We start from the raw sequence: 57,671 nt of genomic DNA, 5'->3' as shown, positions 1-57,671 counted from the left end.
CCGAGCAGACTCGCCACCGCGGCGATGAGTTGGGCAGCGCTGGACCCTACAGGGCTGGAGCCGCCGGCGTGCAGCATCCTGCGTACCGTGTCGAGCTCTCGGACCGACAGCCGTTTCGTGAAGGTGTGGACGAGCTCGGGCGCGACCTGGGCACCACCCAACTGCTCGCCGGCGAGGAGGTAACCGAGCGCGAGACGAGCCGGACGCCGTACCGCTGCCTCCCCTCCTGGCAACGGTGCGGCGCCGAACCTCCCCACCCGCCGGTAACCGGAGAGATCGGCGATCAGCACCTCGCCGCCCCAGAACGTGCCGTCGTCACCCAGCCCGAGGCCGTCGTACGCCACGCCGATGAACGGACCGTCCAGCTCGTGCTCGGCCGCACACGAGGCGACATGCGCGTGATGGTGCTGGACCGCGATCCGTCGGTCGTCGGGCCACCGAGCCGCGTACTGGCTGGACAGGTAACCGGGGTGGAGGTCGTGCGCGACGATCGTCCCAGTCCCAGTCCCGGTCACGTCACCCGGTTCGGGTCGAGCACGCCCGGGTCCGCCTGGGACCCCGATCTGCGCGAGCCCGTCCTCGAAGACCTGCATCGTCGAAGCGTGGGACAGGTCGCCCTGCCGGCCGCCGATCGTCACCTCGTCATCGATCGCGACGGCGAAGGTGTGTTCGCGCTGGGAGCCGACGGCGAGGACAGGTTGTCCGACACCGTGACGCAGCCTGAACCGGCCGGGGACCTGGCCGCGACCACGACGAACGACGACCGGTCGGCCACCCACGACCGCGCCGACGCTTTCCTCGTGCGGCACCAGGACCGGCAGATCGTGTAGGAGGAACCCGTCCACGAAAGCCGCCAGCCGGGCGAGCGCGTCGGCATCGTCGATCGCACGCGGCTCGTCCGTCCGGTTGCCGCTCGTGATCACCAGCGGGCGGTCGACGTCATGCACCAGCAGGTGCTGCAACGGCGAGAACGGAAGCATCAACCCAAGCCGGTCCGTCCCGGGGTTGGTCCCAGCGGCGAGCGGCACGTTTCCGGGCCGCGCCCTCACCAGCACGGTGGGGCGACCGCTGGAGACCAGCAGCCGTTCCTCGGCAGAGCTCAACCAGGCAAGGGATCTCGCACTGGCCAGGTCGCCAGCTAGCACCGCCAGCGGTCTCGTCCAGCTCCCCTTGGCCGCACGCAGGCGCGCCACCGCCCGGGGCACTGTCGCCGCGCATACCAGCTGGTAGCCCCCTGGGCCCTTCACCGCCACCACACCGCCGGCTTCGATCCGCTCGACCGCTGTGGCGACGGCTTCGTGGCCCCGGGGTTGGTCCGCATCCTCGGCGCCCTCGCGCCAGGTCGGCAGCGGTCCGCAGGCGGGGCAGGCGACGAAGCCGGCCTGGAAGCGTCTGCCCGTGGCCTCGTCGTGGTCGGCCTGGCAGTCACGACACATCTGACCCTGGGTGTCGGCGGACCCGGGCAGCGACGCGGGTCCGCACCTCGCGCAGGATACGAAGGGGTAGCGGTACCTCCGGTCGCGCGGATCGAACATTTCGCGTACGCAGTCGGCACAGACCGGCCGCTCGGGTGCCGCCGCCGGTGGTGCTCCGCTCTGTCGGCGAGGAGCGGGGACGCGTGGGACACCGGTCAGCCGGGACGCGGCGAGACGCAGAGACTCGTCACGGCCGGTGTCCGCTCCGGCCGACAGCACCGGACTCACCACACTCCGGAAACCTGTGCCGGGCTGCGGTCCGTCACCGTTCAGCTCCGCGACCCCGATGGTCGACACCCGCGCCGGCGCGGGCGCGTCGGTCAACAGTCGCCGGTGCAGGTCGGACAGCGCACCCGCCGGTCCGGCCGCGTCGATCAGCACCTGGTCCCCGACCGTACGGACAGTCCCGTCGAGACCAAGCTCTCGAGCCAGCCGGCAGGTGAACGGGTGAAATCCCACGCCGTGCACGATCCCGCCGACCTCCAGCCGGGCATGCCGGCGAGGTTCGCTGCCGTTGGATGCCGCCCTGGATGACTCCTCGCAGGTCCCGCCCGCCTCGCCCGCCGTGCGCGCCTCGTCTGCCGGAGCCCCTCGGTGGCGCGGAGGTGGATGCACCGTGAAACCGCTCATCGCGACCGCACCGCCCCTGCCGGGTTGTGGGCGGCCTCGCGGACGAGGACGACCGGTCCGGCCGACTGGCAGAGCACCTCGTGCCCCACCTCTCCCAACCGTCCGAGGCGCCAGCCGGCCGTCCAGCCATCACCTGGTCCCAGCACCAGGAGGCTCGCCGTCACCGACTCCTTGACGAGGATCTCGGCCGGCTCCCCGTCGACGATCTCGGCAGTCATCGCCACAGACGGGAATGCCGCACGATAGGGCGTGAGGGCGTCGACCATCGCCAGCCAGCGCTCTCCTGTTGCCGCGCCCGGACCGTGACAGTGCAGGAACCGCAACGGAGCACCACGCACCAGAGCCTCGGCGAACACGAAGCCGAGGGTCTCGGGAGCGGGCCCTTCCGCATCCACCCCGACGACGATCGGTGCTCCCGGCGCCGCGTGCCCGCCCCCACGCGCCGGAACGGCGACCACCGGGCTCGACGGCTCCCGGGGACACCCGGCCGCCACCGAGCCGAGGACAGCCTGGGCGACCCGGCCGTGGGAGTGTCGACCCACGACGAGGAGCGCCGCGTCGCCGGCGATGTCGCTCAGCACCGCCACCGTCGCGCCGCACCGCGCGAACATGGCCACGGACAACTCCGGGTACTCAGCCGCCAGCTGGGACGCCACCTGCTCCAGGCAACGCACCGCGCGATGCGCCGCCGCCCCCAACTCGTCGCCGTCAGCCCGGATCGAGCCCGAGGTGCCGGTCCAGCCCGTTCCTCCGGTCGACAACGGACTCCCGTACGACGGCAGGAACGCATGGACCAACCACAACGGAACGCCGCGGATGAGCGCCTCCCTCGCCGCCCAACGCACCGGGGCGTCCAGCGTGGTCGGGCGCGACGCTCCGCCCGGAACGCCCACCACGATCGGCGTCCGAGCCCGTTCTCCGATCATCGACCAGGCCTCCCTGTCGCCGCGGCCTGTGCGGTCGTCCGTCGAGGCGCCCGGGCGATGTCGTGACGTGGGTAGCCGAGCCGCAGGACGATCTGCGGATGGTCGACGCCCATCGGCGTGCCGTGTACCCGTGCCCGCTCGCACAGTGGTTCGGCGGCGGAATCGAGGAAGACTCCGACGACTCCGTACAACAGTGCGGTGAGGAGTACGTGCTCGAGCGCCATGCCGGCGCGTACCCAGTCCGTGCGCGAATTGCCGGGCGTGGTGAGGACGGCCAGCGTGAGCTGCTGTTCGGCGCCCAGTTCGGCGAGCCGGGTTCCCGGCTGGGCGGGAATGAGGTGGTCACGCCCGGAGCGCGCGGTTTCGCCGGCCGACGCTGCTCCCGCAGCCTGTACCTCACCACCGGCAGATACGTCACCACCGGCCTTCGCGACCAGCTGGCGGACCCGCTCGAGCTCGGTCGAGGTGAGCACGCGGAAGTAGCCACCTTCGGCCTCTGCCGCGTCCTCGAGCCGAGTGATCAGCGAGAACGGCAGTCGCCAGTCGCGGTACGGCCCGGGATCGATCGGACGTTCCCGGATCGCGTCGTACAACGTGAGGTCCTCCGGCGCGGGCGGACGCCGGACACCGATGTGGACGACAGCGGCAAGATCGGCGACGGCCGGGGACGGCTGGACCTGGACCCACGCCTCGTGCCCGGCGGCCCGGATCGCGAGCGTCGCGTCGTATGTCGCGGCTCCGCACGAGATCGACCGGACGCGGCCGCTGGGATCGTCGCCTTTCGTGGGACCCTCCTGCCCCCATACCTCGAGGCGGTCATCGGCGAAGGCGAACCGCCACGGCGGGGGCGACTGGATCGGGGGTGTTCGGGAGGCGGCGTCAGTCGCCAGCTGTTCTTCCTGCGCGGTCAGGACATGGCGCCGAGGCATGTCTAGAAGCGTCCTCGGCGGACACGTCGAGCCCCCAGAGTCCCGAGGCTCTTGCCACCGGGGCGAAAGGCCCTCCTCAAGCCACTGCGACAGAGCCCCCCAAGACGTACCTTCCGCCAGTGGTGATCAGGCTTCGTACGCCGGCGACAACGTCGCGTTGTGTGCCACCGCCCGGATCGCCGCTTCGAGCTCCTCCGCATCGCGTCCGTCGAGGTCAGCCTCCAACAGGGGCAGCACAATCTCGTCCTCGACCATGAAGTGCAGGCGAGCGACGGCATAGAGGCCGTAGAGGATGCGCCGCAGGTTGGTCCACGTGCCGTCGTTGTCACCGAGGGGCAACGCGCGTCGTGCCTCGTCCAGCTCCGCCGTCATCCGCGCCAAGCTGACATGCTCGGCCCGGAGGACGTCGACCGGTGTCGATGCCTCGGCCGCAACCTCCAACGCGGGATACAGGATCTCGTCCTCGACAGCAGTGAAGGGCAACAGCTCATGGGTGAGAAATCCGACGGCACACGTAAGTCGATCCCAGAGCTCCAGGACGGACCCGCTCTCCATCTGGTCGGCAGTATGGCGCAAGGCGTCCAAAGAGGCCGCGAACTCCGCATGCTTGCGGCGTAGCTCCATCAGCTGCACCATGGGTTCCTCCTTCGGGACCGGCCTTCGATCACTCTCAGCATCCGCCGTCACCGCACAGGCTTGCCGTGGTCGATGGTCCTGGTACGCCGGGCGATGGTCCTCCCCGAGGCGCCGATGGTCCCGTGTCAGGGCCGGATTGCCGGGTTCGCCAGATACCCCCCGGTCCCGTCCCCGGCTACGCTCCGCGACCGCGGCCGGAGCTGGCTGGGCCCGAGGGAGCCGTCAGGGACGTACAACGGCGACCGGGGAGGTGGCGTGATGCAGCACACCCTGGCTCACCGAGCCGAGCAGGAATCCGGGATGGCCAAGACCGCCTCGGGCGCCTACGACGATCAGGCTCGCCTGCAGCCCTTCCTCGAGGAGACCGTCCACGGCATGGGACGGGCGGATGACCCGCTCGACCGGAACGTCGGGATACTTGTCCTGCCAGCTGGCCACGGCATCGAGCATCGCCGTCGTGGCCCGGTCACGGCAGTCGCCGGCGGGGCCCGGCTCGCGCAGCCGGCCGGGCGGCGGCCGGCGACACCACACCGCCCGCAGCGGCAGCCCGTACCGGCTCGCATGGTCGAACGCGTACTCGAGCACGCGGTCGGACTCCTCGCCACCGTCGATCCCCACCACCACGTGGCCTTCTGGATAGCCCGCCCTGCCGCGGACGACAATCACCGGACAGCACGCCGCGGCGGCGACCGCCGAACTGACCGAGCCCAGGACGGCACCCGTCAGCCGGCCGAGGCCGCGGGTACCCACCACCATGAGATCGGCGCGTGCGGACTCCATGAGCAGCGTGGGGACGCGCTCACCCTCGATCGTCGCGCCGCTGACGGACAGGTCTTCGGCGCGTCCGGCGGTCCTCGCGAGCGCGTCGGCCAGGATCTCGCCCGCCGCGGCCGCCAGCGCGTAGGGGCCGTAGGCCACGGGGACGTCCCACCCGTCCATCGCGGCGGGCCGGCCATAGACGTGGACAAGGCGCAGCGGCGCCCGCCGTGTCCGTGCCTCAGCGAGTCCCCAGCGAATCGCGGCCGCCGTTGCCGGCCCTCCGTCGACGCCCACCGTCACCGGCCGTTGCTGGCCCCCCATGGTGACTCCCCCCGTCCGGACAGCGCTTCAGTCCGAATGCCTGTGAACGCTACGAACGACAGGCGAGGGGATGGCAGGGGCGAAGGATGCCCGGGCGAGGGCCGGACGACCCGGCGCGCCGACGGGAGGGCCCGACGCGCCGATGCGGAGCAGTGGCCGTGCCTACTCAGGCGGACCGAGAGCGCGGTCCTTCCGGCTGCGTTCCACAGCGAACACGGCCGCCTCGGTACGGCGTTCCATGCCAAGCTTGCGCAGCATCCCCGACACGTAGTTCTTCACCGTCTTCTCGGCCAGGAACATCGACTGGGCGATCTGCCGGTTGGTCATGCCGGCCGCGATCAGGTCGAGGATGCGGCGCTCCTGATCGGTGAGCGCGGCATAACGCGGGTCCTCCTGTTCCGGCCCCCTGCGCAGCCGCTCGAGCACGGCGGCGGTCAGTGCCGGATCGACCATCGACTCACCCGTGGCCAACCGGCGTACGGCACCCACCAGGTCGTTGCTGCTCACCTGCTTCAGCAGATAGCCCGCGGCCCCCGCCATGATCGCGTCGAAGAGCGCCTCGTCGTCGGAGAACGACGTGAGCATGAGACATGCCGGCGGCGGGTCCATGGACGACCGGATGTCCCGGCACACCGTCACGCCGTCACCATCTGGCAGGCGCACGTCGAGCACGGCGACGTCGGGACGCAGAGCCGGGACCCGGGCGCGCGCCTGTGACGCGGTCGACGCCTCGCCGACCACCTCGATGTCGTGCTCCTCTTCCAGGAGTTGGCGCAGCCCGACCCGAACCACCTCATGGTCGTCCAAGAGGAAGACCTTGATGGTCATCCGGTACCTCTTTTCTCCGTGTCCACGTCGTACCTCCGCTGCGACCGTTCCGCCGACCGCGTCGTCACCATGGCGCCACCGGGCTGATGGCCGGCAGGTCGTCACCGGGACGACGTGCCTGCGGCAGCCGTGGAGCGCCTTCGGCCGCCGGGTCGGCGGGTCGGACGCCCGTCCTGCGGACGGCGCCCGGCGCTCCCGCGGGCACCATCGTCGCCGGTCTTGGGGCGGCGGGTACGACGGCGATCGGCGCAGTGAGCCGTCGCATCGCACCGTACCCCAATGCCGCACCAAGACTCGCGATCGGCGGAGATTCCACCTGCTCTCCACCACCGCGCGCGATCTTCGGCTGGCGCAGCGGCGCGGAGGTGATCGGCATGCCCACGACGAGCAGCTCGGCATCCCGGGCGAGTGCCGTCAACGGTTCACCGACGTCGAGACCGGTCCCTGCCGTCGTGGCCGCGCCCACCGCCGGCCGACGCCTGTTTCGCTCGTCCATCACCGGTTGGGGAACGGGGCCCTCCCACACGTCCGCGCCCGACCGGGCAGCCTCGGACGTGGCGAACCGCCTCACGTCGGTGGCCGTCTCGCCGGTCACACTGGCAACGACGACTCGGCCTCCCCTTCGCCCCTGGTCACGGCGGCGGCCATTCCCCACACAACGGCGGAACACCCCGGTCCGGGACGGAACAGCCACGACCGGGCAGATCGGCATCGCGTCGGCGCGTGCCCACAGGCTCGCCAGCAGATCGCCGGCCAGCCGCCCATGCGCACGGAATCCGACCACGATGAGCTCGGGTTCGGCGACGGCGTCGGCAAGGACCATTGCTGGTGCTCCGGAGGCCACCCACGCCGTCGCCGCGACACCAGGCACCTCAGCTTTGGCGGTCCGGACCCAGTCCTGCGCCGTACGCCAGGCGCGGTTGCGTTCCGCGCACTCCAGCTCCCGCCCGGTGTGAGCCCTCCCGGGCTGGTAGGCGTGGCAGACGACGAGAGGACACCGGCGGTCCCGGGCCGCGCGTGCCGCCCAGATCACCGCTCCTCGTGCAGACGAACCGTCGTGGACACCGACGACGATCGCTCCCGGAGGCGGAAGCCCGCGACTGCCCATCGACTGCACCTCCTCCGACCGATACGTAGTCCTGGTGCCGTCGGTTCCTCGTACGCTCCTCGAGCGGGCTCGTTCCTCGCCGAGCACCCCGCTCACTCGGTCACCGACCGACACAACGGCCCAGCCGAAAGGCTTTCGTGAGAGAGTTCCCACCAATAGAGACCAAAGTCCCGCCGGCCGAGGCCATTGCGCGGTACCACGCGCGGGACCATCGCGGCGAGCGTTGGTCGCCAGACCTGGCGGGCGGCAGGAGCGTCGCTCGGCACCCGGTCACCGACTCACCTGGCTCCGCCAGGCGCGGCACGCGGTAGTTGGACCTTTTTCTCCCGCCCGGTGACCTTGGTCCCTGCGTTACCAGGACATCGGGGCGCACCGTGGAGAGCGAGATCGCCCGACATTTCTGGCGGTGACGAAGGAGCCGAATGTTCGAAAGCGCAGGGCTCGAGGTCCTCGAGCCCTCAGAGAGTCTCCGGCTGTTGGGTGACGTACCCATCGGCCGGATCGTCTTCACCGACCAGGCGATGCCTGCCGTCCAGCCGGTGAATTTCATCATCGACGGCGACGCCGTGCTCATTCGGACCGCTCCGGGCTCGAAGCTCGATGCCGCCGCCCGCAACGCCATCGTCGCGTTCGAGGTCGACGACATCGACCAGGACAACGAGCGTGGATGGAGTGTCACGGTGATCGGTCACGCTGAGATGGTGACCGACGAGGCGGAACTCGCACGGGTGTCGGGTCTGCCCCTGCGCAGCTGGTCGCCTGATGAGCGGAACCACCTGATCCGGATCCGGATGGAGATCATCCAGGGCCGCCGGATCGTGACCATGCCCGCGCGGCTGGTGCGATAGGCCGCCGACCACCTAGGGGCGTCGGGCTTGCGGGTACGGACTCAGACCAGCCAGCGCCGACCGCGGACGAACGGCTGCGCGGTCCACAGTCTGCCGATACCCCAGATCTCGCCGGCACCCGTGCTGGCCAGCACGACCAGCGCCAGCGGGTACACGAAGGGGAAGCCGCCGAACGGGCTGTCCCAGCCGGTCGCCCAGGCGTACATCGTGAAGGTCACGACGAGGAACGTCCCGACAGCCGCCGAGATCCGTAGCCCGATGCCGAGGGCAATGGCGATGCCCAGCGTCACGACCAGCCCGACCGCGACCACGGCAAGCAGACCCCACGCCACCGTGACCAGCCGGCTGTCCTCGGCGAACGCGTTGGCCGCCTGGAACCCTGCCCAGGCGAAAGCCCCACCAGTTGCCAGCCGAAGACCGGCGAGACCATGAGCCGCCGCGCCGCCGGGCCTGGTCAGCCATCCGATCGACGCACGACGCGACGCCGGAACGAAGACGCGGGTCGCCGAACGCTGCGCCGGTATGTGCGGCGTCGTCGGCATTTCCGCCGGCCGGTCGCGAAGCGACATGTGCCCTCTCCCTGCGAGAGACTCCTTTTCGTACCAGACCACTCTGGGGACCTCGACGTCACCGGCACCGCTGCCAGAGGTCACACGGGATCCGCCGATGGTCCATGAGGACAAGGACCGGCGCCCCAGGACGAACTTGGCATCCGTGCCGGACCCGACGAGATCAACAGGGAGGTATTTGTTCCTAAATGGGATGTTCGGCGAAGTCGTCAGGCCGGACAAGCGCGGGCGAGACGCTTTTCATCTTCGCCATTGCCGCACCTGGTACCGATACCAGAATTAGCGCGATGGTGCCCTGAACTGCGCGAATACGTTCATGGGACAGCACCGGGAACCTTTCTGTGCAATGGAAACCTGGGGTGCCCCAATTGGGCGTAGGTTTACGCACCGCGATCCTGCGGCGTGGTCTAGCCTGATGGTTGATTTAAGTCGTAGGAGGCTCCCATGGACTCCGACTCCTCGCCGGGTCCTGACCCCAGGGAGGCCCGGACCCTGCACGACCTGGTGCTGCCCGACCTGAGCCGGCTTCGCCTCGAGACGTTGTTGCGCGAGCTGGTCGATCGGGCTGACCAGTTGGTCGAGAATGAACGCCGCGTGCACCGGCTGCTCGACGCCGTGGTCTCGGTGTCGAGCAACCTCGCCTTGCCTGAGGTTCTCCACCGCATCGTGCGGTCCGCCTGCGATCTGGTCGGCGCCCAGTACGGAGCAATCGGGGTCATCGGCCCGGACCGGACGCTCATCGAGTTCACCACCACGGGAATCAGCGAGCAGAAGCGCGAGGAGATCGGCCATCTGCCGACCGGCAAGGGAATACTCGGCCTGCTGATCAACGAGCCGCATCCCTTGCGGCTGCACGACCTCACCCACCATCCCCATTCGTCGGGGTTCCCCGCGAACCATCCGCCGATGCGCTCGTTTCTCGGCGTACCAGTCCTCGTCCGCGGCGAGGCGTTCGGCAACCTCTACCTGACAGAGAAGCAGGGTGGCGGCGACTTCACCGACGAGGATGAGGAAGTCGTCATCGCGCTCGCCGCCGCGGCCGGCATCGCGATCGAGAACGCGCGGCTCTACGACGTGTCCCGGCGCCGCGAGAGCTGGCTTCTCGCCTCGACCGAGATCACCGCCCAGCTGCTGAGCGGCGCCTCACCCGGCGAGACGCTCGACCTGATCGTCGAGCGTGCCCGGGCGGTCGCGGGCGCGGAGTTGGCCATGCTCGCGCTCGTCGACGAGCAGGGCGGCGACCTCGTCCTGGAAGCCGTTGCCGGACCACAGGCGGAGCGCCTCCGCAAGGAACGGGTGCAGACGGTAGGGACCCCGATCGGCGACGTCATGCGCACCAGCCGGCCCTACGTCTTCGACGGAGATGCCGCCGCCTTCGGCTGGGACCATGACGGCGGCCGGGCATCCCAGCTCAAGGGCGGCTCCATGCTGCTCGTCCCACTGGCCTCAGGGCCGCACATGCTGGGCGTCCTGATCGTGACCCGGCCCGACATCCAGGGCGCGTTCGACCCGTCCGACATGCACATGGTCACGACGTTCGCCGGCCACGCCGCCCTTGCACTCGAGTTCGCCCGCGCACAGGAGGACCGGGGCAGGCTCGCCGTCTTCGAAGACCGCGACCGGATCGCCCGCGACCTGCACGACCACGTGATCCAGCGACTCTTCGCCGTCGGGCTCGGCCTGCAGGGCATTTCCCGCCAGGTCGTACGCGTCGACCTGGCCGACCGGGTGAGCGGATACGTGCGCGACCTCGACACGACCATCCAGGAGATCCGGCGGACCATCTTCTCGCTCCAGGAACGCGCCGGTGACCGCCGCAGTCTCCGCGGGCAGGTGCTGGAGATCGCCCAGGACGCCGCGACGTCGCTGGGCTTCGAGCCGCGGGTTGCCCTCGAGGGCCCACTCGACTCTGCGGTTCCCGACCCGATGCGCCCGGAAGTGCTGGCGACCCTGCGCGAGGCGCTCACCAACGTCGTTCGGCATGCGCACGCCAGCCACGCTGACGTGCTGATCCGAGCGGACGTCCTGCACCGGGTCTTCCAACTGCATGTGACCGACAACGGTGTCGGTGTGCCCACCGACCCGCCGCGCCGGAGCGGCCTCACGAACATGACAGAGCGTGCGAACCGACTCGGTGGTTATCTCACCATCGAGCCTCGCCCGCAGGGTGGCACCGTCCTGGTGTGGCAGGTTCCGCTGGAACCGTGAACACGGCCAACGGGCACCTCCGCGGATACGACTCACTTCCGCTGATACGACTGGAGCCGTGAGTAGCCCGGTCCGACCTACGCCGGTCGCCGGCGGGGCGGCGGGATGAGCACGACCGGGCAGTTCGCGCTCCGTGCGCATTCCTGTGCCACGTCGCCGAGCAGTAGACCTCGGTGGCGACCGGTCCCCTCCGCCCCGAGCACGAGCAGGTCCGCCCCCCGTGACACCTCGATCAACACCTGGTCGGGGCTTCCGTCACCCACCCGGCCGACCACGTCGATCTTCTGTTCCTGCAGGGCCGTCACCTGCTGCCAGAGCAGGCCCACCGTGTCCCTCAACGCCAGCGCGCCGTAGCGGCGGGAGTCGACGGTCATCACCGAGCCTTCAGGCTGTCGTACGTGCAGCAGCACCAGCTGGGCGCCGCGCCGGCGCGCCTCATCGGCCGCCCACTGGACCGCGGCATCTGAGGACTCCGATCCGTCGATCCCGACGACGATCGTCGCGCGTCGCGCTTCAGTGCCCCTGGATGACTCGCGAGTCATGGTCGCCTCAGACATGTCGTCAGGTCCTCCCACGAGGGACCATCGTTGGTGATACGTCTCTAATCTCCCGCACGCTCCGCTCCACCGCGAGTGACGAAGTACCTGCACGCCGAAGCCGATGGTCGTCCGTCCCACGGAGTTCGTCCGGTCCGCCGGCAATGGCGGAGTCCGACCAGAGTGTGCCGAGAATGCCAGGGCAGAACGGCAAATTCCGGCCGACAGGATCGTAGGTCCGAATTTCCTCCCCAGCGGTTCGAGCGCCGGGCGATGGCGTGGGTATAACCAGGATCGCGGGTGCACGTAATGCGTTGACGGAGGTGACCTGGCCCATGCTGTCGTCGAAAAGACTCTCAGATCCAACAGGCCGGGGCGCTCAGGGATTTCACTGGTGCCGAAGAGTGCTGGCGGGACTCTGCGTTCTGTTGCTGCTCGCTGCGTGCACCCGAGGGACGACTCCGTCGGTCAACGGAAACAGACCCGGCCAACCCGAGCGGGGCGGCACCCTGAACATGCTGGGGTCGGGGGATGTCGACTACATGGACCCCAACGTCAGCTACTACTCGATCGGCTATCTCGGTCTACGGATGTGGAGCCGACAGTTCTTCACCTATCCGGCGAAGGAAGGCCGGTCCACGTCGGCGGTTCCGGACCTTGCCACAACCCTGCCGAGCAAGGCGAACGGCGGCATCAGCGGCGACGGGAGGACCTACACCATCACCATCCGCGACGGCGCCAAGTGGAACACCGACCCGCAGCGGCAGGTGACCGCCGCCGATGCCGTACGCGGACTGAAGCGCACCTGCAACCCGATTCAGCCGTTCGGAGGAATACCGAACTTCAGAGACCTGATCGTCGGTTACGCGGCATTCTGCGATGGATTAGCCCGGGTACCGCAGAATGCCAAAGCCATTTCCGACTACATCAACAAGAATGACATTTCCGGCGTCACGGCAAAGGCCGAGCGCACAATTGTCTTCACGCTCACCCATCCAGCGACCTATTTCGTCGACATGCTCACGCTTCCCGCCTTCTCGCCGGCTCCGGTCGAATTCCTGCGGTATGCACCGGCCAGCCGGCAGTTGGCCCAGAACACCATCTCCAACGGGCCGTACCAGATCACGTCCTACACCCCGACCAAGCGGATCGAGTTCGAACGCAATCCGGCGTGGGATCCAGCCTCCGACCCCGTCCGCAAGGCCTATGTCGACCAGATAGTGGTCGACCAGACCGTGAGTCAGGAGTCCACCCAGCAACAACTGCAGACCGCCAGCGCCGGCGCGGACATGGAGTGGGACAACTACCCGCCGCCGTCAGCCCTGCCGGGACTCATCGCGAGGCAGGACCCCAACCTGCACCTGGGACCCACCGGCTCGACAAACCCGTACCTCGTCTTCAACACCCTCTCCCCCAACAACGGCAAGGCCCTCACCAAGCCCGTGGTCCGCCAGGCGATCGCGTACGCCATCCATCGGGGCAACCTCATCCAGGCCCTCGGCGGACCGAAGGTCAACAGGCCACTCACGCACGTCTTACCGTCGACAATCCTGGGGAGTACGAACTTCAACCTCTATCCGTACAACCCGGGCAACACCAGAAAGCTGTTCGAGAAGGCCAAGGTCCCACCGGGGATCACCCTGAAGATGCTGTACCGCAACGAGTCCGAGGGAGGCCGCAAGGTCTTCGCGACCCTCCAGCAGAATCTTCAGGAGGTCGGGATCCGCCTCGTCGGCGTCGCCGTGCCCAACGCCGACTTCTACACGAAGTACGTTCAGGTGCCGACGGTCGCACGGCGCGGCGTGTGGGACATCGCGCTCGCCAGCTGGGGACCGGACTGGTACGGCAACGCCGCACTGTCGTTCTTCGGGCCGCTGTTCGCCGGCGCCACGTCGTACCCGCCGACGGGCAGCAACTTCGGCTTCTACACCAGCAAGGCGACCAACCGGTTGGTCCAGCTGGCGGCCACCGCCACGACACCCGAGGCGGCGGCACAGCTGTGGGCGCAGGCGGATCGTCAGGTGATGAAGGAAGCTCCGGTCTATCCGATCACCAATCCACTGCAGCCCAACTACCACGCCTCCCAGGTGCGCAACGCGGTCTACATCCCGGCCCTGCAGAACTTCGACCCGACGAACGTCTGGCTGGAGCCGGGCAGGCGAGGTGGTTGACCCCGCTCCGCACCGCGAGGGTGTCGGTCCACTCCTTGCGGTGACGGACCTGCGGGTGGCGTTCCGTACCTCCGACGGGGTGCTCCACGCCGTGCGCGGGATCTCCTTCGACGTCGCCGCCGGACAGACGCTCGCGATCGTGGGCGAGTCGGGATCGGGGAAGAGTGTCGCGACCCAGGCCCTCGTCGGGCTCACTCGTGGCGCCGAGGTCAGTGGGCGGGCACTGTTCGCGGGAAGAGACATGGCGACGCGCGAGGATCGGTTGACAGCGGGCGACGGCGATCAGGGTGCCGGCAGGGACCTTCTGGCGATGGGCAAGGATGAGCTGCGGGATGTCCGGGGAGCCGAGATCGGCATGATCTTCCAGGACTCCCAGTCCAGCCTGCATCCGTACTATCGGGTCGGCTGGCAGATCGCGGAGATGGTCCGCGCACACGACCGGTCGGTGTCGCGGGCGGACGCACGCGAGCGCGCGATCCATCTGCTCGCCCGGGTAGGGATCCCCCGACCCGAACGACGGGTCGACGACTTCCCGCACCAGTTCTCCGGCGGCATGCGGCAGCGGGTCATGATCGCGATGGCCATGGCGCTCGGACCCGTCCTGCTCATCGCCGACGAACCCACCACGGCCCTGGACGTCACCGTGCAGGCACAGGTCCTGGAGGTGATCGCCGGACTGCGGCGCGAGTCCGGTATGGCGGTCCTCCTCATCACCCACGATCTCGGCGTCGTGGCCGAGGTCGCCGACGAGATCGTCGTGATGTACGCCGGTGCGGTCTTGGAGCGCGCGGGCCGAAGGGATCTGTTCTACCGGTTCCACCACCCCTACACCGAGGGGCTGTTGAACTCGCTGCCCTCCGACCAGGCCGTACACCGGCGGCTGCGGCCGATCCCCGGCACGCCGCCGAGCCTGATCCAGATACCGGGAGGGTGCCCGTTCCATCCCCGTTGTCCGTACGTCTTCGACCGCTGTCGTACCGACGTCCCTCCGCTGCGCCCGGTCTACGGCGTGGACGCCCACCGGTCCGCGTGCTGGTTGCCTGTCGACGAGGCCGCAAGAGTCGCCGCCCGGTCAGACCTGGAGAGCAGCGGCCATGGCAACTGACGGCCAACCGCCGCTCACGGACACACCGGCGCCAGCGAGCGATGCCGACGCCCTGCTGCGGTTGGAGAACGTCGTGAAGTGGTTTCCCCTGCGGTCGGACCGGTTCCTACGCCGGAGCACTGACCATGTGCAGGCGGTCGACGGCGTGAGCGTCTCGGTCCGACCCGGCGAGACCCTCGGCCTGGTCGGAGAGACCGGGTGCGGCAAGTCCACGCTCGCCCGCTGCATGGCCCGGCTGTACGACGTCACGTCGGGGCGGGTGGTCTTCGACGGCGACGAGATCACCACGATGGCGCGCCGAGATGTCCGCCGGCTGCGTCGGGAGATGCAGCTGGTCTTCCAGGATCCCTACGGTTCGCTCAACCCGAGGCGCCGGGTCGGCTCCATCATCGGCGACCCGTTCGCGATCCACCGGGTTGCGCGAGGGGCCGAACGCCGGCGCCGGGTCAGGGAGCTGATGAGGCTCGTGGGGCTCAACCCAGAGCACTACAACCGGTTCCCCGCGGAGTTCTCTGGTGGACAACGGCAGCGGATCGGGGTCGCCCGCGCCCTCGCTCTGCGGCCGAAGTTGCTCATCTGCGACGAACCCGTCTCTGCGCTCGACGTCTCGATCCAGGCGCAGATCATCAACCTGCTCGCCGACCTGCAGGCCGAACTCGCCCTCACCTACGTCTTCATCGCCCACGATCTCGCCGTCGTACGCCATGTCAGCGACCGGATCGCGGTGATGTACCTGGGCAGGATCGTCGAGATCGCCGACGCCGAGGGCTTGCACGCGCGGCCCCGGCATCCGTACACCGCGGCCCTGCTGTCGGCGGTGCCTGTGCCCGATCCTGACCTGGCCGACCGGCGGGAGCGGGTGATCCTGCGGGGCGACGTGCCCTCGCCGATCAACCCGCCGACCGGGTGCAGGTTCCACCCGCGTTGCCCCAAGGCGCGGGACCTCTGCGTGACCGAAGTGCCAGCGCTCATCCGCCGGGCCGGTGACCCGGCCAGCCACCTCACCGCCTGCCACTACCCGGTCGAGGCTGGGGAGCGGCTTGCGGCCGAGCGACCCCGACTCGCGGCCGAGCACACCGAATGGCGTGGCGACCCGAACGGTGGAGGTCCACCGTGACCGTCCCGGGTCAGCTCGACTTCGAGCTCGACGCGAACGAGCCCGCGGGCACGATCCAGGCCCGCAACCCGTGGCGGCTCGCGTGGGAGCGGCTGCGCCGGGACCGGGTGGCGATCGGGTCCGCCGTGGTCATCGTGCTCATCGTGGCGGTCGCGGCCGGAGCCCCCGTGTTCGCCCTGCTCACCGGGCACGGCGTCGACACGCAGTACCGGACGACCGGGCTCACGCCCGACGGACTGCCCACGCCGCCGAGCCGCGAGTTCTGGCTGGGAACCGACGATCTCGGGCGTGACCTCGTGGTCCGGATCGCGTACGGCGCCCGCATCTCGCTGCTCGTCGGCGTGGTCGCGACCCTGCTCACCGTGGCGACCGGCGTCGTGGTCGGGCTGGCGGCCGGCTACTTCGGCGGGGTCGTCGACACCGTGCTCGCCCGGCTGGTCGACGTGGTGCTGTCGTTCCCGTTCCTGCTCTTCGCGATCTCCCTGGTGTCGCTCACCGGGCCGAGCCTCGCCGTCGCTGTCCTGGCGATCAGCGCGTTCAGCTGGGCCGCGGTCGCGCGCATCGTGAGGGGCCAGGTGCTGTCCGTCCGCGAGCGGGAGTTCGTCGAGGCGGCGCGTTCGCTGGGGGCGAGCGACTGGCGGATCATCTTCGTCGACGTCCTGCCGAACGTCCTCGCGCCGATCATCGTCTACACCACCCTGCTCGTCCCGACCGTCATCGTGGTCGAGGCCACGCTGTCGTTCCTCGGTCTCGGCGTACCACCCCCGACCCCGACCTGGGGCGGCATGCTGAGCGACGCCGTGAACTACTACCAGGTGGCGTGGTGGTACATCGTCTTCCCAGGTGCCGCGCTCGTCCTCACCACTTTGGCGTTCAACCTGCTGGGGGACGGTGTCCGTGACGCCTTCGGGGGGACGGACCGCTGATGACGCGGTTCCTGGTGCGGCGCATCTCCCACGGCGTACTCGTCCTGGTGCTCATCACCATGATGGTCTTCGCCCTCTTCTACGTCGCGCCCAACAACGTCGCGCGGACACTGGCTGGTCGGCAGGCGACTCCTGAGACCATCGCCCTGATCGAGCGGCGTCTCGGCCTCGACCAGCCCGTGTGGCGGCAGTACCTCGACTTCTGCTGGAACGCCCTGCACGGCGACCTCGGCTTCGACTACTACCACCAGGTCCCGGTCACCACGATCATCGCGCAGGCCCTACCTGCCACCCTGTCCCTGGCGCTCGGTGCGGCCGTCATCTGGATCCTGCTCGGCGTGGTCGGCGGTGTCCTGGCGGCCGTGCGCGCGCGATCGTGGGTCGACCGGGCGATCACCGGGTCCGCGCTCTTCTTCTACTCGATGCCGACGTTCCTGCTCGGGCTGCTGTTGCTCTTCGTCTGCTACTACGAGCTGACACTCGCGGGTCTCACGATCTTTCCGCCAGGCGGCTACTTTCCGTTCACCGAGAACCCGCTGGAATGGATGCGGCATCTGGTCCTGCCCTGGCTCACACTCGCGCTTGTCCTCGCCGCCACCTACACCCGGCTCACCCGCGGCTCGATGCTCGACGTCATGGACGAGGACTACATCAGAACCGCGCGGTCCAAGGGACTTCGCGAGCATCGGGTCATCTACCGACACGGGCTGCGCAGCGCGCTCACGCCGGTCGTCACGCAGTTCGGGATCGATCTCGGCCAGCTTGTCGGCGGCGTCATCGTCACCGAGACGGTGTTCAGCATCGACGGCCTCGGCAAGACCGCCATCGACGCGATCACCCAACAGGATCTACCGGTCATCATCGGGATCGTGATGTTCGCGGCGGTGGCGGTGGTCGTCGCCAACGTTCTGGTCGACCTCGCCTACGCCGTCCTCGACCCGCGGGTACGCCTGCACTGACCTCGACACCTGTTGTGCTCCGCGCTCGCGCGTGCCCCGACCATCCCGTGATCATGATCGTGATCATGAAGGATTCGCGGACCGATAGCCCCGTTTCCCTTCCTGGCCCGGATCCACTTCATGATCATGCGATGGGGCGACCAAGGTCCCGTGATCATGAAAGAGAACAGAACTGTGAAGCCAAAGAGGGCCATACGTCCGGCGAACCTTCGTGATCACGATCATGATCACCAGGATTTGGTCAGGCGTCGAGGGCGGGACGGATCTTCTGCTCGTACCAGGAGCGGAAGACGCCGTCGTAGAACTCCGGCGCGTTCTGCTGCCAGAACGCGTCGTGTGCCTCGTAGTACTTGCGCGCACCGGCCGTGAACTCCTCGTCCGCGATACTCGAGGTGAAGCTCTTCGCCTGGGTGTTGCGGACACTCTCCGTACGCAACAGGTCGGCAGCGATGTCGACGTCGCCTCGTTCGTACCACCACTTCGAGAAGGCGTCGTCGACGGCTTCGGACGTCGGCCCGACCTGTTCCTCGACGGGGATGTACCACGCCGTGTTCGGCATCAGCTCGTGGTCGCCGGCCGCCCGGACCGCCTCCATGAACTCCGTGCCCCACGCCTCCTCCGGCGAGCCTGGCATCCCGTCGAGTGTGTCCTTCAACACCGGCGTGATCTTGTCGAAGTTGTAGACCTGCTTGAGATCGTTGGTCTCTTCGTACAGCATGTTCTTCTGCTTGACGAAGCCTTCGCCGATCATGTACACGTGCAGGTCGAAGATGGCCGACAGCTCGTCGTCGTCGAGGTCCGGGCTGAACGACACCGCGTCGATCTGGCCCTGGGACAGGTCCGGGCGGTAACCGTTGCGGCCCGTCGGCGGCGGTGCCCAGCCGACGACGTCCTCCAGTGGCTTGTCGAGCTTCTTCGCCAACGCCATGTGGGTCGTGTCGGCGGTCGGTTCGGCCGTGTAGAAGACGACGGTGTTCATGTGCATGCAGGCGTCACCACGGACGAAAGCGTTCCAGATCTCGCCGTCGCCGAAGGTGACGTCGGCCATCACCGACTCGTCCTCGAACCGCATGTCGCGCATCTCACCGATGATCCGCGCCCAGTGGTCGACGTTCGACGAATAGTCCCATGTCCAGTTCCACGGCGTCTCTGGCGCGGGAATCTCCGACAGCAGACCAAGCCCTTCCGCGGAGACACCACCCTGCAGCCCCCAGCTCTGCAGCGCGATGCCCTTACGTTTGCCCTCGGTCATGCCCTTGGCCAGCTCGCGGACGTCGGCCCAGGTCCATCCCGGCGCGGGCATCTTCAGACCCAGCTCGTTGACCAGGTCCTTGCGATAGTGGATGCCGACGCCGACGTTGTACGACGAAGGGGCTGCGTAGTAGCTGCCGTTGACGGTCCAGATCTTCTCCCAGATCGGCCGGGCATAGTCGGCGAGCCGCGGCAACAGCTTGCTCTCGTCGACGTGCTCGGTGACGTCGGCGGCAAGGCCCTGCAGGAAGGCAGACCGGATACCCGCCGCGTCCCAGCTCCCGATCACGTTGCTGACGAAAGCCGCCGGCGCCGTCCCACCGGTCAGGGCGGTGGTGATGGCTTCCTGGTCCCAGACGTTGACGCTCACCTTCTTGAACTGCACGCCAGGGTTCTTCTTGAGCCACGCCTGCAGTGATTCGGCGTAGGCAAGGCTGCCGATCGAGGCCTTCTGCTCCTTCTTCGTCGGCATCGGGCCGTAGGGCCCGTCCGCACTGACGTTCAGGGTCACGTCGCTCGATGACCCGCCGGGCCCGTCGCTGTTGCAGGCGCTGAGCACCGCGCCGCCGCCGAGCAACGCGCCGGCAGCACCGACGGCCTTGAGAAAGTTGCGCCGGGACGTGAATCCCGACCAGCTCGTCGCCGCACTCTCTGGCCCTGACTCGCCCATGGACTCACTCCTTCGCAGGAAACCTCACCGAAGGTGAGGAATCGTCCTCAGCTGTCCGGGATGGACACGACCACGCCGAAGGGGAAAGGTCCCCGATTGTCTTGGAGGTCACGCCTGTCACCGATGCACCCGGACGGTACCAGTTGGACCAGGCTCGTTCCATACCACGCATGACCAGTGCCGGTCGTCGCATCCGAAGCCGTACGAAGCGAACCCGCGGTCATCATCGGGCGTGGACCGAGAAGGTCCGACGGCATCGCCTCGGAACTGATCCGGCCTGCCCCGGTTCCGGTCGATTCCCCCCATCTGCGCAGGCCCGTTCCTGCTCCCCGAGGCCAGTTCTTGACTACGGTCGTGAGTGGGGCACGCCCGCAGAGCAGGTGAGCTATGGATGCGTGGATCGTCTGGTTGGTCATCGCGCTGCTGCTCGGAGTCGCCGAGCTTCGCAGCCTCACCCTCTATCCCGCTATGGGCGCTGGAGCCGCCCTCACGACCATGATGGTGGCGGCGTTCGGTGCCTCGGCACCGTTCCAATTGGTCGCGTTCACGGTGAGTGCGCTGCTGCTTGTCGTATTCGTACGCCCGCTCGGACAGCACGCACTCCGCAAGGCTCCCCTCATTCGCTCCGGGGCGGCCGCACTGGTCGGCAAGGAGGCCCTGGTCCTGCACGAGATCACCCGGCACGCCGGACGGGTGCGAATCGGGGGCGAGGAGTGGACCGCCCGTCCGTACGACTCGTCCCTCGTCATCCCGGAAGGGACCACTGTCGAGATCTTCGCGATCGAGGGGGCCACCGCCCTCGTCCACCCGAACGAAGAGACCGTCCTCGACCAGTGACCAGCTTGCCTCTGACCCTGCTGGACGCAGGACGGTCCAGCCGTGGGGCGGCCGCCCTGTCGGCGATAAACCCGTCCGAGGCGACCGGCCAATGATGCGGTGAGGTCCGGGCCGCAGGAGCGGCCGGCGTCAACGATGTGGGCAGATCGAGTCCAGGCTTTCCCGCAGGTTCGCCGCGTTCGTCTCCACCTCGTTCACGGCGGACCTGACCTGCGGCCAGATCTCGGTCGGGCTCTCCCCATCCCGCACGCGCCGCACCGCGCTCCCGAGGTCGGCAACGCTGGCGGACAGGGCAGCGGCCTGCTGCCTGACCTCCCCGGAAGCCGACGCGCGCAGGCGGCGAAGGTCGGCCTGGAGGCGCTTGACCGCCGCCTCAGCGCCATTGATCCCGGTGAAGTCCCGACTCAGCAGGGAGTTCAGAGACTTCCAGACCGCCTCGGCATTCGCGCAGACGGCGTGTGTTCCGCTCGGCCTTGCCGTCGGCGTCACCATGGCACTCGCGGGACTCGCGGGACTCGAACGCTCGGTCGGCTCGGGGCCTTCGCAGGCCATCATCCCCGACCCCAACAAGGTCACCGCGGCAACTCCGGCGACAAGTCGTCGTCGGACACTCCGCGTGTCGTTCGTACCGCCGCCCGTACGACGCACCTCGTAGCCCATGCCACGCTCTCCCTCCACGAGACAGCGCCAGCGTCGAGGCGATCGACGCCGAAGTCGCCCTCCGCAGCGGGTGAGATGGGTCAGGACGTCGTGGCTACCACCGGTCGTGCACCTGTGGGCGGATCAGCTCGTCGTAGACAGCACGGACCGCCCCGTGCGTCGCCGTTGGCAGGGGGGCGAGTCCGGCCGCCCGCGCATTCGACCCGACCTGGGCAGGGTTGCGAGCCCCAGGGATGACGACGCTCACACCGGGCTGGTCGAGAATCCAGCGGAGTGCGAACTCCGCCATCGTGGTCTCGGGCGGCACCAGCGGCAGCAGCCGCGCCACGGCGGCGAGCCCCACCTCGAAGTCGACGCCGGAGAACGTCTCGCCGACATCGAACGCCGCGCCCTGCCGGTTGTAAGTACGGTGATCATCGGCGCCGAACCGGGTCGTTGTGTCGTACCTCCCCGACAGCAGTCCGCTGGCGAGCGGTACCCGGGCGATGATGCCGACGCCCGCTTCCCGCGCCGCCGGCAGCACCGCGTCGAGCGGTTTGAGGCGGAAGGCGTTGAGGATGATCTGGACGCTCGCGACTCCCGGCCGCGCGATCGCGGCGAGTGCTTCCGCACACGTCTCCACGCTGACGCCGTACGCCGAGATCCGCCGTTCGGCGACCAGGGTGTCGAGGTCGTCGTAGACCCGCTGGGAGGAGAAGACCGGCGTGGGCGGACAGTGCAGCTGGACCAGGTCCAGGGTGTCCATGCGGAGGTTCTCCCGGGACCGGTCCGTCCAGGCCCGGAAGTTCGCCAACGTGTAGTGCGCCGGATCCTGGGCGACGCGGCGGCCCATCTTCGTCGCCACGGTGAGGCCGGCATCAGGATGCTCCGCGAGAAACTGACCGATCAGTCGCTCGCTGCGCCCATCGCCATAGACATCCGCCGTGTCGATGAAGGTGATGCCCGCCTCAACCGCCGCCGCCAGCGTCGCCTGCGCGTCGGCGGTGCTGACGTCGCCCCAGCCACCACCGAGCTGCCACGCGCCCATGCCGACGACGCCGACCTTGCGACCGGTACGCCCGAGAATGCGTTCGTCCATGGTCGGAGCCTAGAGGACCCGGCGATACCGGCCCGCGGCACGGGTCAGGCCGCCCCGAGACGCCTCCGGCACGCCGTGTAGAGCTCCTTGACCAGAACGTCCACCAGAGCGGCCAACGCCGCGCCGGCCAGTGCGTACAAGACGGTTTCCACTGCGTGGCCTCCCTCGGCCTCTTCTGTCGTCTTCGGCCGTCGACACAGTGCTCGACGACAACGCTTGACGCTAAGGAGTGTGGGCGGCGAGCAAGGAGCCTTCAGGTGAACGGCAGGAGAATCCGGGTCGAACACAACTCGCCATCTCGGCTTCGAGGACCTTCGGCTCTACAGCATCGCGAACCGACCGTTGAGACTCGTGACGCGAAGGGGGCGGTCATGGCAGATACAACCACGCGTACGGCCAAGCGCTCGGCGAAGCGTCCGACCAAGAAGAGCGCGAACGGACGCACGGCACGGCGTACACCCGCGAAGCGGACCACAGCGAAGCGCGCGGGAGGTCAGCGTGTGGGAGCGAAGCGGGTAGGTGCGAAGCGCACCACCGCGAAGCGCACGACCGCGAAGCGCACGACCGCGAAGCGACAGCCCGCCAAACGGGCCACGACCGGTAGAACGGCGAAGACCACGGCCAAAAAGTCCAGTGGGCGTCGCGGCGCCGCGAAACGAGCACAGCGGTTGTCCCCGAAGACATCGGGCAGACGGCCTTCTACAACGGTCGACGTGCCGGTTCCCCATCCGACCATGCCGCATCTGGACTTCTGGCACTTTCCGCTACCACGCTCCCTCGCAGGCTCGCTCGCCCGACTGCCACGTCCCTCGATGCCACGGATGCCACAGATGCCACGGATGCAGCTTCCGCGGATGCCGGACGGTAAGCCGAACGGGCGGGCCGGTCAGATGCTGTGGTACGGCGGGCTCGCGGCAGTCGCGGCCATGGGGGTCGTCGAGTGGCCGGTGGCCGCCGTGGTGGCGGCTGGCTCGTACGTCGTCGACCGGCGGATGAAGGCGGCTCGGCGGACGAAGCCGGCGGACGCCCAGAGAACTGGTAGGCGGAAAGAGTCCGGGACCCGAACGCGCACGCGCGCGGCGACCGGCAGGTCACGTCGTCCGCAGTAAGAACGGCCCGTCCCGGTATACAAGCATTGTCGCTGTCAACACACCGGGCAAACCTGGTCGGGATATTTCCGGACACGAGATGTTCATGTGTCCGTTTCTGATCCATCCCTCGAACTGGCTAATTGTCTCGCCTATTCTCCAGGGCTGTGATCACCCGGGGTCGGTGGTATCTCGTCGTCGTCGCCATGGCCTGTGCCGTGTGCGCGCCCACGTCCGCACTCGCTCATGTGCGTTCGTCAGAAGGGACCTCCGTCATCCGTCAGGATGGCGAGCACGTGCGGTTCGTCACGACTTTGGAGTACGACGTGCTCGCCGCGGCCGCCGGCCTGGCCGCTCCGGCGAGGGGCGACACCGACGCCGGACGTGCTCAGCGAATGGTGGATCGGCGCGAGGAGTTGGCGCGCTATCTCTCCGGTCGGGTGACAGTTTCACTGGACGGAGTTGAGTGCGAGGGCGAGTTCGAGAACGCCGGCCTGGTCCATCGCCAAGGGACGCCGTACATCGAAAGTGCCCTAGTATATCAGTGTCCCGGCAAGCCAGACGGCAGCTATCGCGTGCGTTACGGAGTCTTCTCCACCGAGGACGCTGTGGTCGACAATCACACCAATGTCGTCGACTACCAGATCGGTGGCACGAGCGGGGTGTTCGTCTTCGACCAGGGGCACCGGGAGCTCGAAGCGGGGCGTACTGCCGTCCTCACCGCACTCGGCCGGTTCGTCGTCATGGGGGTCGAGCACATTCTCGGTGGCTTCGACCATGTGCTCTTCCTCGCCGTCCTGCTGATCGGCGCGCGCGGCCTGGGCAGTGTCGTCAAGGTAGCCACCAGTTTCACCGTCGCCCACAGCCTCACCCTCGCGCTCGGCGCGGTCGGCCTGGTCGAGGTCCCGGGTCAGGTCGTCGAACCGCTGATCGCGTTGTCCATCGCCTACGTCGCGGCCGAGAACATTCTCGGTGGTGAGTCGCGCCATCGGCTGGGCATCGTGTTCGGGTTCGGGCTGCTGCACGGCCTCGGCTTCTCCAGCACCCTGAACTTCACCGACGGGTTGACGCCACGACTCATCGGTTCCCTCGCGAGCTTCAACCTCGGCATCGAGCTCGGCCAGGTCCTGCTCATCTGCGTTCTCTTTCCGCTGCTGCTGTTCATCCGTCGTTTCGCCTGGTCTTCCATCGCCCACACCGTCGCGACCACGGTGGCCGCGATGCTCGCCATGACCTGGTTCTTCCAGCGTCTCCTCACCTGATCGGAGCACCAGACATGGGAACGACAAACGGTCTCGGTGGCGTGCGCGGCGCGCCTGCGTCGGCGCGACTCGTGCTCGGAGCCAGCACAGGAATTCTGGCTGCGCTGGTCCTCGCCCCACCACTCACACCCGTGATCGCGCAAGCGGTCGACCCGACCGCCGCAGGGGTGACCGGCGTCGTCTACCGCGACAGCAACGGCAACGGCCAAAGGGACGCGGGCGAGCCCGGAATCCCGGACGTGAGCGTTTCCGACGGTGCCAGGACGGTCCAGACCGACGACCAGGGCGGCTACTCGCTCGATGTGGACGTCGACCGGCGGATCACCGACATCATCTACCTCAGCAAGCCGGCCGGCTACGCCGTGGCGACCGACGAGTTCAAGACACCGCAGTTCTACCGGACCCTCGGTGAGCTCGCCGACGGCGCGAGTGTCGAGGCGGACTTCGCGCTACGTCCCGACCCGAACTTGCGCCAAGGTGACTTCACCTTCGCCAACGTCGCGGACACCCACGTCAACCCAAACGTCGCCGCCCAACTCCAGCAGATCAACGACACCGCGCAGGACCTGGCGTTCGTCCAGATCAGTGGCGACCTCACCAACAACGCCACCGACGCGGAGTTCGAGTCCTACCTGCGGTCCACGGCCGCGTCGGCTCTACCGGTGTGGCCAGCGGTCGGCAACCACGAGTACTTCAACGGCGGCGAGCCGACCTACCCGGCGCGGATCGACAACTACCGCAGGCACGTCGGCCCGGAGTGGTACTCCTTCGGCTACGGCGACCGGCACTTCGTGGTGCTCGAGAACAACGGCGCAGCCCCGTTCGAGGAGCAGCACGCCTGGTTGCTGCAGGACCTCCAGACCCACGCGGAGGACAAGCGTGTCGTGGTGCTCATGCACCAGCCGATGAACGTGCCGTTCGGCTCGCCGACCGCCTACGACGCCTTCCAGCAGCTCTTCGAGTCCTACGACACCGAACTGGTCCTGGTCGGCCACGAGCACTCCAACCAGGCCGACCTGACCTGGGTCAAGGGCGCCCGCCACGTGCAGACGAACTCCAGCTCCTACACGATCGACCACAGCCCGCGTGGGTTCCGTTACGTCCACATGCGCGGGAAGGGCTCGGACAACCCGTTCCGGATGTACGGAGTGGACCGCGCGCTGACGGTCACCAACCCGGGGCCGGACAGTGAGGTGTCGGCGAGGGCGCTGAAGGAGATCCAGGTCAACGCGTACCACACCGCCGACGAGGTGCGGCAGGTCCGCTACCGGCTCGACGGCGGAGGCCAGTGGCGCGACCTCGCGCGCTCCGGCGATTTCACGTGGTACGGCGGCTACCCGTCCAGTGCTCGTTCGCCAGGCAAGCACCGGGTGGACGTCGAGGCCGTCGCGTCCGGTGGCGCACGGTGGAAGACAACGACGACGTACACGGTGACCGACGCGGCACCGCCCACGATCCAGGCGGGTGCCGACTGGCCGCAGTTCCATGGCGACCCGAGTCACAGCGGGGTCGCCTCCGAGGTGCTGGCACCGGGGCTCGACCTTGCCTGGACCTATCGCACGCCGGGCGCGATCCTCACCGGTTCCCCGGTCATCGCCGGGGGAATCGCCTATGTCGGCACGCGCGATGAGAACGACGTCAAGACCAACGCCGTCCATGCGGTCGACATGACGACGGGTAAGCGGGTCTGGTCCGCGCGCACCGATGCCTCGGTGCACGGCACTCCCGCGGTCGCCGACGGGTTGGTGTTCGTACCGACCCTGAATGCCACGCTGTACGCCTTCGATGCAAAGACCGGTGCGCTCCGGTGGAAGCGGGAGGCGGAGGCCGCGGATCCGCCGGCCATCCAGCGGAAGTACTCCTACTACTCCCCCGCGGTCGCCGACGGGAAGGTCTACTGGCCCTACCAGACGCGACACGGTGCGGCGAGCCGTGGCCTGCTGGCCGCCCTCGACACGAAGACCGGCACTCCGGTCTGGGAGTCACCGATGACCGGAGCGACGATGAGCGACGGGACCCCGGCGGTGGCGGACGGGCGCGTCTACGTCGGCAACGAGACCGCCGACCGCGTGATCGCCTACGACGCCGCCACCGGGCAGCAGTTGTGGGTCGCCACGGCCCGCCTCGGCGGCTGGCAGGACGGAACGCCGATGGTGGCCGGCAACCGGCTTTTCATCGGCTCGAACAACGGCCTCATCGCACGAGACGCGACGACGGGCGCCGACCTGTGGACCTACCGGAGCCCGGGGCCGTCGTTCATTCCACAGAACGCGACACCGGCGACACCGGCAGTTGTCGAGGACACTGCCTATGTCGGCTTCCCGGACGGCCGGGTGACGGCACTCGACGTCAGTACGGGTGCGGTCGTGTGGAGTGTTCTGCTGCCGGGCAAGCCGTACCTCGGTGGCGTCCTGTCGGCTCCCGCGGTCAGCGGTGACACGGTGTACGTCGGGTCCAACGGCGGACACGTCTACGCCCTCGACCGGGCGACGGGCAGTGAACAGTGGAGCTACGAGATCGGCACCTGGGTGGCGTCCGGTCCCGCGATCTCCGGAAACGCGCTGCTGGTCGGTGCCTGGGACGGCAACCTCTACGCCTTCGCGGCCAGGAAGTAGGCCAGGAAGCAAGCCAGGAAGCAAGCCAGGAAGTAAGCAGATCAGGAAGCCTCTCGTGCCCTGAATGACCACGTTCAGCATGCTTCTGCCCGTCTACACCGGTGTCGAACACCACGGTCAGATTACGTACGCATGCTGAACGTGGTCATGTGCACGCCGGTCCGAGCCGGTTCGCCGGGTGGGTGCCGGAGTGGTTGTCGGAGGTGGCGGTTAGCGTTTCGGGATGACGCCCAGAGCCGCGGTCGACGCTGCGTCGACCGCACCCGTCAATCAACGCAATCGGCACGAGTCCGCAAACGCTGCGTTAGCCGGACCGCTCAAGGGGCAAGCTGTGCAGGGATCCCGTCGGGAGGTTCAGCAGATGAACGGGTCGACGCAGGTCGCGTCCTGTGACGCCGTACACGGATATGTCGCCGCGATCTGTTTCAAGACCGGCCCTCCGGTGACTGTCGGCGCAGAGCTGGAATGGTGTGTCATCGACGCCACCGACCCCACCCGCGTGATCCCCCTCGACCGACTCCGGAACATCCTCGAGCAGGCCGGCCCCACCCCCGGTGGGAGCACGGTCACCTATGAACCCGGTGGGCAGCTGGAGCTCAGCTCGCCGCCCGCCTTCGGCGTCACCGCCTGCTGGCAAGGTCTTCGGGCCGACATCAGTCACATCGAGCGCATCCTGGCCGACGACGGCCTCACGCTCCTGTGGACCGGCATCGATCCGTACCGGCCACCCGTCCGCCAGATCTCTGACCTCCGCTACGACGCGATGGAGTCCTACTTCGACCGACGCGGCCCCGAAGGTCGGTTGATGATGTGCAGCACCGCGGCCGTCCAGGTCAATCTCGACGCGGGGACGGACGCCGCCGACATCGCTCGTCGCTGGCGCCTGCTCCATGCGGTCGGCCCACCACTCGTCGCGGCGTTCGCCAACTCCTCATGGCATGCCGGCCGGTCCGCCGGGTGCAGGTCGATGCGGCAGGTCGTCTGGCAACGCATCGACCCTGGCAGGACCCGCCCGCCCGTCGGTCCGGATCCGGTCACGGCGTGGGCTGACTACGCCCTCGACGCGGGTGTCATGGTGCGGCGAGGGGGTCCGGACCAGTGGGTCACCAATCCCGGGCACACCTTCCGGCAGTGGCTGACCGGGACGAACGGCAACGGCCACGTCAGCGGCGCGAGCAACGGTCACGGTGCGGGCAGTGTCAACGACAAGGGCCGCCTCAGCGACAACGGCCGCGTCAGCGACAACGGCCGCGTCAGCGGCGCCAGCAACGGACACGTCCGTGCCGCGCCCACGATCGACGACCTCGACTATCACCTCACGACTCTCTTCCCGCCCGTACGCCCACGCGGCTGGTTCGAGGTGCGCTACATCGACGCGCAGCCGGCGGCGTACTGGCCCGTTCCGGTCGCTGTCCTCTCCGCACTGGTCAATACTCCGCGCGCCGGTGACGAGGTCATGGCAGCAGCGGAGCCCGTCGCCGACGCGTGGTGGGACGCCGCCCACCGGGGCCTGGCACATCCAGGGCTTTTCCGCGCCGCCACTGCCTGCTTCGAGACCGCGATCGACAGCCTGCGTGCTGACGGCACCGACACCGCACTCGTCGCCCTCGTCGAGTCCTATCTCGACCGTTACGTCGCGCGCCGCCGATGTCCCGCCGACGACGCCCACCCGTTCGCCCTCGCCCCCGCGAAGGAGTTCCGATGAGCCCGTCCGCCCGCCAGCCCGAGGTCCGTCCCGCGACACCTGCCGACGCGTCGGAGGATGCGTTCAAGGAACTCGTCGCGACCGAGCTCGAACGCGTCCGCACCCGCAGCTACGGGCTCACCACCAGCGTCCTCGACGATGCGGAGCTGGTCCGGCAGCACTCCCGGCTGATGTCTCCCCTGGTGTGGGACCTCGCCCATGTCGGCAACTACGAAGAGCTGTGGCTCTTGCGCGAGGCCGCCGGCATCGATCCGATGCGACCGGAGATCGACACGCTGTACGACGCGTTCGAACATCCCCGCGCGGCCCGGCCGTCGCTACCGTTGCTCGACCCGGCCGAAGCGCATGACTACATCGGCCTCGTCCGCCGCAAGGTGCTCGACTCGCTGGAGACCGTCCGCCTTCCCGGTGACTCCCCCGGCCAGACGCTGCTCTCCGACGGATTCGTCTACCGCATGGTGATCCAGCACGAGCATCAACACGACGAGACGATGCTGGCGACCCATCAGCTGCGGAAGGGCGATCCGGTTCTCCCGGCGACCGATGCCGAACCCGCACCTGTCGACGGCGGCCCGTTGCCGGAGGAAGTGTTCGTCGACTCCGGCGAGTTCGTCATGGGAACGTCGACCGACCCCTGGGCCTACGACAACGAACGTCCTGCGCACACCGTCGACCAACCGGCGTTCTGGATCGACACCACGCCGGTCTGCAACCGCGAGTTCCTCGCGTTCATCGCCGACGGCGGCTATGACGAACCGCGTTGGTGGACGGACACAGGGTGGGAGTGGCGGTGTCGGTCGGGCAAGCGGACTCCGGCGTTCTGGGTGTGCGACGGTGGCACGTGGCTGCGTCGCCGCTTCGGCCACACCGAGCTCCTGCCCATGGACGAACCCGTGCAGCACGTCTGCTGGTACGAAGCGGACGCCTACGCACGCTGGGCCGGCAAGCGGCTCCCCACCGAGGCGGAGTGGGAGAAGGCCGCCTCATGGGATCCGGTGCACGCGACGAAACGGCGCTTTCCTTGGGGCGACGACCCGGCCGGGAACGAACACGCCAACCTCGGTCAGGTCCGGTTCCACCCCGCGCCCGTCGGGTCCTACCCACGCGGCGCGTCACCGGTGGGTGCCCGGCAGATGCTGGGTGACGTGTGGGAGTGGACCTCGACGCAGTTCACCGGACACCCGGGCTTCTGTGTCTTTCCGTACCGCGAATACTCCGAAGCCTTCTTCGGTACGGACTACATGGTGTTGCGCGGCGGATCCTGGGCAACGGATCCGACCGCCTGCCGGGCCACGTTCCGCAACTGGGACTATCCGATCCGCCGGCAGATCTTCGCCGGCTTCCGTTGCGCACGCGACGCCTGACGAACAGAGGACCACCTCATGTGTCGACATCTCGGCTACCTCGGACGCCCAACGGCTCTGCACGACCTTCTCCTCGCGCCACCGCATTCGCTGTCCACACAGGCGTACGCACCCCGCCACCAGGAACACGGACTCGTCAACGTCGACGGCTTCGGTGCCGGTTGGTACGTTCCGGGCCGGACACCGCCCGTGCGCTACCGTCGTGCGGTGCCGATCTGGAGTGACCAGTCCTTCGCCAGCCTCGCACCGACGATCGAGTCCCGCTGCGTCGTTGCGGCCGTGCGTTCGGCCACACCGGGATTTCCGAGCGACGAATCCGGCGCCGCACCGTTCACGCATGACCGGTGGCTGTTCAGCCACAATGGCGCGCTCGCGGACTTTCGTCTTGCCCACAAGGTGTTTCGTGACTCTGCAAGCTGGGTGACCGACGCTCTCGCGCCGATGGACTCGGCCCTGCTGTTCGGTCTCGCGGTCGCACACTGGGAGGCCGGTGCCGGCCTCGGCGCGGGCCTCGCGCAGGTCGTGCACGACATCAGCGCACACGGCGGCGGTGGTCGGCTCAACCTCCTGGCAAGTGACGGCGAGCGCCTGGCGGCGACGACGTCGGGCGACAGCCTTTTCGCGCGTACAGACAACGGATCGGTGCTTCTCGCATCCGAACCGTGCGACACGCGTTCGGACTGGCATCAGGTGCCACCAAGCAGCCTGGTCGAGGCGGACGACGACGGGCTACGCATCATGCCGCTCTAGAAGGGGCACACGTCAACCAGGACCACCAAGAAGACATCCAGATCTGGACCTGTCCGGCAGCTGGCCCGACGATGGAGGATCGTGTGACAGCAATGGGCACCACCGATCGCATCAGCCGCTATCTCACAGCGCACGACCTTGCCGAGAACCTCGCCCGCGATGTCCGGCAGGGGTTGCGGAAGCGACCCAAGGTCCTCCCGCCGAAATACTTCTACGACGCACGCGGCAGTGCGATGTTCGAAGAGATCACCCGACTCGCCGAGTACTACCCGACGCGTGCCGAAGAAGCGATCCTGACCAACTGGGCCACGGAGATCGCCGAGCTTGCCGAGGGTGAGATGCTCGTCGAGCTCGGTTCGGGATCATCGACCAAGACCCGGCTGCTCCTGGACGCCATGCGCACGACCGGGCGCCTGCGGTGGTACGTACCCGTCGACGTCAGTGACACCGCCTTGCAGGGTGCCATGGAGGCCCTTGGCGCCGACTACCCCGACCTGCAGATGCACGGGGTCGTCGCCGATTTCGAGCAACATCTGGAGCACCTGCCGCAGGGCAGTCATCGGATGATCGCGTTCCTCGGCGGCACGATCGGCAACCTCGAACCCGCGCAGCGGGCGGCGTTCCTCGCCGCGGTCCGTGCCGGTCTCAACGACAGCGACCGACTCCTGCTCGGCACCGATCTCGTGAAAGACCCCGACCGCCTGGTCGCCGCCTACGACGATGCCGCGGGAGTCACGGCCAACTTCAACCGCAATGTCCTCTACGTCATCAACCGCGCGCTACGGGCGGATTTCGTTCCGTCCGCGTTCGAGCACGTCGCCGTCTGGGACGCCAAGCACGAGTGGATCGAGATGCGGCTGCGTTCCACTTCGGCACAGACCGTCCGGATCCGCGACCTCGATCTCGAAGTCGTCTTCGAGGCGGGCGAGGAGATGCGAACGGAGGTCTCGGCGAAATTCCGCCAGGAGGGCGTTGAGAAGGAGCTGGCGGCCGCTGGGTTCGCCGTTGAGTCCTGGTGGACCGATCCGGGCAACGACTTCGCCGTGTCCCTTGCCGTGCCCGTGTGAGCCCTTGCGGGACTCTCCCAGGTGTCCCACTGGTGCCCTGCTGTGGCCGGCCCGGCCACACCCCCGACCGCGACCGCGACCTCGGCCGCTGCTGCCGCCGCCTCCGCCGCTGCGGAATGATCACGTTCACGTGATCATTCCCCACGAAACGCGGCAAATCGGCAGCACATCGTTGGTCATTGCCGCGCATCATGCCTCAGGCGTACCGGAGCAGACCCTCGGTTTCTCCGCGATCCGGGTCCATGCGCGCCGGTCGGTCAGGCGGCCTCGTCGATCTCACCGAGCCACTGCGAGAACCCGTCGTCACGTTCCTCCCAGTGGGAGAGCCCGCGGGCGAGTTCGGAGTCGGTCATGAGCACCCCGTCGAACGCCTCCCGCAGCCGCTCGCGCCCGTCGTCGATACCGGTGACAACGATCCGCGTCTGCGGGCTGGTCGCCGACCACCGTCCCACCGTGCCGATGCTGAGCTGGCCGCCGGCACTGTCCCAGCCGCAGACCGCGCGAGGACGGGTGGGCAGCCAAAACCAGCCCCGGCTGCGCTGCTGACCGCCGGCCAGGTCGACGATCCGGTCGTGGAGCCGGGCCGGGTGGACCGGTCGCCACGACGCGAGATCGAGCGTCCATACGCCGTTGTTCTCCCCAGCACCAGACAGCTCCGCCCGCCGGTAGTCCCCGCGGTGCGGGCCACGCGCACCGTGCGCCCGCGCCATCGCCTTCGCGACGTCGAGATCGTGCAGATCGGCGAGCTCCGCCGAGGTCGGGGCGAGGTGCCTGACGACCGTCGCCTCACGGCTGTCCGGGGACGGGCTGCCGGCACTGGCCACGATGTCGGCGCACTCGATCTGGTGGGCGATCACCTCACCCACCGCACGCCGGTCGTCGGTGGTCATCGCAAGGCCGCGCTCGACCAGCAGATCGTCGCCGAACAGATCGTCGACGAGCGAGGTCAGGTCGACAGTCGCGAGCACACCTGCCGGGCTGACCACTGACGCTGCGGACCGTCCGTCGACCACGGCGCCGTGGAGCGCGCTCAGGACCAGGTCCGGCTCCGCCGTGACGGGGAGCGCGAGGACCAGCCGGTCCCAGCGTCCGCTCCGCGCGAGCCGGACGAGCGTGGGCACGACGTCCTCGCGGAGGGCGCAGCTGAGGCAGGCGTGCTCGAGCGGGACAGCGGTGTTCTCCACCACGCCGTCCAGGTCGTAGACCACCCGCCGCAGCGCGTCGTCGCTCGCCAGCCCGTGAAGATCGTGCTGGACGACGACTGAGCGCGGCAGGTCGCAGAGCACGGCGGAGGCCGCGGTGCGCCGGAGTACGTCGTCCATGGACGCGACGACGGTGACTGGCAGCGGAAAAGCCATGAACACCTCCCGCCCGGGATGGAGAACCGGACGACCTCGACCGCTTCAGTCTCCAGTCCGGAACGCCTTCTGCGCAAGACATAAGAGTCCCGATCAACGGTGCCACACGTTGCGTACGCGTGGCTCAGTCGAAGAGGCGGCGGACGAGCGAGTGGAGCGCGGCCTTTCCCTCGATGCCGACGCCGGCACGCTCACACAGGCGTACGCGCCCGGCCTCCACCGGAGCATCGTCCGCGAACCCGCCGAAGGGTTCGAACACGCGGGGGTACGACTCGCACCCGCCGAGCCCGAACGCGCTCGCCACGGCGAGGTTGAACAGGTGCCCCCCGTGCGGCCAGCAGCGGTCAGCGCTCCAGCCGTGCGCGGCGAGGCAGTCGAGCATCGCGGCGTACTCCCCCGCGCCGTAGGAGAGCGACGGATCCATCTGCAGGACATCTCGGTCAGACCGGAGCCCGCCGTGGCGAAGGAGATTTCGTACGTCCTGGACGGCGAAGAGGTTCTCGCCCGTCGCGATCGTGCCGGGGTACGCCTCGGCGGCCACCGCATGGCCGAGATAGTCGAGCGGGTCGCAGGGCTCCTCGTACCACGCGAGGTCGTACGCCGACAACGCCGCCGCGTAGCGAAGCGCCGTGGCCAGGTCGAACCGTCCGTTGGCGTCGACGGCGAGGCGGCAGCCGGCGGGCAGGATCGCGAGGACACCCTCGATCCGGGCGAGGTCCTCGGCCAGCGGGGCCCCGCCGATCTTGACCTTCACCGTGCGGTAGCCAAGGTCGAGGTAGCTCTGGATCTCCTCCCGCAGCGAGCCCAGCGTGCTGTCGGGGTAGTAGTAGCCACCCGCGGCGTAGACCGCCACGTCCTGCGCCGGCGGACCGGGCAGCGCGAAGCGTTGGCGCAGGGCCCGGTGCAGCGGCTGACGGTCCGCCTTCGCGGCGGCGTCCCACAGCGCCATGTCGACGATCCCGGCCGCCACCGCCCGGTCGCCGTGTCCGCCGGGCTTCTCGTTGCTCCTCATGACCGCCCCAGCGGCGACCGGGTCGAGGGTGCCTGACTTGGCGTCGACGAGATCGCCAGGTGCGGCCGCACGGAGGCGCGGGAGCAGCCGCTCGGTGATGATCCCGGTCTGGGCGTAACGTCCGTTCGAGTTGAAGCCGTAGCCCACGACCCGTTCGCCGTCGACGATGGCATCGGTCTCCACCGCGACCACCGACACGGTCATGCGGGAGAAGTCGATCACCGCGTTGCTGAACTGCGAACCGATCGGAGCCTCGGCCACCTTGACATCAAGGATCTTCATGCTTGCATTCTCGGTGGTGCGCGTGTCGTGAACCGAGCGCGTGGGTGGCTGTCGGCGCTGACCGGCCACCCCCTCCGGCCGTCCACACCGGCGATTTCCGAGAGGGTGTCCGACCATGGCCATCTCCGCGACTGACAGCGACCTGACCGTCCGGGCCGAACGCGACGGGTTCTTCCTCGTCGAAGACCTCCTGGACAACGACGAATGCGAACAGTTCGCCAGCAGGCTGCACGACTACGCCGCTGGCGAGCGCCCCTTGCCGGGCGGCGTCTCGCTGCAGCGGGAGCCAGCGGTCGTCAGGAGCGGTTGCGACACCGAGCCCGGCGGCGACGTCCGGAAGATCAGTGGGCTGTTCGGCGACGATCTGTTCCGTACGCTCATCTCTCACCCGTCGGTGACGACCCGCCTGAACACCCTTCTCGGTGCGCCCCTTCGCCTGTTCCGGGCGGACGCCTTGATGAAGCCGGCGGCTGTGGGGTCGCAGAAGGGGGTCCACCAGGATTCGCCGTACTGGCCGATCGAGCCCATGTCGCTGTGGTCGTGCTGGGTTCCGTTCGATGACGCGGCGGCCGACAACGGTTGCCTCGTGGTCGCGCCGGGCAGCCACCGGGGCGGGCCGGCGCCGCACGTCTCCACGCAGGACGACTTCGTGATCCCCACCGAGCACCACGACCCGGCGAGGCTGGTCGAGGTACCGATGAGGCGCGGGACCGGGCTGTTCTTCCACAGCCTGCTCGTCCACGGCAGCGCCGCCAACACCTCCGGCCGCCCACGCAGGGCGGCGACGATGAGCTACTTCGGGCCGGGGCACAGGTTCACCGGCGAGGGCGAGGCACCGTCGTATCCGCTGATCGGCTGAGACCGGCACCCAGCCCGGCCGCCGCACGCCGTCTACCGGTACGAGCTCGCCTGCAGCGTGTAGAGGTCGGCGTACAAGCCGCCCGCGTCGATCAGCTCGTCATGGCTGCCCGCTTCGCTCACGGACGCGTCCTGGATGACGAGGATGAGGTCGGCCGTACGCACCGTGGAGAACCGGTGGGACACCAGGACGGTGATCATCCCGTTCGCCGCCCCGGCCCGGGCGGTCGTGGCGTAGCTCTCGAACAACGCGTGCTCGGTCGGCGCGTCCAGGCTCGCGGTCGGTTCGTCGAAGAACACCACCAACGGGTCGGTACGCATCAGAGCCCGGCCGAGGGCCAGCTTCTGCCACTGCCCGGTGGAGAGGTCGACGCCATCGGCCCAGCTCGACCCGAGCTGCGTGTCGATACCGCCGGGCAGGGTGGGTACGACGTCGGCGGCACCGGCTCTGCTCAGGGCCGAGGTCACCGCCGCGTCGTCGTCGCGGTGCGCCAGGTCGCCCAGCCCCACGGCCTCGCGGGCAACCAGCTCGAACCGGGCGAAGTCCTGGAACGCCGCCGAGAGGCGGGCCCGCCACTTCCGCACGTCGAGGGTGGCGAGGTCGGCACCGTCGACGAGGATCCGGCCCCGGGTCGGTTCGTACATCCGGGTGAGGAGTTTGACCAGGGTGGTCTTGCCGGCGCCGTTCTCGCCGACGACGGCGACGACGGAGCCCGCCGGCAGCGTCAAGGAGACGTTGCGCAGGACCCACGCCTCGGTGCCGGGATACCGGAACCACACGTCCTCGAACACGATGCCGGCGGTCAGGCGTTCCGGCGCGGGTTCGGCACCGGCCCGTCTCGCCTCGTGGCTCTCGGCGAAGTCCTGCAGCCACAGCAGCCGCCCGGCCGCGCGCAGCGTCGCGCCGAACCTCGCGGACATGTTGATCGGCCACATCACGTAGGTCTGCAGCTGCTGGCAGAGCACGATCGTCGCCGCGACCTCCCCCAGGCTGGCCTCGCCGCGGGTCGCCCGCCACACCATGAAGAGCAACGCCGCGCCGAAGCCCACCGCGAAGACGAGGTCACGGAAGCTGACCGCCAGGCCCCAGCGTCGTGCCGCCCGCAGGACAGGTCCACGGGCCGAGACCCAGGTGTCACGCACCCGCCGAGCGATCTCGTCCTGGAGGCCGAAGACCCGGATCTCCATGCCCGCGTTCCGGTCGTAGGAAAGCCTCCGAAGGTGTCGGGCGAGTCGGCTGGGGGTCGCGGAGCGCTCCTCCGCGGTGCGCTGCCAGCGCTGGTTCCACACGGCGAGCGGCAACCCCGGGAGGACGAAGAGCACGAGGACCAGCAGCAACGGATGGAGGTAGAGCAGGACCACCAGGCTCGACACGCCCACGACGAAGGCGTTGGCGGCGTTGACGAGGCTGTTCATCGAGGCGCCGAGCACACCCTGGTTCTGGCGCAGCAGCTCGAGCCGGTCCTGGTAGTCCGCGCGTTCGTGGTGGTCCAGCCCCGGCAACGCCGCAGTGAGTCTCGCGATCTCCCGGTCGAAGGCGAACCCGACCCGCTCGGACAGGACCAGGCGCAGCTCGTTTCCGACCGAGGTCAGCCCCTGGAACATCGCCTGTGAGACCACGATCGCGGTAAGGGCCACCACGGCCTGGGCCGCGTCCTTGTCGACCACCGCGTCGACGAGGAGCCCGATCAACAGGGCGAGGAACGCGTTGGCCACCTGACCGAGCGGCTCCAGCAAGGCACCGACCGACAGCCACCGGCCGGCCCGGAAGGCCGTACGCACCAGCAGGACGAAGCCCCGCCACCTATCCCGCATCACTCGCCACCTCCTCCCCCTGCGGCTGGCCGTCGGGGTCGGGCGCGGCGGCGAAACGCTGCGCCTGCAGGGCGAACATCCGTGCGTACCGTCCACCCGAGGCGAGCAGCTCGTCATGCGTACCGTCCTCGCACACCCTGCCGCCGGCGATGACGACGATCCGGTCGGCATGCCGCACGCTGGCGAGCCGGTGCGACACGAGGATGGTCGTGACGTCGCGCGTCAGGTCCAGGAAGCGGTCGAAGAGCTCGGTCTCGGCGCGGACGTCGAGGGCCGCCGTGGGTTCGTCGAGGACGAGCAGGCCGGCGCCGCCCTGGATCGCGAGCAGGGCACGGGCGAGGGCGACCTTCTGCCACTGCCCGCCCGACAGATCCTGGCCGTTGTCGTAGCCCCTGGACAGCACCGTGTCCCAGCCGACCGGCAGCTGGTCGGGGAGTTCGCCCCCGCCGGCCGCGGAAAGGGCGTCGTCCAGGGCCTGCTGGTCTGTTGTCAAGGCGAGGTTGCCGAAACCGACGTTGGCGCGCAGCGGCAGTTCGTAGCGTACGAAGTCCTGGAAGATCACGCCGATCCTGCCCACGCCGGCGGGATCGCTCGGAGCGACGCCGGAGGAGTCCACGCGGGCCCGAGTGTCCGTCAGCATGATCCGGCCGGCATCGGGGTCGTACAACCCACAGAGGAGTTTGATCAGCGTGGTCTTACCGGCGCCGTTCTCGCCGACGATCGCGAGCGACTGGCCGGCCGGGATCTCCAGATCCAGGCCGTCAAGGACGGGTTGCGTCCGGGCGCGGTAGGTGAAGCGCACACCCTCGAACCGCACTCCCACCGGACCGCGCCGAGCGGCGCCACGCGCAGGCGCCCCGCCTGGTTCGAGACCTCCGCCAGCGAGCTGGTCCTCGAGATCCTTGACCTGCCGGGCTGCCACCGCGGCGCGCCCGATGGCCCACTGCGGATCGCCGACCACGCCCACGCCGTCTGAGTTCATGATCGCCTGGGCGTACACCACCACGAGTGCCACCGAAACCCCTCCATGGAACGCCGACCAACCGAGCCAGCCGTAGGCGGCCGCCTGGGCCACGACCAACGCGGCAAGGGGTGGCAGGATCTCGCGCATCGAGGCCCGGCGGCGGCGCCACACGTCACCCATCGCCGCCAGCCAGGTCTCGGCATACCGTCCGACCAGCCAGTCGGCGAGGCCGAAGATCCTGATCTCCTTGGCCGGTGCGGGTTCGATCGCCAGGCTCCTCAGGTAGCGCGACCGGCGCATGCTCGTGCTCGCGATCGCCGCGCCGAGCTCCCCTCCGTGGGCGACCCAGGAGACGAAGCCCGCATTGAGGATCCGCCAGCCGACCAGGAGGACCAAGGGCACCCACCAGGCAAGACCGAACAACAGCGCCAGTGCGGCCGCACCCGTGACGCGGTACTGCACGACGAACCGGAGGTTCTGCACTGTGGTCAGGTGACCGTCCGCGCGTTCGACCTCCTCGAGCGCCGCGATCTCGCCCGCGACCGTCGGGTCCTCCAACCCGGCGATCCCGCGTACTCGCAGGGTGGCGCGAGCAACCGTCTCGTGGACGGCCAGGGCGTAGCGGTCGTCCAGCGTCTTCGCGCGGTACTCCGCGAGCGCACCGACCACCGAGCCCGCCGCGAACGCCACCACCACCAGTGCGATGGCGAGCACGACGCGAGCACCGGCCGGCGAGTTCAGGCCCTCCCGAACCGCACCGGGCACGGCGTCGACGAGCAGGCCCGTCGCGAGCATGACCGCGATGGGCAGCAGGCCCTGCAGGACCGTCAGCAGGCCGAGGGCGACGGTACGCCCGCGTCCAGCCCGCCACAGCAGACCGAGCAGCGCCTGCCAGCGTCGCCGGCGGTCGAGTCTCACAACCCACCAGTCGTGCATTCGGCGCCGCATCGCCGATCCTCCTCACCAGCTGGGCACCCGCCGCGCCAGCCTTTCAGCGTTGCGGCGTGCCAGGACAGTGTTGGTCCTCGGCCGAGCCGTCCATATCCGGTCACCGGACCGTCCGGACGACTTACCGTGGGCTGAGGCACACCGCGGCGGATCGAGGGTTCGCGCGGGTGAGGGGGTCCGGTGGTACACGGTCGGGGCACGTTGGCCTGGATGCTGGGCGCCTTCCTCGTGACGTTCATCCTGACCCGTGTCGTCACGCGGCTGATCAGGGCCGGACGCGGCCCCTTCGGCAACGCCAAGATCGGCAACGTCCACGTCCACCACGACGTGTACGGCATCTTCCTGATGATGTGTGCCGGCGCCGGAGAGTTCGTCTACCGGCCACCGCCGCCGTGGCTGCAGGTTCTCGCCGTCGCCTTCGCGTGCGGCGCCGCTCTCACGCTCGACGAGCTGGCGTTGTGGCTCTACGTGAAGGACGTCTACTGGGCGCGGGAAGGGCGTACGTCCGTCGACGCGGTCCTCGTCGCCGCCTGCGTAGGTGGCCTGCTGCTCCTTGGCGCCAACCCCTTGAGCGACGAAGCCGAGACCGACCCGAGCGTCTGGGCCGCGACGACGACCATCGTCGGCAACCTCGCGTTCTCGTTCGTTGCCCTCATGAAGGGAAAGATCAGCACCGGCCTGATCGGCATCGTCGTACCGCTGATCGCTCTGGTCGGAGCGATTCGCGTCGCGAAACCGCACTCGCCGTGGGCACGGAAGTGGTACCACGCGGGCTCGAGCCGACTGTCCAGATCGCGGGAGCGGTTCCCGGCGGACGAACGGACGTGGTGGGAGTCGGTCAAGGACAAGATCGGCGGCTTCACCCAGACCTGACATGGCAAGCGCGACCTAGGCCGTGGCTGGGTCGAGTTCACGGTCTCCGGCATGTCGGAGCGGCACTGGTGATCGCCGGATTCCACGTCGGCCGAGCTATCCAACTCACCGACCGAGCCGCCGTCGAGATCGGCGCGCTACTCTCCGAAGCGGCCCAGACCATCCGTGCCAGCGGAGTTCACACTGTCGTGGCAGAGGCCGGCACGATACTTCGCGTGGAGCCTGACCTTGTAGTCGAGGTCAGCGCGGACGCCGCCAGGGGCCTGCATGCGAGGGCGGCCAGACGTGCGCCGCGTCACGCCGCCTTGATTCTCATAGCGAGGCAGTTCCCAGAACCGTGGCCGGCCAGCGGGGGCCTGTTCTTCACGTACGGGGTGACGCCGAAGTCGTCCATACGCGGCAGGTGCAGCAGCATCGTGTGTACCTGCTGGTGCGTTCGACCACGTGATTGGGTGGCCGATTTTCAAAGAGCGCCAGTGGCCTGCTCTTCAAAGAGTCCTGACAGCTTCGGGGCTGGGCCGGTAGATGCGCGGATGACTAGTTCGCTGGCGACATGTGTCTGGTTGGGGACTTGGCCGCCGTCGATGATTTCCAGCAGTGCGCGCGTGGCGGTTTGACCCCACACTTCGAGGTCGCGTCGGACGGTAGTGAGCCCGGGCGAGGAGTAGGCGGCGAGGTTGATCTCGCTGTATCCAGTGATCGAGACGTCGCCTGGTACTGCCAGGTTGTTGTCGGTGAGGGCTGACATTCCGCCGATGGCCATCAGGTCGTTGCCGTAGAAGATGGCGGTGGGTGGATCGTCCGCGCGAAGCAGCCGTACGGTGGCGGCCGCACCACTAGCGGCAGTGAAGTCTCCCTCCACTTCCGCCTCCGGTTGGAGGCCGGCTTGGCGAAGTGCGGCGCGCCAGGCCGTGCGCCGGACGCGGGAGTGGATGTAGGCCAGTGGTCCGGATACGTGGGCGATTCGGGTGTGTCCCAGGTCGATGAGATGTTGGACGAGTTCCGTCGTCATGCGGCGGTCGTCGGGGCCTACGACGGGGAAAGGGCAGGAGCGGCCGGCCGGGCCCAGGGCGACAGTGGGGACACCCAGCTGCGACAGCAGCGAAATCCGCGGATCCTTCCATCGAGTGTCGGTGAGGATGAATCCGTCGACTCTCCGACCTCCGACTAGACTGCGGTAGGCGTGATCCTCCTGCTCTGCACTCTCGACGACACGGAGCAGGAGTGCGTAGTCGTGGCGGGCGAGGACGTGCTCCACTCCGGCGATGAACCCGGCGAAGAAAGGGTCGGCAGCCAGCAGGTGGGCTGGCCGACTGAGGACGATCCCCACCGCGTACGAACGCATACTGGACAGGCTCCGGGCACCAGCGTTGGGAACCCACCCGAGCTCGGCTGCTGCCGCGCGGATGCGTTCCGCGGTGGCGCGCCCGACCCCTGGACGGTCACCGAAAACCAGGGAGACGGCGCCATTCGATACCCCGGCACGCCGCGCAACATCCCCGATGGTCGGTCGCCGACCGCGGGTGCCGGTGACTACGGCCGATCCGGTGTGCGCCTTCTGTGGCGCCGCCCCCTCGGGTCCGACGACCTGGTTCATGGCCACCCACCCACTTCCCCGATGCACTGAAGGGTCTAGCCCTTTTCACTGTAGACGGCGGCCAAGGTCATTGGCGGGGGTGGCATCCGACGCGCTGACAGCCTCGGCTCGATTGCCGGGTTAACGAATGGGAAGTCACTGGCCGGACGCCGTGGTCTTCACTTTCGCCCGATCCGTGAGGTCGTCGGAGTAAGCGATGAGATCTGTCCCCTCAAAACGCTGCGGAGCCACAGCTAAGTGGGAGGGGCACGGTTTCGCCGACTGCGACCGCAACTTCCCGACAATCGGGAATCTCGCGTACGAGGCTGCCGCCGCACCGCACCGTACCTGACTCTGGTTCGACACGGAGGTTCAGTGTTCGGCCGCGAAGGCGCAGGTTCGACACGCCACCTTCACCGGAGTGGAATCGGACCAGGTGCGGCCAGCCTTGGTCCATTCGGTAGCCGTTGTTCATCATCACCATGTCCATGGCGAAGCCGGCACCGAAGAAGGATGGCCTTACACCGCGCGGTTCGGGGAACTCCCATTCGAAATACACCTCGGCGAACATGTTCGCTCTGGTGGTGTCACGTACCGCCACGTTGGCCAGCTGAAGAGCCTCACCCTGCATGCCTTGGTCGAGCAAACCGTAGATGGTGTAGCTGATGTCGGAGTACTTGGGGTAGGCGAAGTTGCCGAATGGCTCCTGCGGTTTGAACTCGGCGGTGAACCGTCGCTTGAGCCCATCGAGTTGGCGCTGGCTGTTGTCGTTCCATAGGTCCAGATGCAGTCCGCTGGTGATCCACAACGTACCGCCGCGGTTCCGCGCCCCGGTGTCTGTGTAGTAGTACTCGACCGGTTCGCTATCGGGAGTCTCCCAGAACCATGCAAGGTACTCGTTGAAGTACTCTCGTCGCTGGCTCTCCCAGAACTCGATGTCCTCATCGAATTCCAGTATGTCCGCGATGTCACGAGCATACTTCATGTCGATGAGAACGGAAACGACGAAACCGGCGTCCTTCTCATGTGGGTTGTCGTGGTCGCCGTGGATCCAGCGGGGGTTATCCTTCTTCCAAATAAGGTGTCGCTTCAGTGAGGGGTAGATGTCCCTCAACCTGTTCTGGTCGCCGCTCAGGTGGTAGAGAACCATCGCCGTCTGCGCGGCGCGAGTAGGTAGCACCTCACCCGCCAGGGCCCCTGTTTCGTCGACGAGGGACATCAAACCGCGGAAGGCGTTCCACGCCACTGCAGGGTCTGCATAACCGTAGAACTGTATCTGCAGCATGCTCTCCCAGGTTGCGGACGCGCTCGCTTGAGGAGCGCCAAAGGCCCACATAGACGGCTTCCCCGTTGCGAGCTGGGGGTATGGGAAGTCGACCTCTGGCATGGGTGGCAGCACGTTGGCTGCGGCGAAGATCCATGCTTTGTAGTAGGTGTCTCGGACCTGATCAGGGGTAACCTCTGGGCAGCCTTCTCGTGGGCAGCCCGCAGGTGCGGCCACGAGGTCAAAGACGGCGGGATGAGGCACCTGGCACTGCAGGTACCTGGTCCAGGAACGCTCCTGCATAGCGCGCAGGATGGTCCAGTCACCGCGGCGAGCTGTCGCAGTAGCTCGCCCTACCGCCACGTCGGCACCTTCCTGGCTTGTCGCGAAGCCCAGCGCTATGGGAAGCGGTCCATCGGACGCCGCCGTCAGCTCCACCGCCCAGTATCCCTCACTGCCTGGGGAATCCACGGCACCTGTGTCGCTGAGAAAGTCAACCAGGCGCGGGTAGTACTCGAGCTTCCCAGACGACGCGTCAGGAAGTGCCACTGCATAGGTGTAAGCGTCGGCCGCCACGGTGAGCACGCGGGCACTCCCGTCCCAGGACACATCACCCTTGTACCGGCCACCAATCAACCAACCCAGATCCGTCGGGTCTGGGAGATCGAATGACAGTGACCGAAGTAGCGTGTTCTCATCAGCGAAGTAGTCGTGCAGCTCGACCGAGGCGCCACTTTCGTACTCTGCGGTGGCGGGAAGCTCATGCGGCAGCCAGGCGGTCTCGAACGACTGAGCGTCCTCAACGGCACTGCGTACGCCGACGATTCGGACGTAGTCGAACTTCGCAGGCTTCTCCCATACGGCGACGACCAGGCGGACTCGGAACCGTTTCGTGCCCTGCCATCCGGTGAGCTTACGTAGGTCATAGGTGAATTGGCCTTGGTCGTTGGTGTCGCCTTGGATGGTGATGTCGGCGCCGCCGTCGTTGACACGCAGCGCCCAAGCGTCGGCCAGTTCAGTGATCGATACCTCGATATACGGGCTCTCGTCCAGGTCAACCTCGACCCAGCGCTGAACTGAGCCCCACCAGTTGCTGGCATCCGCACTGAGGTTGAGGCGCAACTGACCGTCTGAGACAGTCGCCTCCAGACCCGGATCGGCGGTCCAGTCCTCGCTAAGGCTCTCAAACTCGTCCGCCCAGGCCACGTCGAGTCCGCCGGTGCGTCCTTCCGGCTTCCGGTACAACATCAGCGTGTCGAGGAGGCGGTGCGCACGAGCGGCCGCGTAGTAGCCCACATGAAGTGGAAGGTGTGAGCCGTTGTTGTACTCCGCCGGCCGAAGGCTCGTGTTGAAGTCGAACGGATTGACCACCAGGCGGCTGCCGGAAAGGCTCATCCATCGCCTTTGCAGGTCGCCCGTCTCACGAAGGTCCGCACTGCGCGGCGGCTTCGACAGTGAACCCGCAGACGTCGCATCGGCATCCGCCCAGGCGGACCATGGACGCGCCAGACCACCCAAGGCCAACAAGGCAGAAGCTGCACCGGTCCGCGCCACGAAGGTCCGTCGCGTGGTGCGCGCTCGTCCGCCTGCTGTTGGTGAAGTCACGTCAGCTCCTAGCCGTGGTAGCTGCGGCAGGCGGCGGCTCAAGCACGGCTCCGCACCGGCGCACAACTGGCTCACTTAAGCGTTTTAGTAGTTGGTGTTTAGGGAACGTAGAAGGGCTTTCAGCCACTGTCAACGGCCGCCGCGTCAACGTCCAACAACGGACGCGAGGCAACACCCCGGCCAGCTGCCTCAGCGGCTGACAATCGGCAGCGAGCGCGAGCAGTCTCCCTCCCGCAACGACGCTCTCGCACGCAAGGATGCCGTCAGGAACCGACAGGTAGGCCTACCGCAAGATCTGGCTAGACCGCCGCCACTGAAGGGAACGGCGGTCATGGGACCGAGCAGCCAGAGCAACCACTGGCAACGCAGAGATGACAAGCACGTCGTGATCGCCACGATCAAGCAGTCATGTTCCGTCTGTGGCTGGGCGATCGGCCCAGGGGACCAGATCGTGCGGATCTCGTTCGGAGAATGGGTGCATACCGACCGCAGGGGCTGGGACGCCACCGTCGAGTCTGACCCGGCTGGGTCATCGCACAAGAGCCCGCTCCGCCGCAGAGTCACACCTGGCCGGGATAACAGGCTGACTTGACTCGCCATCGACCTCACGAGACCGCCCTCGCCGCGGTTGGGATGCCCTCGGGGTCGCTCAACTCGCCAACGAGGACGATCGGACCGACCTCGTCGCCTGCCACGTACGCGCGGACGTGAACGAACCCGCCGTACTCGCCTCCGAATGGCAGCACGCCGTCGTGCTTGAAAGTCCATGTCTCTGACATGGCCGATCCCCTGATGGGCGCGTCTAGTCATCGTGATCGGTTTCTGCGACGGTCGAGTTTCCATGGATGAAGCCACAGCCGTCGCGCTCCCTCCCGAGGACCACGGCGCCGACTGAGGTTATGACGGCTACGCCCCGTGCTGGCCCGCTAGGACCCGGCTGAGCATGAGTACGCCCGAGCAGTCCCCGGCATCGGCTGCCCTGGCACGACAGCGATGTGGTGGCCGGGCTCGACCGGCGGGCTCCTGCGTACCTCGCGGCTGCCGAGCTCACCTTCCGTTACTACCGCATCGGGCACATCCTTGCCTTCGAGCCGCCCGTTGCTGCACGTCCCGGCATCTTCCGGCCTCGTGTGCTCGGCGTACACCCATATCCGTGGCTGATCTGGCTGGGCTGGGAGCACAAGTAGCGTTGGCGCGTGCTGGCGTCCGCCGCACGTCGCGCCGACACCACGATGCCGGCGTACGACGAAGCCTTGGCCACCGAGTTCGCCGGACTCGCCGGTTGGGACAGCCACGACGCCGTATACGGCGGCGCCGGCCTGGTCACGCCCGCCCTCGCGGCCGGAGTCGCGGATGTCGTCGGCCACGCCAGTCGGCACGACCGGCAACGGTTGAAGCCGCACGCGCCGCCGAGCGGATCGTCAACAGCAGTGTCTGGCCGTGGTTCGAAACCGCTTGGCAGAAACATCGCCTGACCCGGCGCGCAGGACCTGCACAACATCCGCAGAAGGGCAGAGCAGTGAACGTGGCTGCCAGGTCTATACCGGGTGACGTTCGACGGTCGTGGCTAGTTCACCCGAGGCGTTCACGGATATGAAAGGTCCTTGACCCCTGGGTCCCGCTCATCAAAGCTCCGCGTCAATCGGGGTGAGGAAGCGCCTTTCAAGGGGGGCTCATGAAGCGCCGTACGTTCCTCTCCGGTGTCGCCGCGGCTGGCATTCTTGCATGTGAGATACCTGCCGTGCACGCATCCGACAGTGTGGAGTTATCGGCAGCACTCTTCGATGACTCACGGCTCGTCGGCCTGACAGCCGATGGGGACGGGTACGAAAGCGCGGCGAAGCGCCTGATCCGTTGCCACGATGGCGGGCTGTGGTTGGAGGCGATGGCTAGTGCGGAGTACGACCGGCCACGCCAGCCGGGTGAACCATGGCCACACCTTCTCGTGGAACAGGTGTGGGGCGCCGCTGGAGTCCGGCTGGTCGACCTGGCCAAGCTGCAGTTCGGGTTGACCGCTCGTGTGGACCACTTCGTCAACCACATGAGCCCGGCGGACTACGACCCTGGCCTGCAGGCCGCCCAGGTCACGGCGTACTTCACGCTCCAGAATCGCAACGAGAGTTCACCTGACTACGGGAACCTGGTGTGGTTCGGCGTGCCCGTCGTCGACGACCGGTACGACATCCCACCGGCCCATTACGCCGAGGACGCGGGCCACACCGGCCAGACCAACCAGTTCATCGCAGTGATGCCTGGCAGCGAGTTCTGGGATCGCAGCATCAAGGACGGCCGTTGGCACTCGATCCGAACCGATCTATTGCCGTTTCTGCACCATGCCTTTTCTGTCGCCCAGCAAGGTGGATATCTCCCGCGTACCCGTGTCGAGGAACTGAGGATCACCACGTTCAATTACGGTTGGGAGCTTCCTGGCGCATTCGACGTCGCCCTGCAGGTGAAGCCACTGACCGCCGTCGCCGTGGTGCGGTAACACCTATCGGAGGTCTCTCATGTCCGTACCATCGACGTTCCCGCCTGCCGTCCGGTCACCGAGTCGACGCGGCGTGCTCCGCTGGCCCGGTCGGTTCGGTCTAGCGGTGCTGGTCAGCGTACTCGTCAGCGCTATGACCAGCCCTGGTCTTGGCGCCGCGGCGTCGACATCTCTGGAACGGCGTGTCAGCGAGGCCCCAGTGGTCGAGAACATCGACGCGACGCCGGGGCCTTTCGAATTCGGCTACCTAGCTGGCACCGACGACCTCGGACGAGAGTTGTCGCACCACGGCGAGGTGCCTGCTCCGCGCGAGGATCGGCACGTCGGACTCTTCTACTTCCTATGGCTCGGACAGCACACTCGCACCGGGCCGTACAACATCACAAAGATCCTCGCCGAGACCCCTGAGGCGGCATACGACCCCGACCACCCGGCGTGGGGGCCGCGCGGGGCGTTCCACCACTGGGGGGAGTCACTGTTCGACTACTACTTCAGCGATGACGCGTGGGTGTTACGCAAGCACGCCCAAATGCTGGCCATCGCCCAGGTCGACTTCCTGGTCTTCGACACGACGAACGCATTCACCTACAAAGGCGTGTACGACAAGCTGTTGGGTGTCTTCGACGACGTTCGCCGCCAGGGCTGGGACGTGCCACAGGTCGTCTTCTACACGAACGCCCGCTCCGGAGAGACGATCGAGAACATCTACGCGGACCTGTACGAGCCGCGGCGCTATCCGGAACTGTGGTTCGAGTTGGACGGCAAACCGTTGATCATCGGTGATCCCGATCAGGTGTCCGACGAGGTCCGCGAATTCTTTACCTTCCGGCGCAACCAGTGGCCGATCGAGCCGATGAAGCCGTACGGCTTCCCATGGATCAGCTTCACCCGACCGCAGGAGGTGTTCTACGTCGACGGCGAGCCGGACGTGGTCAACGTCGCCGTCGGCATTCACAACAACCTTCCGTTCAGTGACCAGCCATTCTACGGCTACGGCAACAACTGGTCGCGCAGCTTCCACGACGGCGCGCTCGACCCGGACCCCAACGCCTACCTGCATGGCTACAACTTCACCGAACAGTGGGAGCACGCCCTCGCGGTCGATCCGAGGATGGTAATGGTCACCGGCTGGAACGAGTGGGTGGCACAACGCTTCGACGGACCGCCGGAACGACCGATCTTCTTCGTCGACCAGGCAACCGTCGAGTTCAGCCGCGACGCAGAACCGATGAAGGGCGGCTACAACGACAACTATTACCTGCAACTGGTCGACTTCATCCGGCAGTACAAGGGCCTCGGCACCCAGGCGTCACCAGGCAATGAGCGTTCGATCGACATCGATGGTCCGTTCTCGCAGTGGAACGACGTGCAGCCCGCCTACCGCGACTTCACCGGAGATACCGTGGAGCGTAACCACCCTGGATTCGGCGGCGCGACATATACCAACGACACCGGCCGTAACGACTTCGCGGAGCTCAAGGTTGCCCGCGACGACCGATACGTCTACTTCTACGCGCGCGCCGCTGAAGCGATCACCGGTGCGGACGCGAACCGGAACTGGATGACCTTGCTCGTCAATGTCGATGGCGACGGAACCAACGGATGGAAGGGCTTCGACGTTGCGGTCAACCGCATCGGCGCCGACCGCCACCGAACCTGGCTCGAACGAACCAATCGCGGCTGGGCCTGGCAGAAGGTCGAGAAGGTCGACGTCCGCGTCTCCGGCAGCGAGATTCAGATCGCAGTGCCACGACGGTTCCTCCGGCACGCTGTAGACGACCACGGACGGCTGCAGCTCGAGTTCAAGTGGGCGGACAACATGCAGAACGATGGCGACGTCATGGATTTCTACCTGCACGGTGACGCCGCACCCGACGGCCGGTTCAGCTACGTCTACACCGAGGACCCACACCTGCTGCCTCGACCATGAGTCGGCGAAACGCCACGCACAATTGCCGACACCCATGTCTCGTCCCATCGCAGGGGCCGTCGCAGCAGTCACTGGCGAGCGCCGGCACTGTCGCGGCGCGGAATTCACTGCCGCGTGCCACAAGTGCGTAGATCGCGAGGATGCCTCTACCGATCATGATCAACGACCAGATCGGCATCGCGGGGTGAGGAAGTTCGCAAACACCAAAACCGACGCCAGGAAGATGCCGGCGTACCGAGCCGGAGCCACACGGCCGAGACCTGCCAGACCGGTCAGCCCGGTCAGAACTGCCATTCCGATGAGGATCCAGCTCCAGACGGTGTAGTTCCAGGTGATGCCCAAGCCGGTCGACGCCACCAGGAACATCGTGGTTCTGAGCAGACCGGCGAGTCCCCAGATCAGCTGCAGTCCAGCCAACACGACCAGGAGGGTGCCGGCGAACATCGACCCCATCAGCCCGACGCCGCCTACGCCCTGCAGGGCACGCAAGCCGATCAACTCCAGCGTCGACCGGGACTCGCCCGCACAGGACCGAACCCACGAGGAAGATCACGATGGCGCCCTTGAACAGGCGCTTGCGACCGTACTGGTCACCGAGCTTGCCCCAGCACGACACCGGCCTGGGGCTGGACCGGGGCGTGTACGGCATCGGCACGAAACTCCTTCACATCGGAGTCGGATCCGCGACCGACAGTACTAATGCAAGCCCTCGACGCGCCGTAAGCCCTCGGGCCTTTACGAAGCGTAGGTGTCGCTCCCGGTTTCAGGCACAGAGGCCGCCAGCGTGAGGACGGACAGCACCAAGGCACCGGCCGCGCGTAGCTCCCGTACGGCGCGATCTATCAGCGCTCGGCCGAGACCGCGCCGACGGAATCCCGCCCGCACGGCCATCCAGGTGATTTCAGGAGCCGATGGCAGCGGATAGTCCACAACGAGGAAAACGTTCACTTGCCCGCACTCTTCGGCGACCCAACCGCGCTGGGTCCTGACGGCCCGCGCACAGGCAACCACGCCCACGTCGCTGCCGAAGAAGTACGGCAGGCTCTGCACGATGTCGTCACAGGCCCTGAAATCCCCTGAGCGAAGATGTCGTACAACGGTCTCGGTGTTGGGGGTACGCACACGCGCGCAGCGTAACGCGATCCCTGACACTTCTCTCCTTGAGACTCTGGTCAACCACGTGTGCGAAACCCAAGGCCGGTGTCACGGAGAGGACTGGCCCGCCTCTGCGCGCATCGCGTCGATGGTGCGCAGAATCTCCGCGGCCGCGAGTTCGTGCCCCGCCTTGTTGGGGTGGTAGTAGTGGCTGAGGAGCGACTCCTTCGGCGTCCCCGAGTCCAGTGCCTCCTGCCACCGGGCGCTCACGTCCGCGACGGGGATGTCGTAGTCCCCGCCCAGGCGCCGAATCAACTCAGCCCGGATGCTGAGCGGGTCGTCCGGGTTGCTGAGGTCATGGGGCACGGTTCCGGTCGGGGTGAGGAGCACGAGGGGGACGTGGTTCCTACGCGCCACCGTGATCATGTCGCGCCAGGCTCTCTCCACCTCGTCGAGAGGGAGGTTTGTGTCGTTGATGGCGTAGTCGATCAGCAGCAGATCCGGCTGGTGCCTCAGAACGTCGCGGCGGAAGCGCGCTGCTCCCTGCACGGAGTTTTCGCCACCGATCGACGTGGTGATGGTGTTCATCACTGCGGTCGGGAACCGCGCGTTCAGGCCCTGGTACACCATGAAGGGGTAGGACTCGAAGGGCTTGACCTGCGGTGTCTGGTGATAGCCGGACGGGACGCTGTGGCCGTGAACAACGACATTGATGGTCCGGTTGGCCGGCCACTCCTTGGTCAGCTCTGTGAAGAGTCGCCGCACATCCGCAGTGTGGTCCGGCAGGGCGCCTTCGGGCTCGGTTGCTCCCGCCGCCGTCGTGTGATCCGCTCGGGCATGCGCCCCCGCCACACCAATCGAGCCGATGAGTACGGCGAGCATCGTCAGCATGGTGATCGCCAGGGTGCGACTTGAGACAGTGATAGTCACCTTCGCTCCTTCTCAGCTGCCAACTCGACCACCAAAGACGCGAGTGGACGAGTGAGTCCTCTTCGCAGATACATGGGCACGTTCGGTCCGTTCGCGCCGTGACACCCTTCGCGTATTGTCATACTTAATGGAGGGTAAGTTGTCATACTTATCCGCGCTTGGCAACGCCGGCGCGCGAAACCGGTGACCAGGGTCGGTCAGAGAGCCAGAACCGCCCCACGCGCACGCACGCCATCGCACCCACCGCAACCTCGGGCACCCGGAGGCTCAACCGCTCACTTCTCAGGGAGAGGTCGACCGCCGCAGCTTCCCCGCCGAGGGCGCGGAACCCGTACCGCCGCGCCAAGCGTTGCCCAGACGTCGTACCAACCAGAGGAGGCATTGTGGCGTCATCGCTACTCGACCGGATCGTGCAGCTGTTCCGAAGTCGCCAGGGCGAGAAGGTGATGGCAGAGGCGCAGCGGCTGGTGCGTCACCCTCGTACGCAGAGCTACCTCCATACCGCGCAGGCCAGGGTGGAGCAGGTCGCAAAGGACCCGCGAATCCAGCAGGCGGTCACGAAGGCGCAGGACCGGCTGCAGGCAGCAGCCAGCGACCCACGTACTCAGGCAAAGATCCGCGCCATCGTGTCGAAACTCAACAAGCGCTAGATGGCTATCTAGATCGCCTGACCGGATCATCCCGGACATTGGCGTACGCTCGGGTCATGCTAGAGATGCTCGTTGGCGCCGGCATCTTCGCGGCAGGGGTGGCCATTGGTCGGTTCCTACCCAATCGGCGACGCCGCGGCGAACTTGGCGAGCGCAAGCCCGTCTGCGCGTGTGGACACGCCGTGTCGTTCCACGGCGAGGACGGCTGCTGCCGAGCGACCAAAGAGGTCAGCAAGTGGGACGGCGGCCGTTGGGTCGGGAACGTGCAAGAGCCCTGCGAGTGTCAGAGGTACACGGGGCCGCAGCCCCTGCCGAGTTTCTACGCCCCGGAAATCAGCGACTGAAGCGGCACCAGCCACCGGGCCGCAGGGGGCCAGGCCGTCCTCGCCCTCAACACCGCGATCCGGCACGACTGGACCGTCGACGCACCTGTCAAGCGATCCCTCATCGCCTACGATCACCGAGCTGATTGCCAGCCCGAATTTCCGATTCAACGATCTAGGGGTCCGTCGTCGCGCTGCCGGCGTGGCTCGCGTGGGTCCGTCACGGGCCAGGATCCTCGCGGTTCCCGGCCGCCCCTGCCTGGACCCTCGTCCGGACAGGGCGCCGCCAGATAGCCGCCGGAGCGTGGCCGCGCCTCATGCAACGCGTCAGGCAGCTCGTGTCCGCGAAGGCGCTGGGTGAGCCACTGGGACCGGGTGTGGATCAACAGGATTCCGCCAGCGACGACGAGCAATGAGACCACCTCGCCGACGGTCGCCGCGGGGCCACCACGGATCGACTCCCCCAACCACGCGATACCGACCCCGATCGAGACCGCCGGGTCCCCCACCGTGATGGTCGCGACCGCGAGGGTGCCGAGGAGGCCCTTCTGGTAGGCCTGCTGGTTGAGTGAGAACCCCGCCACACCGACAACAGCAAGGGCGTAGAGCTGCCATCTCCCCGCCAGGGCGAACAGGTCGCCGTCGAACTCGGAGGCGAGACTGCGCAGCAGGCCGGCCGCGACGCCGTAACAGACCGCCGTCGCGACGGCGAGGGGAAGGACCCGCGCATCGCCGCTCAGCCGCGTCGCCAACACCAGGCACACGCCGACGACGGCGACCATGCCCACCGCGAACGGCAAGGCGCCGGCGGTGTCGAAGTGGGCCGCGCCGGTCTCCGGCCGGGCCACGAGGATGAACGCCGTCAACCCGGCGAGCGCGAGCGATGCCGCCAGCACCAGGACGACATCCACCGGACGTCGATTCAGATAGCAGGCGAACCCGATGAAGAACAGCGTTCCGGTGATCAGCAACGGCTGGACCAGCGTCAGCGGGCCGAACGCCAACGCCATGCCCTGCAGGACGAAACCCATCGCCGCCAGGCCGATGCTGGGGACGAACCCCTCCTGCCGGAGCAGGTCCCGCAGGAGTCGGGTACTCGTCAGGCGGGCTTCGGGGACCCGTCGGGCCGCCCGTTGCTGCAGGGCCGCCGCCGCACCGAACGACGCCGCCGCACAGATCGCCAGAGGCACAGCGATGGCGACGCTTGTGTGCGGCATGTCAGGACTCCACCAGCTCCGCGTAGGCCTGCCCCAAGGTCTTGGCCACGGTCGCGCGGTCGAGGCCCAGCGCCGGGTCGGCGAGGATGCCCACACCCGCCGTCTCGTCGGTCGTGATCACCCCGATCGACAGCGGAACCCTGCGGGTCAGCGGGGCCACCGGATAGAGGGCGTGCACGCGCGCGCCGGCCATCCGGTGCGTACCCCTCGGGCCGGGGAGGTAGGACACCACGAGGTTGAGATACCGATCGGAGTACGTCGTACGTGCGAACCATCCATGAAGAGCACCCGGGAGCAGGCCCACCGCACGCATGACGAGTCCGGCGGCGAGGGCTTCGCCGCGTGACACGCCCAGGCGTAGTTCGCTCCGGATCCGTGCGAGGCGCTCGGCCGGCCGCATCGGACCCATCGCAACCTCCACCGGGACCGCCGTCGTCCAGTTGCCGAAGATCCGTTCGTCCGACCGCGGCCGGCCACTGAGCGGGACGAACGCCCGCAGCGGTCCACTGCCGAGCAGGCCCGCCGGACGCAGAAGGCGGTCGAGGGTCTCGGCCACGAGGGCGAGAACGAGTTCGAACGTACGGACATCGAGGCGACGCGCGGCCTTGCGGAGCTCGGCGGCGGGCAGTGGGACAGTCAGCACCGCGCGATGGGACGGGTGCCGGTTGAGCGGGTGCCGGGGGGCACGACCGCGCGTCGCGAGGTGCCAGAGTCCATGCAGAGCATCGACCGCGTTGGTGGTCGGTCGGTCTGCGTGCCGGTCGCCTGGTGTGGCACCCGCACCTGCACCCGGCTCCGTGTCGAACAGCCAGGTGAGGAGCCCGAGGGCCGACAACCCATCGCCGAGGCTGTGATGGACCTTCATCACCAGCGTGCTCCGTCCGCCCGCCGGCGGGTGGATCAGGACCATCCGCCAGACCGGCCGGTCGCGTGGCAACCTCGTGGAGAAGACCTCGTCGAGAATGTCCGCGACGTCCTCGTCCGACCGGGCGTACCGCTCTGTGATGAGTGCGGCGACGTCGACGTCTCTGCGTACCGCCCAACCCCACTGATGACCGCGGCGCATCGGCTGCCACTGGAGCGGCGGAAGATGCGGGACCCGCGCCGCGACCGTCGCCCTGATCTGGTCGAGCGTCACCGCCCGCCCGTCGGAGAGACGGTCCAGTTCGACGACGACGCCGATCTCCTGGGGTGGCCCGCCGTCCTCGACCCGGGCAAAGAATGCGTCCGCCGGGCGCATCGGCCACGGCCGCGACGGTGCCGCGCAGAAGGACGTCGCCGAGGGCTCATCGGTCAACTCGGCGGTCAGCTCACCGGTCACGGCAGTGCCGCGTACACCGGTCGCTGGCATGTCGTTCGTCGGCGGGTCGGCGTGGGACCGGCCGGCGTCGGCCGCCGGACCAACTCCGGGCGGCCCACTCCAGCCGGTGAGAGCCGCACGTACGCGGGCCGCGAGCTGCTCCTGCGACATGCACAGTTCGGCGAGTCCGGCGACCGTCATCAGGCTCGCGTTCGCGATGCCGTGTGCGGGAATCGGCTCGGCCATGATCACCGGCCTACCGCTCGCGACGGCTTCGAGTGCTGTCACGCCTCCGGCGTTCGTCACCACCACGTCGGCCGCCTGGTTGAGCCGGGGCATGTCGTCCACCCAGCCGAGGGGCAGCAGTTGGTCGTGCGGATAGCCGAGGCTTCGCAGCCGGGTCAACACCGTGTCGTTGCGCCCACACACCGCGACGACCTGGACCCGTGGGTCCGCCGCGAGCAGCGTCCGCAGCATCGAGTCGCGCATACCGAAGGCGAACGTGCCACAGGCGATGAGGACGACGAACGCGTCCGCGCGTAGCCCGAAATGCTGCCGGGCGCTCGCCGCGTCACCGGGCCGGAACGCCTTCTCCACGGGCAGCGCCGACACCGCGACGCGGGCGGAGGCGTCGGCAAGGCGGGCACCCGCGACCGCCGCCTCGTGGACAACGTACGTCGTGTCGATCCCGCCGTGGACCCAGAACGGGTGTGGTGCGAAGTCGCTCACCCACGCCGCTGTGGGCGCCGCGAGCCCGCGATGATGGCGAAGCCAGGACAGGCCGGCGCTGCCCAGCGGGTAGGTGCTGAGGATGATGCCGGGAACGAACGCATCGATCTCGCCGGCCAACCTTCGCCCCGCCCAGCTACCGGTGAAGCGCTTGGAGCCGCGCGCCAGAAAGCGAAGGCGCCAGCTTGCGCCGTAGAAGAAGTCGTACAGCCAGGGTGCGCGCTCGACGCTGGAGGTGTAGATCCAGCAGAAGCCCGGGCCGACGCCCGGCCCCATCCGGTCGAGGGTGTCGACCCAGCGGATCTCGCTGCCCGGCCAGCGCTGGAGCACCGCTTCACGAAGCGCCCGGCCGGCGGCATCGTGCCCGCCGCCGATCTTCGCCGACACGATCATGACGCGGCGCCGCGTGAACCCTCCGCCGTCCATGCCGGTGTGGGCAGGAGCGACACCGATCACGTTGGCCCCCCTCAGCCGAGATCACGCCTCGTGCGTGGGCTGCCCTGCGGCAGCGGCACCAGGAACGTCGCGCAGGCGCCCTGCTACCTGGGGATCTCCTGCCGTGATGTGCGGCATATGAAACCAACCGCCTACGGCGACAACCGGCCTGCAGTCTACCCGCGCACCCCTCCTCGCCCCTGACAAAAGGGCAAAGCCCACGATTCCCCCAACCCATGCCTTCGAGGAGAGTTTTCTCATCACGGGCAAGGGATTCCCACTCTCCTCCCCAACGGATTCGTACGCTCCGAGTGACGTGTCACAGCCGACCGCTAGGGCCGCAGCTGCTAGCGCTCATAGGCGGATGCCTGGAGCGTGTAGAGGTCGGCGTAGGTCCCCCTCCTCCGCATTAGCTCGTCGTGCGTGCCCTGCTCGACCACGCGGCCCCCGTCGAGGACGATGATCAGGTCGGCCATGCGTACCGTCGAGAACCGGTGCGACACCAGGAGTGTGATCCGGCCGTCCTTCCGCGCCCGCGCGGCTGTGGCGAAACCCTCGAACAGCGCATGCTCGGTCTCCGCGTCCAGCGCCGACGTCGGCTCGTCCAACACCAGCACCAACGGGGCCGTACGCATGAACCCCCGCGCCAGCGCGAGCTTCTGCCACTGGCCGTGGGACAGCTCGACACCACCCGGCCAGGTTGCACCGAGCTGTGTGTCGAGCCCGTCATCGAGGTCGGCTACGACGTCGACCGCACCCGCCTGGTGGATCGCGCGCTGGATCGTCTGCTCGACCGCCCGCTCGCTAGTGGACCGGTCCTCGAACCGCGCCAGGTCACCCACACCCACCGCCTCGCGCACACGGAACTCGAAGCGGCAGAAGTCCTGGAACGCGCCGGACAGACGCTCCCGCCAGGCTGGCGCGGCAATCCGCGCCAGGTCGGCGCCGTCGACCGCGATCCGTCCGTACGACGGCGCGTAGAACCGGCACAGGAGCTTGACCAGGCTGGACTTCCCGGCGCCGTTCTCCCCCACGAGGGCGATCACAGCGCCGGCCGGGAGGTCGACACTCACGCCGTCGAGCACGAGCCGGTTGGTACCGGGGTAGCGAAACGACACGTTCTCGAACGCGATGCCACGCCGCATCGTGACCGGTGCCGGCACGTCGGCTGGTCCTGCCGACGCCTCGGCGAAGTCCTCGAGCCAGGTCAACCGGCGCGAGACGTCGAGCCAGATCGTACGGAAGAGGTGGATCTCACCGACCGTCTGGCCGACGTAAGCGGAGAGTCTGCTCCCGGCGACCAGGACCACAAGGGTCGGACCCACCGAACTTCCGCCGTCGGAGGCGGCCCACCACACAGCGGCGACGAACGCCAGTCCGAACACCGCCACGGCACCCGCCTGCCATGCCGCTGATGCCCAGCGGGTCCGGGCGAGCGGTCGGTAGCGGCGCAGCCAGGCTGCCCGCCGATCGTCGCGCAGGCGCCGCCGTACGCCTGCGATGCGTACCTCCTTGGCGGGCTCCGGCGTCGTGCCGAGGAGGAACAGGTGCCTGGCCAGCCGATCATGCTGGGCGCCAGCCTCCTCTACGGACTTCTCGACGCCGCCGCGCCAGTTCGTGG

The 57,671-nt window shown here is 68.0% G+C and carries 47 protein-coding genes (2 of these 47 cut by a window edge); 22 read left to right on the top strand and 25 right to left on the bottom strand.

The window, feature by feature from the left end:
• From ABN028_RS16555 to ABN028_RS16525, 7 genes are all read right to left on the bottom strand, one after another.
• A protein-coding gene (locus ABN028_RS16555) for a Kae1-like domain-containing protein (RefSeq protein ID WP_349697196.1) crosses the window boundary here: on the bottom strand, window positions 1-2,105 show its 5' portion. Its footprint begins 457 nt before the window's first position; the window shows 2,105 of its 2,562 coding nt (coding positions 1-2,105); it begins with the start codon at window positions 2,103-2,105; its stop codon lies beyond the left edge, outside the window.
• Entirely contained in the window at window positions 2,102-3,031 is a 930-nt protein-coding gene (locus ABN028_RS16550) for a universal stress protein (protein WP_349697195.1), read from the bottom strand. Before ABN028_RS16550 ends, ABN028_RS16555 begins: the two co-directional genes overlap by 4 nt.
• Window positions 3,028-3,960 (bottom strand): nitroreductase family protein, encoded by a 933-nt coding sequence (locus tag ABN028_RS16545; RefSeq protein ID WP_349328658.1) that lies wholly within the window; start codon window positions 3,958-3,960, stop codon window positions 3,028-3,030. Before ABN028_RS16545 ends, ABN028_RS16550 begins: the two co-directional genes overlap by 4 nt.
• 126 nt (window positions 3,961-4,086) lie before the next feature.
• The gene (locus ABN028_RS16540) at window positions 4,087-4,596 is read right to left on the bottom strand and encodes a hemerythrin domain-containing protein (RefSeq protein WP_349328659.1); all 510 of its coding nucleotides are present in this window, start codon (window positions 4,594-4,596) and stop codon (window positions 4,087-4,089) included.
• Between the two features lie 222 nt (window positions 4,597-4,818).
• The gene (locus ABN028_RS16535; RefSeq protein WP_349328660.1) at window positions 4,819-5,676 is read right to left on the bottom strand and encodes a universal stress protein; all 858 of its coding nucleotides are present in this window, start codon (window positions 5,674-5,676) and stop codon (window positions 4,819-4,821) included.
• 162 nt (window positions 5,677-5,838) lie between these two features.
• A complete protein-coding gene (locus ABN028_RS16530) occupies window positions 5,839-6,504 on the bottom strand; it encodes a response regulator (protein ID WP_349328661.1) in 666 nt (221 codons plus the stop codon).
• 64 nt (window positions 6,505-6,568) lie between these two features.
• Entirely contained in the window at window positions 6,569-7,612 is a 1,044-nt protein-coding gene (locus ABN028_RS16525; RefSeq protein ID WP_349328662.1) for a universal stress protein, read from the bottom strand.
• Window positions 7,613-8,034: 422 nt separating this feature from the next.
• Here ABN028_RS16525 and ABN028_RS16520 point away from each other — a divergent pair, with 422 nt between their 5' ends.
• Window positions 8,035-8,460: a pyridoxamine 5'-phosphate oxidase family protein gene (locus ABN028_RS16520; RefSeq protein ID WP_349328663.1), complete on the top strand. Its 426-nt coding sequence runs from the start codon at window positions 8,035-8,037 to the stop codon at window positions 8,458-8,460.
• Between the two features lie 41 nt (window positions 8,461-8,501).
• Here ABN028_RS16520 and ABN028_RS16515 read toward each other — a convergent pair whose 3' ends face one another.
• On the bottom strand, window positions 8,502-9,029 hold the full coding sequence (locus ABN028_RS16515) for a hypothetical protein (protein WP_349697194.1): 528 nt from the start codon (window positions 9,027-9,029) through the stop codon (window positions 8,502-8,504).
• A 444-nt stretch (window positions 9,030-9,473) separates the two neighbouring features.
• Between ABN028_RS16515 and ABN028_RS16510 the strand changes: the two genes are divergently transcribed.
• Window positions 9,474-11,237 carry a GAF domain-containing sensor histidine kinase gene (locus tag ABN028_RS16510; RefSeq protein ID WP_349697193.1) on the top strand — a complete coding sequence of 588 codons (1,764 nt, stop codon included), beginning with the start codon at window positions 9,474-9,476 and terminating at the stop codon, window positions 11,235-11,237.
• Window positions 11,238-11,314: 77 nt separating this feature from the next.
• On the opposite strand, the gene ABN028_RS16505 is transcribed toward ABN028_RS16510, so the two are convergent.
• Window positions 11,315-11,794: a universal stress protein gene (locus ABN028_RS16505; protein ID WP_349328666.1), complete on the bottom strand. Its 480-nt coding sequence runs from the start codon at window positions 11,792-11,794 to the stop codon at window positions 11,315-11,317.
• A gap of 383 nt (window positions 11,795-12,177) precedes the next feature.
• Between ABN028_RS16505 and ABN028_RS16500 the strand changes: the two genes are divergently transcribed.
• Genes ABN028_RS16500 through ABN028_RS16480 form a run of 5 tightly spaced genes read left to right on the top strand, consistent with a single transcriptional unit; the run spans window position 12,178 to window position 18,051 of the window.
• Window positions 12,178-13,944, top strand: a complete 1,767-nt coding sequence (locus ABN028_RS16500; RefSeq protein WP_349328668.1) for an ABC transporter substrate-binding protein — start codon at window positions 12,178-12,180, stop codon at window positions 13,942-13,944.
• A gap of 40 nt (window positions 13,945-13,984) precedes the next feature.
• A complete protein-coding gene (locus ABN028_RS16495; protein WP_349697192.1) occupies window positions 13,985-15,049 on the top strand; it encodes an ABC transporter ATP-binding protein in 1,065 nt (354 codons plus the stop codon).
• On the top strand, window positions 15,039-16,166 hold the full coding sequence (locus ABN028_RS16490) for an ABC transporter ATP-binding protein (RefSeq protein ID WP_349697191.1): 1,128 nt from the start codon (window positions 15,039-15,041) through the stop codon (window positions 16,164-16,166). The genes ABN028_RS16495 and ABN028_RS16490 overlap by 11 nt, the downstream gene beginning before the upstream one ends.
• Window positions 16,163-17,092, top strand: a complete 930-nt coding sequence (locus ABN028_RS16485; RefSeq protein ID WP_349697190.1) for an ABC transporter permease — start codon at window positions 16,163-16,165, stop codon at window positions 17,090-17,092. The genes ABN028_RS16490 and ABN028_RS16485 overlap by 4 nt, the downstream gene beginning before the upstream one ends.
• Window positions 17,092-18,051 carry an ABC transporter permease gene (locus ABN028_RS16480; RefSeq protein WP_349697189.1) on the top strand — a complete coding sequence of 320 codons (960 nt, stop codon included), beginning with the start codon at window positions 17,092-17,094 and terminating at the stop codon, window positions 18,049-18,051. Before ABN028_RS16485 ends, ABN028_RS16480 begins: the two co-directional genes overlap by 1 nt.
• A gap of 241 nt (window positions 18,052-18,292) precedes the next feature.
• Here ABN028_RS16480 and ABN028_RS16475 read toward each other — a convergent pair whose 3' ends face one another.
• Window positions 18,293-19,972, bottom strand: a complete 1,680-nt coding sequence (locus tag ABN028_RS16475; protein ID WP_349697188.1) for an ABC transporter substrate-binding protein — start codon at window positions 19,970-19,972, stop codon at window positions 18,293-18,295.
• A gap of 387 nt (window positions 19,973-20,359) precedes the next feature.
• Here ABN028_RS16475 and ABN028_RS16470 point away from each other — a divergent pair, with 387 nt between their 5' ends.
• Entirely contained in the window at window positions 20,360-20,809 is a 450-nt protein-coding gene (locus ABN028_RS16470) for an NfeD family protein (RefSeq protein WP_349328676.1), read from the top strand.
• 129 nt (window positions 20,810-20,938) lie between these two features.
• Here the strand turns inward: ABN028_RS16470 and ABN028_RS16465 are convergent, their stop codons facing one another.
• Window positions 20,939-21,469, bottom strand: coding sequence for a hypothetical protein (locus tag ABN028_RS16465; RefSeq protein ID WP_349328677.1), 531 nt, complete (start codon window positions 21,467-21,469; stop codon window positions 20,939-20,941).
• Window positions 21,470-21,563: 94 nt separating this feature from the next.
• Window positions 21,564-22,547, bottom strand: coding sequence for an aldo/keto reductase (locus ABN028_RS16460; RefSeq protein ID WP_349697187.1), 984 nt, complete (start codon window positions 22,545-22,547; stop codon window positions 21,564-21,566).
• Between the two features lie 830 nt (window positions 22,548-23,377).
• Between ABN028_RS16460 and ABN028_RS16455 the strand changes: the two genes are divergently transcribed.
• The 7 genes from ABN028_RS16455 (at window position 23,378) to egtD (ending at window position 32,398) form a co-directional block, all read left to right on the top strand.
• A complete protein-coding gene (locus ABN028_RS16455) occupies window positions 23,378-23,656 on the top strand; it encodes a hypothetical protein (protein WP_349697186.1) in 279 nt (92 codons plus the stop codon).
• A 146-nt stretch (window positions 23,657-23,802) separates the two neighbouring features.
• Window positions 23,803-24,897, top strand: a complete 1,095-nt coding sequence (locus ABN028_RS16450) for a HupE/UreJ family protein (RefSeq protein ID WP_349328681.1) — start codon at window positions 23,803-23,805, stop codon at window positions 24,895-24,897.
• A 14-nt stretch (window positions 24,898-24,911) separates the two neighbouring features.
• Window positions 24,912-27,512: an outer membrane protein assembly factor BamB family protein gene (locus ABN028_RS16445; protein ID WP_349697185.1), complete on the top strand. Its 2,601-nt coding sequence runs from the start codon at window positions 24,912-24,914 to the stop codon at window positions 27,510-27,512.
• Between the two features lie 361 nt (window positions 27,513-27,873).
• Entirely contained in the window at window positions 27,874-29,217 is a 1,344-nt protein-coding gene (locus ABN028_RS16440; protein WP_349697184.1) for a glutamate-cysteine ligase family protein, read from the top strand.
• Window positions 29,214-30,581, top strand: coding sequence for an ergothioneine biosynthesis protein EgtB (egtB, locus tag ABN028_RS16435; RefSeq protein ID WP_349697183.1), 1,368 nt, complete (start codon window positions 29,214-29,216; stop codon window positions 30,579-30,581). Before ABN028_RS16440 ends, egtB begins: the two co-directional genes overlap by 4 nt.
• A gap of 18 nt (window positions 30,582-30,599) precedes the next feature.
• Window positions 30,600-31,331 carry an ergothioneine biosynthesis protein EgtC gene (gene egtC, locus ABN028_RS16430; protein ID WP_349697182.1) on the top strand — a complete coding sequence of 244 codons (732 nt, stop codon included), beginning with the start codon at window positions 30,600-30,602 and terminating at the stop codon, window positions 31,329-31,331.
• A gap of 92 nt (window positions 31,332-31,423) precedes the next feature.
• A complete protein-coding gene (egtD, locus tag ABN028_RS16425) occupies window positions 31,424-32,398 on the top strand; it encodes an L-histidine N(alpha)-methyltransferase (RefSeq protein ID WP_349697181.1) in 975 nt (324 codons plus the stop codon).
• 257 nt (window positions 32,399-32,655) lie between these two features.
• Here egtD and ABN028_RS16420 read toward each other — a convergent pair whose 3' ends face one another.
• Complete coding sequence (locus tag ABN028_RS16420) at window positions 32,656-33,756, bottom strand: CobW family GTP-binding protein (protein WP_349697180.1); 1,101 nt, start codon at window positions 33,754-33,756, stop codon at window positions 32,656-32,658.
• A gap of 124 nt (window positions 33,757-33,880) precedes the next feature.
• Window positions 33,881-35,050 carry an enolase C-terminal domain-like protein gene (locus ABN028_RS16415; RefSeq protein WP_349697179.1) on the bottom strand — a complete coding sequence of 390 codons (1,170 nt, stop codon included), beginning with the start codon at window positions 35,048-35,050 and terminating at the stop codon, window positions 33,881-33,883.
• Between the two features lie 115 nt (window positions 35,051-35,165).
• Between ABN028_RS16415 and ABN028_RS16410 the strand changes: the two genes are divergently transcribed.
• Window positions 35,166-35,909 (top strand): phytanoyl-CoA dioxygenase family protein, encoded by a 744-nt coding sequence (locus ABN028_RS16410; RefSeq protein WP_349328692.1) that lies wholly within the window; start codon window positions 35,166-35,168, stop codon window positions 35,907-35,909.
• A gap of 32 nt (window positions 35,910-35,941) precedes the next feature.
• On the opposite strand, the gene ABN028_RS16405 is transcribed toward ABN028_RS16410, so the two are convergent.
• Both ABN028_RS16405 and ABN028_RS16400 read right to left on the bottom strand, forming a co-directional pair.
• Window positions 35,942-37,723 (bottom strand): ABC transporter ATP-binding protein, encoded by a 1,782-nt coding sequence (locus ABN028_RS16405; protein WP_349697178.1) that lies wholly within the window; start codon window positions 37,721-37,723, stop codon window positions 35,942-35,944.
• Window positions 37,713-39,635, bottom strand: coding sequence for an ATP-binding cassette domain-containing protein (locus ABN028_RS16400; RefSeq protein WP_349697177.1), 1,923 nt, complete (start codon window positions 39,633-39,635; stop codon window positions 37,713-37,715). The genes ABN028_RS16405 and ABN028_RS16400 overlap by 11 nt, the downstream gene beginning before the upstream one ends.
• Before the next feature lie 210 nt (window positions 39,636-39,845).
• Here ABN028_RS16400 and ABN028_RS16395 point away from each other — a divergent pair, with 210 nt between their 5' ends.
• Entirely contained in the window at window positions 39,846-40,508 is a 663-nt protein-coding gene (locus ABN028_RS16395) for a hypothetical protein (RefSeq protein WP_349697176.1), read from the top strand.
• Between the two features lie 463 nt (window positions 40,509-40,971).
• On the opposite strand, the gene ABN028_RS16390 is transcribed toward ABN028_RS16395, so the two are convergent.
• The 3 genes from ABN028_RS16390 to ABN028_RS16380 all read right to left on the bottom strand — a co-directional run bounded on the left by ABN028_RS16390 (window position 40,972) and on the right by ABN028_RS16380 (window position 45,732).
• Window positions 40,972-42,105 carry a LacI family DNA-binding transcriptional regulator gene (locus tag ABN028_RS16390; RefSeq protein ID WP_349697175.1) on the bottom strand — a complete coding sequence of 378 codons (1,134 nt, stop codon included), beginning with the start codon at window positions 42,103-42,105 and terminating at the stop codon, window positions 40,972-40,974.
• A 211-nt stretch (window positions 42,106-42,316) separates the two neighbouring features.
• The gene (locus tag ABN028_RS16385) at window positions 42,317-44,953 is read right to left on the bottom strand and encodes a hypothetical protein (protein WP_349697174.1); all 2,637 of its coding nucleotides are present in this window, start codon (window positions 44,951-44,953) and stop codon (window positions 42,317-42,319) included.
• 605 nt (window positions 44,954-45,558) lie between these two features.
• On the bottom strand, window positions 45,559-45,732 hold the full coding sequence (locus ABN028_RS16380) for a hypothetical protein (RefSeq protein WP_349697173.1): 174 nt from the start codon (window positions 45,730-45,732) through the stop codon (window positions 45,559-45,561).
• A gap of 219 nt (window positions 45,733-45,951) precedes the next feature.
• Between ABN028_RS16380 and ABN028_RS16375 the strand changes: the two genes are divergently transcribed.
• The 4 genes from ABN028_RS16375 to ABN028_RS16360 all read left to right on the top strand — a co-directional run bounded on the left by ABN028_RS16375 (window position 45,952) and on the right by ABN028_RS16360 (window position 49,371).
• Window positions 45,952-46,140, top strand: a complete 189-nt coding sequence (locus ABN028_RS16375) for a hypothetical protein (protein ID WP_349697172.1) — start codon at window positions 45,952-45,954, stop codon at window positions 46,138-46,140.
• Window positions 46,141-46,149: 9 nt separating this feature from the next.
• The gene (locus ABN028_RS16370; RefSeq protein WP_349697171.1) at window positions 46,150-46,428 is read left to right on the top strand and encodes a hypothetical protein; all 279 of its coding nucleotides are present in this window, start codon (window positions 46,150-46,152) and stop codon (window positions 46,426-46,428) included.
• Window positions 46,429-46,628: 200 nt separating this feature from the next.
• Window positions 46,629-47,441: a hypothetical protein gene (locus ABN028_RS16365; RefSeq protein WP_349697170.1), complete on the top strand. Its 813-nt coding sequence runs from the start codon at window positions 46,629-46,631 to the stop codon at window positions 47,439-47,441.
• A 199-nt stretch (window positions 47,442-47,640) separates the two neighbouring features.
• Window positions 47,641-49,371: a hypothetical protein gene (locus ABN028_RS16360; protein ID WP_349697169.1), complete on the top strand. Its 1,731-nt coding sequence runs from the start codon at window positions 47,641-47,643 to the stop codon at window positions 49,369-49,371.
• Window positions 49,372-49,530: 159 nt separating this feature from the next.
• Here the strand turns inward: ABN028_RS16360 and ABN028_RS16355 are convergent, their stop codons facing one another.
• From ABN028_RS16355 to ABN028_RS16345, 3 genes are all read right to left on the bottom strand, one after another.
• Window positions 49,531-49,860 carry a DUF7144 family membrane protein gene (locus ABN028_RS16355; RefSeq protein WP_349697168.1) on the bottom strand — a complete coding sequence of 110 codons (330 nt, stop codon included), beginning with the start codon at window positions 49,858-49,860 and terminating at the stop codon, window positions 49,531-49,533.
• Window positions 49,861-50,106: 246 nt separating this feature from the next.
• Window positions 50,107-50,523 carry a GNAT family N-acetyltransferase gene (locus tag ABN028_RS16350; RefSeq protein ID WP_349328707.1) on the bottom strand — a complete coding sequence of 139 codons (417 nt, stop codon included), beginning with the start codon at window positions 50,521-50,523 and terminating at the stop codon, window positions 50,107-50,109.
• 51 nt (window positions 50,524-50,574) lie between these two features.
• Window positions 50,575-51,396 (bottom strand): SGNH/GDSL hydrolase family protein, encoded by an 822-nt coding sequence (locus tag ABN028_RS16345; RefSeq protein WP_349697167.1) that lies wholly within the window; start codon window positions 51,394-51,396, stop codon window positions 50,575-50,577.
• A 383-nt stretch (window positions 51,397-51,779) separates the two neighbouring features.
• Here ABN028_RS16345 and ABN028_RS16340 point away from each other — a divergent pair, with 383 nt between their 5' ends.
• Window positions 51,780-52,046, top strand: a complete 267-nt coding sequence (locus tag ABN028_RS16340; RefSeq protein ID WP_349328709.1) for a hypothetical protein — start codon at window positions 51,780-51,782, stop codon at window positions 52,044-52,046.
• A gap of 490 nt (window positions 52,047-52,536) precedes the next feature.
• On the opposite strand, the gene ABN028_RS16335 is transcribed toward ABN028_RS16340, so the two are convergent.
• The 3 genes from ABN028_RS16335 to ABN028_RS16325 all read right to left on the bottom strand — a co-directional run.
• The gene (locus ABN028_RS16335; RefSeq protein ID WP_349697166.1) at window positions 52,537-53,586 is read right to left on the bottom strand and encodes a DMT family transporter; all 1,050 of its coding nucleotides are present in this window, start codon (window positions 53,584-53,586) and stop codon (window positions 52,537-52,539) included.
• A gap of 1 nt (window position 53,587) precedes the next feature.
• A complete protein-coding gene (locus tag ABN028_RS16330) occupies window positions 53,588-56,071 on the bottom strand; it encodes a wax ester/triacylglycerol synthase domain-containing protein (RefSeq protein ID WP_349697165.1) in 2,484 nt (827 codons plus the stop codon).
• Window positions 56,072-56,397: 326 nt separating this feature from the next.
• On the bottom strand, window positions 56,398-57,671 hold the 3' portion of the coding sequence (locus tag ABN028_RS16325) for an ABC transporter ATP-binding protein (protein ID WP_349697164.1). 544 nt of this gene lie beyond the right edge of the window; only the last 1,274 of its 1,818 coding nucleotides appear in the window; the start codon falls outside the window, past its right edge; the stop codon is at window positions 56,398-56,400.

The sequence above is a fragment of the Actinopolymorpha sp. B17G11 genome, assembly GCF_040196095.1.
GTDB lineage: Bacteria > Actinomycetota > Actinomycetes > Propionibacteriales > Actinopolymorphaceae > Thermasporomyces.
Note: the sequence above shows the minus strand (reverse complement) of the source record. Positions and strands in the feature narration are given on the sequence as shown.

Coding starts and splice junctions, on each gene's coding strand:
- ABN028_RS16465 (WP_349328677.1), bottom strand. CDS start 21,469: ATGGGCTACGAGGTGCGTCGTACGGGCGGCGGTACGAACGACACGCGG.
- ABN028_RS16535 (WP_349328660.1), bottom strand. CDS start 5,676: ATGGGGGGCCAGCAACGGCCGGTGACGGTGGGCGTCGACGGAGGGCCG.
- ABN028_RS16460 (WP_349697187.1), bottom strand. CDS start 22,547: ATGGACGAACGCATTCTCGGGCGTACCGGTCGCAAGGTCGGCGTCGTC.
- ABN028_RS16445 (WP_349697185.1), top strand. CDS start 24,912: ATGGGAACGACAAACGGTCTCGGTGGCGTGCGCGGCGCGCCTGCGTCG.
- ABN028_RS16380 (WP_349697173.1), bottom strand. CDS start 45,732: ATGTCAGAGACATGGACTTTCAAGCACGACGGCGTGCTGCCATTCGGA.
- ABN028_RS16395 (WP_349697176.1), top strand. CDS start 39,846: ATGCTGGGCGCCTTCCTCGTGACGTTCATCCTGACCCGTGTCGTCACG.
- ABN028_RS16420 (WP_349697180.1), bottom strand. CDS start 33,756: ATGGCTTTTCCGCTGCCAGTCACCGTCGTCGCGTCCATGGACGACGTA.
- ABN028_RS16550 (WP_349697195.1), bottom strand. CDS start 3,031: ATGATCGGAGAACGGGCTCGGACGCCGATCGTGGTGGGCGTTCCGGGC.
- ABN028_RS16405 (WP_349697178.1), bottom strand. CDS start 37,723: ATGCGGGATAGGTGGCGGGGCTTCGTCCTGCTGGTGCGTACGGCCTTC.
- ABN028_RS16515 (WP_349697194.1), bottom strand. CDS start 9,029: ATGTCGCTTCGCGACCGGCCGGCGGAAATGCCGACGACGCCGCACATA.
- ABN028_RS16525 (WP_349328662.1), bottom strand. CDS start 7,612: ATGGGCAGTCGCGGGCTTCCGCCTCCGGGAGCGATCGTCGTCGGTGTC.
- egtD (WP_349697181.1), top strand. CDS start 31,424: ATGGGCACCACCGATCGCATCAGCCGCTATCTCACAGCGCACGACCTT.
- ABN028_RS16440 (WP_349697184.1), top strand. CDS start 27,874: ATGAACGGGTCGACGCAGGTCGCGTCCTGTGACGCCGTACACGGATAT.
- ABN028_RS16505 (WP_349328666.1), bottom strand. CDS start 11,794: ATGTCTGAGGCGACCATGACTCGCGAGTCATCCAGGGGCACTGAAGCG.
- ABN028_RS16475 (WP_349697188.1), bottom strand. CDS start 19,972: ATGGGCGAGTCAGGGCCAGAGAGTGCGGCGACGAGCTGGTCGGGATTC.
- ABN028_RS16400 (WP_349697177.1), bottom strand. CDS start 39,635: ATGCGGCGCCGAATGCACGACTGGTGGGTTGTGAGACTCGACCGCCGG.
- ABN028_RS16480 (WP_349697189.1), top strand. CDS start 17,092: ATGACGCGGTTCCTGGTGCGGCGCATCTCCCACGGCGTACTCGTCCTG.
- ABN028_RS16545 (WP_349328658.1), bottom strand. CDS start 3,960: ATGCCTCGGCGCCATGTCCTGACCGCGCAGGAAGAACAGCTGGCGACT.
- ABN028_RS16335 (WP_349697166.1), bottom strand. CDS start 53,586: ATGCCGCACACAAGCGTCGCCATCGCTGTGCCTCTGGCGATCTGTGCG.
- ABN028_RS16540 (WP_349328659.1), bottom strand. CDS start 4,596: ATGGTGCAGCTGATGGAGCTACGCCGCAAGCATGCGGAGTTCGCGGCC.
- ABN028_RS16490 (WP_349697191.1), top strand. CDS start 15,039: ATGGCAACTGACGGCCAACCGCCGCTCACGGACACACCGGCGCCAGCG.
- ABN028_RS16530 (WP_349328661.1), bottom strand. CDS start 6,504: ATGACCATCAAGGTCTTCCTCTTGGACGACCATGAGGTGGTTCGGGTC.
- ABN028_RS16415 (WP_349697179.1), bottom strand. CDS start 35,050: ATGAAGATCCTTGATGTCAAGGTGGCCGAGGCTCCGATCGGTTCGCAG.
- ABN028_RS16470 (WP_349328676.1), top strand. CDS start 20,360: ATGGATGCGTGGATCGTCTGGTTGGTCATCGCGCTGCTGCTCGGAGTC.
- ABN028_RS16365 (WP_349697170.1), top strand. CDS start 46,629: ATGAAGCGCCGTACGTTCCTCTCCGGTGTCGCCGCGGCTGGCATTCTT.
- ABN028_RS16520 (WP_349328663.1), top strand. CDS start 8,035: ATGTTCGAAAGCGCAGGGCTCGAGGTCCTCGAGCCCTCAGAGAGTCTC.
- ABN028_RS16510 (WP_349697193.1), top strand. CDS start 9,474: ATGGACTCCGACTCCTCGCCGGGTCCTGACCCCAGGGAGGCCCGGACC.
- egtB (WP_349697183.1), top strand. CDS start 29,214: ATGAGCCCGTCCGCCCGCCAGCCCGAGGTCCGTCCCGCGACACCTGCC.
- ABN028_RS16410 (WP_349328692.1), top strand. CDS start 35,166: ATGGCCATCTCCGCGACTGACAGCGACCTGACCGTCCGGGCCGAACGC.
- egtC (WP_349697182.1), top strand. CDS start 30,600: ATGTGTCGACATCTCGGCTACCTCGGACGCCCAACGGCTCTGCACGAC.
- ABN028_RS16455 (WP_349697186.1), top strand. CDS start 23,378: ATGCCACGGATGCAGCTTCCGCGGATGCCGGACGGTAAGCCGAACGGG.
- ABN028_RS16390 (WP_349697175.1), bottom strand. CDS start 42,105: ATGAACCAGGTCGTCGGACCCGAGGGGGCGGCGCCACAGAAGGCGCAC.